Here is a 57671-nt window from a genome sequence, read left to right as displayed (position 1 = left end):
GCGCCGATTTCTTGTGCTTGGAGTCGGCGTCCAGCCCCAATTCGCTCATGGCGTAGACGATGCGCCGTTGTACCGGCTTCAGGCCGTCGCCGATATGCGGCAAGGCACGGTCCATGATCACGTACATGGAGTAGTTGAGGTAGGCATTTTCGGTGAAGTCAGCCAGCGATCGGCGTTCTACGCCATCTAAGCTGTCTGCAAGGATGTCGCTCATGCGGGCCTCATCGGTTCGTTGTCTGGCGCAGCAGCATGGTGCCACCGCGCTGGGTAAATTCAAGTTTGTTCAGCGCGCTCATGCCGAGCAGCACCTGATCGCCATGCAGGCCGGGCGCCACCAGTGCGCGGACGTCCCGCAGCACGATGTCGCCCAACTGCAGGCTTTCGATACGGGTGCGATAGCCCTGGCTCAGACCATTGGCCGTGCTCAGGGTCACACCAAAACCTTCTTCGAGCTTCAAGCGCTTGGCCAGCTCCGCTGGGATCGATACATCGGTCGCCCCGGTGTCGAGCATGAACTCAACCGGCTGACCGTTAATCTGGCCGTTGGCGACAAAATGCCCCTGGGCATTGCCAAGCAGTTTCACCTCGACAAAGCCTTCGCCCTGCTGCGAACTGAGCATCGCATTGGGATTTTGCTGTCGTTCTTCCCATTGCCCGAAAAACCGCGTCGCCAAAAACAACGCCGCACACCAGGCCAGCACCATCAATACCCGACCGGCGCGTTTACCTGGCGGTTGCTGAGTCATGGCTTGGCACTCCAGCCACCGTCCGGCGCGGCAAAGCGCCAGACAATCGGCCTGACCTCGCCATCGGCGCGAGCACCGGTATTGTTGTCGATACCGATCCAGGCGCCCTCGGCGTCCACGACCAATGCTTCCGCCAGCCCGAAAGGTTGTGGATAACGACGATTTTCCTGCAACGCCTCATCAGCGTACGACCAGCAGCGCTCGACCTTGGCCGTCACGGTATCGCGACGGCAAATCTCGAACGCGTTGCGCTCCAGGGTAAATAGCTTGCCGTTGAACAGCGACAGGTCGGCAAAATCCCGGGGCATCGCCCTGGCGTGGGGAAATTGTGCTGGCTGCATTTCCTTTCCGGCTTCGCTCAGCAATACACAGCCGCCATCGCAGTCCCAAACGGATTGCTTTCGCTTGATCAGCAGCAACCCGCGACTCTCGCGCTCGGCGGCCAACCACAATTGGTCGCCTTCAGGGCTGATCGCCAGCCCTTCGAACAGCGCGTTGAAGCGCAGCAACAGGCCACTGGCCCGCGCTTCACGAACCATAAGCGGCGAAATCTTCAGCCAGGATGTCGGCCCCGTTGGCGGAATTTGCAAGACCGCCGCGTGTGCTTCGCTGACCACATAGCGATTGCCGGCGCTGTCGCAGGTGATGCCTTCGAAATCCAGGTCGCCGCCGCGTACGAACGACGCCAGCCAGGCACGGGAACGCAGGCCCCAGGGCAAACCGCTGTCAGGCACCGCAGGTACACCGATACCCACCGCTTCAGCCTGCCAGACGCCGTCGCCGGTTTGGAGGCGATAAATCTGGTCGTCGTCGCGATCGGAAACCGTCCACAGCTCCTTTCCACACTGGGCAAGCCCCGAGAGGTTGCCGCCGCGCATACCGTCGATGGCATGTTCGGACAACATTCGTAGCTGCGGTGTCGGCTCGGCAGACACCGTGATCGAGGTCAGCAGCAACGCACACGCCAGGGCAAAGCCCAGCCGCATCAGCCCAGAACCTCAGCCAGGTTGCCCTTGGACTCCAGCCAGTTCTTGCGGTCGCCGGCGCGTTTTTTCGCCAGCAGCATGTCCATGATTTCCGAGGTCGCTTCGAAATCGTCCAGTGTCAGTTGCACCAGGCGCCGGGTGTTCGGGTCCATGGTGGTTTCGCGCAGCTGCGGTGGGTTCATTTCACCCAGACCTTTGAATCGGGTGACCTGCGGCTTGCCGCGTTTCTTCTCGGCCACCAGGCGATCGAGAATCCCGTCGCGTTCGGCTTCGTCCAGGGCGTAGTAGATTTCTTTGCCCAGGTCGATGCGGTACAGCGGCGGCATGGCGACATAGACGTGACCGGCATCGACCAGCGCACGGAAGTGCTGGACGAACAAGGCACAGAGCAAGGTTGCGATGTGCAGGCCGTCGGAGTCGGCGTCGGCGAGGATGCAGATCTTGCCGTAGCGCAGCTGGCTCATGTCCGCCGCGCCCGGATCGACACCGATGGCTACCGCGATGTTGTGCACTTCCTGGCTGGCCAATACTTCGCTGCCGTCGACTTCCCAAGTGTTGAGGATCTTGCCGCGCAACGGCAGGATCGCCTGGAACTCTTTATCCCGCGCCTGCTTGGCCGAACCACCGGCGGAATCACCCTCCACCAGGAACAGCTCGGAACGCATCGGGTCTTGCCCTGCGCAATCGGCGAGTTTGCCCGGCAGCGCCGGCCCCTGAGTAATGCGCTTGCGCTCGACCTTCTTGCTGGCCTTCAGACGACGACCGGCATTGTTGATCGCCAGTTCGGCCAGCATCAGGCCGGTTTCCGGGTTGGCGTTGAGCCACAGGCTGAAGGCGTCTTTGACCACACCGGACACGAACGCCGCCGCTTCGCGGGACGATAAACGTTCCTTGGTCTGGCCGGAGAATTGCGGCTCCTGCATCTTCATCGACAGCACGAACGCGATGCGCTCCCAGACGTCTTCCGGCGCCAGCTTCACACCGCGAGGCAACAGGCTGCGGAATTCACAGAACTCGCGCATGGCATCGAGCAAGCCTTGACGCAGGCCGTTGACGTGGGTACCACCCTGAGCGGTCGGGATCAGGTTGACGTAGCTTTCCTGCACCGCGTCGCCACCTTCGGGCAACCACAGCAGCGCCCAATCCACCGCTTCCTTGTTACCGGCCAGGCTGCCGCAGAACGGCTCGTCCGGCAGACGTTCGAAGCCACTGACCGCATCCACCAGATAGGAGCGCAGGCCGTCTTCGTAATGCCATTCGACTTTCTCGCCGGTGCCTTTGTCTTCGAAGCTGACCAGCAGCCCCGGGCACAGTACAGCCTTGGCCTTGAGCACATGCTTGAGGCGGCTGATGGAAAATTTCGGTGAATCGAAGTATTTCGGGTCCGGGGCAAAGTACACGCTGGTGCCGGTGTTGCGCTTACCCACGGTGCCGACGATTTCCAGTTCGCTGGCCTTGAAACCGTCGGCGAAGGTCATCTGGTATTCGTTGCCGTCACGCTTTACACGCACGCGGACTTCGGTCGACAGGGCGTTGACCACCGAAATACCCACACCGTGCAAACCGCCGGAGAATTGGTAGTTCTTGTTGGAAAATTTGCCACCGGCATGCAGCTTGGTAAGGATCAGTTCGACGCCCGACACGCCTTCTTCGGGGTGAATGTCCACCGGCATGCCGCGGCCGTCATCGCTGACTTCCAGCGAATGATCGGCGTGCAGGATGACCTGCACCGATTTGGCGTGCCCGGCCAAGGCTTCATCGACACTGTTATCGATGACTTCCTGGGCGAGGTGGTTCGGCCGACTGGTGTCGGTGTACATGCCGGGGCGCTTGCGCACCGGGTCGAGGCCCGAGAGGACTTCGATGGCGTCGGCGTTATAAGAGCTAGCGCTGGGAGTGGCCATGGGGTCTCGTCGTCCTTCAGTGAAAAGTGGTTCAGTGAAAAAAAATTCAATCTAAAAAGGGCCGTGTCACAGTGTCGTGAAATCAATGGCCTGATACGCATCCGCGCCAATGCCGGCAAAACTCAACATCGCCGGCATCTGTGTGGCGAACCCCTGGAAACTATGATCGCCGCCCGCCTGGATACGCAAGGCACAGGCTCGGTAATACTGCTGGGCGAGGCGATAGTCCAGCGTCTCGTCACCGGTCTGCAACCAAACCTGATAGCGATGCGGGTCCTGCGGTGGCGGCACTTCCAGTTCGGCCAGGGCCGCCACGTGGTCGTGGGTCAGTTCCCAGGCTTCATCGGTATACAGGTTTTTCTGTGTACCCAGAAATCCGTCAAACATCCGGTGCGGACTGACGGCAGGGTTGATCAACAGGGCCTTCAGGCCATGGCGCTCGGCCAGGTGAGTCGCATAGTAGCCGCCGAGCGAGCTGCCGACCAGCAATGGCCGACCGAGCTCGGCAATCGCCTGTTCCAGCTGGCCAATGGCCTCGCGGGGATGGTGATGCAAGGCCGGCACGCGCAAATGATCGCTCAAGCCCAGCCGCTCCATCACCTGGCTCAACTGAGTGGCCTTTTTCGACGCAGGCGCGCTGTTGAAACCGTGGATATAAAGGATCGAGCCGGACATTTGAACTCCCTGTGCTTCGGGTAAAGAAGGCGGAGTTTACAGGGTGTCGGAGCGAGTTGGGGACCAGTAACCATGGAAATGAACATGCCCCTTGTAGGAGCACGGCTTGCCGGCGATGGCGTCATTGAAATCGCTATCGCCGGCAAGCCGTGCTCCTACAGAGAGCGACGCCATCAATATCCGTTGGAGCCGTAATCGATCTGGAAGTCGAATCCGGTCACCCGCTCCACACCGGTTTCCAGCTGCCCATCCGGCAACAACCGCAACCAGCGATACCCCGGTGCCTGCTCGCCCACTTTGAAATCGTCGCTGCCCGGTTCGAATTGAATGCAGGTCGACGGCGATGCAATCAGACGCACGCCATTACGCCATTGATCAATCTCCTGATGCACATGCCCCCACAGCACGGCGCGCGCCTGCGGAAAACGATCCAGCACTTCGAAAAAAGCGTCCGGGTTGCGCAATCCGATAGGCTCCATCCATGCACAGCCGATCGACACCGGGTGATGGTGCAAGCACACCAGATGATGCCGCTCAGGTGCCTCACTCAATGAGCGGGCCAGCAACTGCAACTGCTCATTATGCAAATACCCCGGCACCGAGCCCGGTACCGCCGAATCAAGCATCGTCACCCGCCAGTTGCCGATATCCACGACCGGTTCCAGCAAAGCACTTTGCATTGCAGCCTCGGCCATGACCTGTGGCTCGTCGTGATTACCGGGAATCCAGCGCGCCGGTGCATTGAGCTGGCGGGTCAGTTCGCGAAACAGTTGGTAAGACGCAAGCGTACCGTCCTGAGATAAATCTCCAGTGGCCAGGATCAAATCAATCCGGGATTGCTGCGCGTGCACCTGCTCGATGACGGCTTGCAGGCTGTCGCGGGTATTCATGCCCAGCAACGTGCCATCCGCCTCGGCAAACAAGTGACTATCGGACAGTTGCACCAGCAACGCCGGATCGGCGGTGGTCAATGTGGATACGCTCGGCAAGGCGTTCTCCCAGGGCGTGATCACGGAAAGGGTCAGTGGCGCAATTATGCTGGGGGACGCTCGAAAGGGGAAACCTGTGAACCTGACACAGTTCACAAGAACGTTAACGTACTACTTCGTACTCATGACCCAGCGCCAGGCAATGGCTCAGCCATTCGCCCAGAAACATGTTCAGTTGAGCCTTTTCGTCGGGCTGATGCATGGAAGCGTTCGGGTAAGGATAGATGCCACGAAAACGTCGCGCATGTTCGGCGCTGACCACTTCGGCCATGCATGCATCGTGATAGACCTGAACTTCCAGTTGCGGCACCGGCAGCCAAGGCAGGCTGTGTTCCTGGCGCACCTGCAAGGTCGTTGTGTAGGGACAGACTTGCAACACCTCCAGCGCCAGCACACCGAGCATCTGGTCGCCATGGGTCACGGCAATGCGCCGTGCCGCCGGTTCGCTGCGCATGTCCGGCAACAGTCGCATCAGACGCGCGTAATTCGCCTCGCAGGACGCTTGCAGCCCCACCAGATCCACCCGATAGCGATCGCGCAGCTTGTTTACGACCATAACCCCCTCACTTCAACGCGGTTCAACGCCAGCCACTGCAAGGCGATGATACTGGCCGCGTTGGCAATACGTCCGTCGCGTACGGCTTGCAGGGCATCTTCAAAGGCCCACACCGTGACGCGGATATCTTCTGCTTCTTCCTCCAGCCCATGCAGGCCGCCAACCCCGTTACTGTCGCAGCGCCCCAGGTACAAATGGACGAATTCGTTGCTACCGCCCGGCGATGGAAAATATTTGGTCATCGGCCACAGCGCCCCGAATACAAGTCCAGCTTCCTCCTGCCCTTCGCGGTGAGCAACTTCTTCCGGCACTTCTTCCTTATCGATCAGACCAGCGACCAGTTCGATCAGCCATGGATTGTCAGTCTTGCCCACGGCACCGACACGAAACTGTTCAATCAGCACCACTTCGTCGCGCTGCGGATCATAAGGCAGCACACAGACCGCATCGTGACGAACGAACACTTCACGGTTGATCTCGCGACTCATGCCCCCGGCAAACAATTCGTGGCGCAAATGCACGCGGTCGAGTTTGTAGAAACCCTCGAAGCATTTTTCGCGCCGCACGATATCCACGGCGGTCGGAATGGCGTTGGCAAAATCAGTCATGAAATCCTCGTGTCTACAATGAGGCTCCAGCCTCGACTTCGCGCCATCCTAACGCGCCCGCGACATTTGATGCAGCCCCTTTCCCGTCAGCGAGATAGACGGTGAGGACGAAACCCACTCTAATTAGCTTAGTGGCGAACTGATTGCCCCGTTGAGAGTCGAAGCGGGTAACTTTTTGCCTTCCCCTGTTTTATAAAGGACGCCCATGTCGCTTTTTAAAATCGCCTCCGTGACTGCAATCGCCCTGACACTGGGGGCCTGCCAAAGTCTGTTTCAGCCGAACTACCGAGCGCCGCTGGAAACCACCCGCGACGCCACCGAACAGCTCAAGCCAGGCTGCAAGGACCAGGATTGCCCCCTGGTCAACATCGACACCGTGCACTTCCCCGACGAACCAGCCCTGGACGGCATCATCGAAAAACGCCTGCTGCAAATGACCCGGACTTCGCCTGACGCCCCGGTAGCACCGACGCTGGCGGCCTACCGTGAGCAGTTTTTGCGCAATGCCGGCCCGCGCAACAGCAGCTACTTGCAAGCCAAGGTACGCGAGCAGCATGACGGACTGGTGATCATCGAGCTGTCCAGTTATCTGGACACCGGCGGCGCCCATGGCACACCGGGTCGAGGCTTCATCAACTATTCACGCCAGCAGCACAAAGTGCTGACGCTGTCGGACATGCTGGTGCCTGGGCAGGAAGAAGCCTTCTGGAAGGCCGCCCAAGTGGCGCACAACAGCTGGTTGATCAGCACCAAGCTCGATCAGGAACCGGAGTTCGTGAAGAGCTGGCCGTTCCAGAAAACCCAGAACGTGGCGCTGACCTATGGCGGGGTGATCCTCAAGTACGAAACCAGCAGCATCGCGCCTTACGCGCTGGGGCACGTCGAACTGAAGATCCCCTACCCTCGCCTGAACGGCATCATCAAGCCTGAGCTGTTTCCCGGCCGTAACTGAAGGCCCGACCCAACACCAGTTGCAGCAGCCCTGCCAGGACCAGTGCCGGCAGGGTTGCACCGACATCCGGATACAGGTTGGCCAGCAGATGATAGGTGCTGATCCCGCCCAGCCAGGCGAGCAGCGCCGGCCAGCGCAACGCGGCTGACGCGACTTGGCCACTGCGCTTGCGCAGGATGAAGTGATCCACCAGCACCACGCCGAACAACGGCGCGAACACCGAACCGATCAACAGCAGGAAGTTCTGGTACTGGGCCAAGGGCGCCAGCAAGGCGATCAAGGTGCAAACCACACCGATGGCCAGTGCCAGGTGCTCAACCTTCATGCGTAACAGAATGCCGCTGGACACTGCCGCCGAGTGAATATCGGCAAAAGCGTTTTCCGATTCATCCAGCAGAATCAGCAGCAACGGAATCCCCAGGCCGGCACCGGCCAGCGCCAACAGCAATGCATTGACTTCACCGCTCGGCGCAAACGCCAAGGTGTAGGCCACGCCCAGGCTCATCAGCCAGAAGTTACCGATGAAGAAGCCGACGGCGGTGCCACCGAAGACGTTTTTCGCCCGCTTGCCGAAACGCGAGTAGTCGGCGATCAATGGCAGCCAGGACAGCGGCATGGCGATGGCGATGTCGAAACCCACGGCGAACGGCATCGAACCGTCGCCGGCTTGTGCCCAAAGAGCCGCCAGATCGGCTTTGGCAAACAGGTTCCAGGTCAGCCAGGTGCACGCGGCCAGCAGCAGCCAGATACCCCACTTGCGCAGGATCTGCCGTACGAAGGTCAACGGGCCACTGACGGCCAGCAAGGTCGCCAGTGCTCCGAAGAACAAAGTCCACAACACTGGACTGGACAGCAGACTGCCCTCACTGAACGCGCGGGCGCCCAACAGGCTGGCGGCATCGCGCATGACGATGATTTCGAACGAACCCCAACCGATCAGCTGCAGCAGGTTCAGCACCGCCGGCAGGCTCGCGCCCTTGGCGCCGAGGCTGAGCTTGAGCGCGGCCATCGACGAAAGGCCGGTGTCGCTACCGATCACGCCGACTGCCGCCAGCAACAGCACGCCGACCAGCGTGCCAAGGAAAATCGCCAGCAACGAACCGGACAGACCAAGACCGGGCGCGAGCAACGCACCGGTCTGCAGGACCATCAGGCCGATGCCGAGGGAAAACCACAGGGAAAACAGATCGCGGCCGCCGAAGACACGTTTGTCGGTGGGCACGGCGACATCAGGTGAATACGTACTGGGTTGAATGCTCAAGGGTGTTATCTCAGAGGAACATTGTTCGGTTTGTTGTGCGCCCTGTAGGAGCCGGCTTGCTGGCGATAGCGGCATCTGATGCACCGCGTCGCGATTGATCGCCAGCAAGCCGGCTCCTACGGTCTATGTGCTGGCATCAGACTTTCTGGTACAGCTGACTGCCTTCCTGTTTGAAGCGCTCGGCCTGTTCGGCCATGCCCTGAGCGACGTCCACGTCCACTGCGTCGATCCGCTGGTTGGCCGCGTACTCTCGGACTTCCTGGGTGATTTTCATCGAGCAGAACTTCGGCCCGCACATGGAGCAGAAGTGCGCGACCTTGGCCGAATCCTTCGGCAGGGTCTCATCGTGATACGAACGGGCAGTGTCCGGATCCAGGCCCAGGTTGAACTGGTCCTCCCAACGGAATTCGAAACGCGCCTTGCTCAGCGCATTGTCGCGGATCTGCGCCCCCGGGTGCCCTTTGGCCAGATCGGCGGCATGGGCGGCGATCTTGTAGGTGATGATCCCGGTCTTCACGTCATCTTTGTTCGGCAGGCCCAAGTGTTCCTTCGGCGTCACGTAGCAGAGCATCGCGCAACCGAACCAGCCGATCATCGCGGCACCGATGCCGGAGGTGATGTGGTCGTAGCCTGGTGCAATATCGGTGGTCAGCGGGCCGAGAGTGTAGAACGGCGCCTCGTCGCAGCATTCAAGCTGCTTGTCCATGTTCTCTTTGATCAACTGCATCGGCACGTGGCCTGGGCCTTCGATCATGCATTGCACGTCATGCTTCCAGGCAATCTTGGTCAGCTCGCCGAGGGTCTCCAGCTCGCCGAATTGCGCTTCGTCGTTGGCGTCGGCAATCGAGCCCGGACGCAAGCCATCGCCCAGCGAGAAGCTGACGTCGTAGGCCTTCATGATTTCGCAAATGTCTTCGAAATGGGTGTAGAGGAAGTTCTCCTTGTGATGCGCCAGGCACCACTTGGCCATGATCGAACCACCACGGGAGACGATGCCGGTCACGCGTTTGGCGGTCATCGGCACGTAGCGCAGCAATACGCCGGCGTGGATGGTGAAGTAATCGACGCCTTGCTCGGCTTGCTCGATCAGCGTGTCGCGGAACAGCTCCCAAGTCAGGTCTTCAGCGACGCCGCCAACCTTTTCCAGGGCCTGGTAGATCGGTACGGTGCCGATCGGGACCGGCGAGTTGCGGATGATCCACTCGCGGGTTTCGTGAATGTGCTTGCCGGTGGACAAATCCATGACCGTGTCCGAACCCCAGCGAATGCCCCAGGTCAATTTCGCCACTTCTTCTTCGATGGACGAACCCAAGGCGCTGTTGCCGATGTTGCCGTTGATCTTCACCAGGAAGTTACGGCCGATGATCATCGGTTCCAGTTCGGTGTGGTTGATGTTGGCCGGAATGATCGCGCGACCGCGAGCGATCTCGTCGCGGACGAATTCGGGGGTGATGATTTTCGGCACGCTGGCGCCGAAGCTGTGGCCAGCGTGTTGCTGATCCAGCAGGCCGGCGGCGCGGGCCACTTCCAGCTTCATGTTTTCGCGGATGGCGACGTATTCCATCTCGGCGGTGATGATGCCTTGGCGGGCGTAGTGCATCTGAGTGACGTTGGCCCCGGCCTTGGCACGACGCGGGTTGTTGACGTGGGCAAAGCGCAGCTTGGTCAGTTCCGGATCGGCGAGGCGCTCCTGGCCGAAGTTCGAGCTCAGGCCGCTCAGGCGTTCGGTATCGCCGCGGGACTCGATCCATGGCGAACGCACGTCGGCCAGGCCTTTGCGTACGTCGATGATGACGTTGGGGTCGGTGTACGGGCCGGAAGTGTCATAGACCGTGACAGGTGCATTGACCTCGCCGCCGAAGTCGGTCGGCGTCACGTCGAGGCTGATTTCACGCATGGGCACGCGAATGTCCGGGCGAGTGCCCTGCACATAGATTTTTTGCGAGCGGGTAAACGGCTGAACCGATTGCTGATCGACCTTGGCCGAGTCACTCAGGTTGGTGGCGATTTTTTCTTTTATGGTCATCACGGGTCTCCAGACAGCATCCAGGCAGTGGAATTTTGTCGGAGTGAACCTGTAACGAATGGACGCACGTGGACTGGGAAAACCAGCTGTGCTGTGCTCAGTGCTCGAGGGGTGTTCGATTGTCGAACAACATCCCGGACGAAGCACAAGAGGACTCGCCGGGTGACGAGAAATCTTGTTCCCTACGCAGGCGCTAACCTGATCAGGTTCAACGGGATCCGAAATTATTCGATCTCAGCCTCATAGCAAGGCACCCCGACAAGAACGTCGCCAGTCTAGACACAACTGGCACAGAACGCCAACACCACGATAAACACCATGATGAATGGCGTAATTGCTGGATTGTTGCGCAGCGAACGCACAACTACACTCGCAACGCCATGCTGCGCATTGACGCTGTATGTGCCGCGCCGTAGCCTTGGCGCTCAAATTATCAGTGTAATTTCAGGGATCGCCTCATGCTGCGCAAACTCTCACTGGCCCTCGCCGTGTCTTGTGCGTCCAACGGAATGGCCTGGGCAGAAGAAGCGCCCTTATCGACCAAAACCGATCTGGTCAGCGTCTATCAGGAAGCGGTGGACAACAACGCCGACCTCGCCGCCGCCGTCGCTCAGTATGGCGCCCAGAAAGAAGTCGTGCCTCAAGCCCGCGCCGGGTTGCTGCCCAACCTGTCGGGCGGTTCCAATGTCACTGGCGTGCGCACCTCGATCAACCAGCCTTCAGCCACCGCCAACCGCGATGCTCACTCGTATCAGGCTACGCTGGCGCAACCGCTGTTCCGTGCCGATCGCTGGTTCCAGTTCCAGGCTGCCAAGGATGTGAACGAACAGGCCGCCCTGCAACTGTCGGCGACCCAACAGAACCTGATCCTGCAAACCGCCGACACCTATTTCAACGTGCTGCGCAGCCAGGACAACCTGGCCTCGACCAAGGCGGAAGAAGCCGCGTTCAAACGTCAGCTTGATCAGTCTAATGAGCGCTTCGATGTCGGCCTTTCAGACAAGACCGATGTACTGAACTCACAAGCCAGCTACGACACCGCGCGGGCCAACCGCATCGTCGCGCAGCGTCAGGTGGATGATGCTTTCGAAGCCTTGGTCACCCTGACCAACCGTCGATACAACTCAATCCAGGGCATCAAGCACAGCCTGCCGATCCTTCCACCCGCGCCAAACGACGCCAAGGCCTGGGTCGAAACAGCCGCCCAACAGAACCTCAATCTGTTGGCCAGCAACTACGCGGTCAGCGCCGCCGAGCAGACCATCAAGCAGCGCAAGGCCGGCCACGCACCGACTGTCGATGCGGTGGCCAAATACGAGAAGGGCGACAACGATGCCCTGGGCTTCAGTAACCCGAATGGCTTCCCACAACCGTACAGTGGCCCCGTCGAGCAAACGTCGGTGGGGCTGCAACTGAACATTCCGATCTACAGCGGCGGCCTGATCAATTCCCAGGTCCGCCAGTCGTACGCCCAACTGGATCAGACCGAGCAGCAACGCGAATCCCTGCGCCGGTCCATCGTGCAAAACACCCGCGACCTGCACCGCGCGGTGAACACTGACGTCGAGCAGGTGCAGGCGCGCAAGCAGTCGATCATCTCCAACCAGAGCGCGGTGGAAGCGACCGAAATCGGCTATCAGGTGGGAACACGCAACATCGTCGACGTGCTGGATGCGCAACGCTCGCTGTACACCTCGGTGCGTGACTACAACAACACGCGCTACGACTACATCCTCGACAACCTGCGCCTGAAACAACAGGCTGGCACGTTGAACCCGGGTGACCTGCAAGACCTGGCGCGCTGGCTCAAGCCTGACTACAACCCGGACAAGGATTTCCTGCCGCCGGACCTGGCCAAGGCTGCGGCTGAACAGCTGAAAGTCAGACCTTGAGAAAACCAACGTAGGAGCAAAGCTTGCTCGCGATAGCGATCTCAAGGACGCCATCGCGAGCAAGCTTTGCTCCTACGTGGTTTGTGTGCGAGGCATGATTCCGATTACCGCTCGATCAACCGCCCCAACCCATCCAGCAACCGCTGCAGCGCGCCCTGATTGGTGCGCATCACCTTCAAGCCCGCCTCTGCCATACGCTGTGCATCACGTGGCAATTCGAACAGCCGCTGCACCGCCAGCGCCAACCCTTCGGCGTCCTCCACTTCCTGCAACGCGCCGGCGTTGCGTAACTGTGCGGCGATTTCGAGGAAGTTGAACAGGTGCGGACCACTGAGCACTGGCTTGGCCAGCGCCGCCGGCTCAAGCAGGTTATGCCCGCCGTTGGACACCAGGCTGCCGCCGACGAAGGCACTGTCGGCCAGCGCATAGAGAAACAGCAGCTCGCCCATGGTGTCGCCCAGCAGCACCGATGTACTCGCGGTGACCGACTCGCCTGTGGAACGACGGACCGTGGCAAACCCTTGCTGCTTGCACAACTCGAACACCGGGTTGAAACGCTCCGGATGGCGCGGCACCAGAATCAGCAAGGCATCGGGATGGTTCGCCAGCAATCGGCGATGGGCCGCGAGCACCACCTCGTCTTCACCCTCGTGGGTACTGGCGGCGATCCACACCGGGCGTTCCTGCGCCTGCCATTGCCCGCGTAACTCGGCTGCACGCTGTAACAGCTGCGGGTCGATGGTCAGGTCGAACTTGATCGAGCCGGTGACTTCAACGGTTTCAACCCGGGCGCCCAACTCACGAAAACGCTGAGCCTCGGCTTCGGTTTGCACCGCGAACAGGCTCATCTCGGCGAGCATCGGCCCCGTCAGTTTGCCGAAACGGCCATAGCCTTTGGCCGAGCGTTCGGACAATCGCGCATTGGCCAGCGCCACGGGAATCCCCCGCTTGGCGCATTGATGAATATGGTTGGGCCAGAGCTCGGTTTCCATGATCACCGCCAGCTTCGGTCGAACCCGGTCCAAGAAGCGCTTTGCCGCACACGGCAAGTCATAAGGCAGATAGCAGTGCTGGATGCGCGGCTCATTGGCAAACAGGGACTGAATGCGCTCCGAACCGGTGGGCGTCATGCAGGTCACGGTGATCGGCAGTTGTGGATAACGCTGCAGTAAGGCGCGAATCATCGGCGCTGCAGCAATGCTTTCGCCCACCGACACCGCGTGCACCCAGATACCACCGGGTTTCATCACCGGCATCCCGTAGGAGAAGCGTTCGCCGATGCGTTTGGCATAAGCCGGCGCCTTGCGTGCCCGCAGCCACAGCCGAATCGCCACCAAAGGCAGCCCCAGGTAAAACAGCGTGGTGTAGAGAGTTCTATTCATGGCGGCGGAGTTTATCGGGTTTTTCGCCGATCGCCTGCAAATGCACGGCAAATCGTTCCGCCAACCAGCGCGCGGCCGGCCCCAGTGGCTCATCACGACGCCAGACCAGCTCTACCACCAATGCCGGCGGGGTCCATTCGCTGCTCAGCTCGACCATCTGGCCATGGTAGGTCGGGTACTGCACCACATGGCGCGGCAGCCAGGCCCAACCGAGGCCGCGTACCAGCCATTCGGCCATTACGTAAAAACTATCGGCTCGCCAGACTTGCGGACTGGCCGGCTCGCTGCCCGGATAAACACTCGACTGGGTCGACATCAGCAATTGGCGATGTTGCGCCAGTTGCTGGCAATTGACCTGCGTCTGCTTCGCCAACGGATGATCAACACCACATACGGTGACCATTTCCACGCTGCCGAGCACTCGCCGCTCCAGCGCCTCGGGGATTTGATCATGAAAAAACAACAGACCGAGGTCGGCGCGGCGCTCCACCAGCTTGCGTGCGACTTCACCCTGGGCGGCGCTGGTCAATTGCACTTCAAGGCTGGGAAAACGCTCGGCCAGCGCCTCGAAGCTTTCGATGATCGGCTGATAAGGCATCGCCTCGTCCTGGGCCAGACGCAAGCGAGCCTCCTGCCCGCGCATCATCGCCAGCGCCCGGCCATTGAGGCGTTCACATTGGCGCAACACTTCCCGCGCCTCCTCCAGCAAAGCCTGGCCGGCCTCGGTGAGCTTCGGCTGGCGCCCGCTGCTGCGGTCGAACAGGCTCACGCCCAAGTCGTCCTCCAGCAACGCAATCGCACTGCTGACCGCTGACTGCGCCTTGCGCTGTTCACGCGCCACGGCAGAAAACGAGCGCTGCTCCGCTACGCTGACAAACAATCGCAGCTGCTCCAGATTCCATTGCATGCTCATGGCCATACCTATCTCATTGGCAGATAGGTAATGACTTTACCCCATCTGAAGAGTCTCTAGAATGCCGACCTCAGAAAGCAACACTTCACACGAGGATTGACCCATGACCGCTTACTACTACCTGGCCATAGCCATCTGCGCCGAAGTGATTGCCACTGTTTCGATGAAAGCGGTCAAAGGCTTCAGCACTCCACTGCCGCTGATTCTGGTCATTCTCGGTTACGGCATTGCTTTCTGGATGTTGACCCTGGTGGTGCGCAGCGTACCGGTGGGTGTGGCTTACGCGGTGTGGGCCGGCATGGGCATCGTGATGGTCAGCGTTGCGGCACTGTTTCTGTATGGGCAGAAACTGGATGTGCCGGCAATGCTGGGGATGGCGCTGATTGTCTTGGGGGTTGTGGTGATTCAGTTGTTCTCCAAAACTGCGGGGCATTGAGGGAAAGATTCGCAGCCTTCGGCAGCTCCTACATGGCTCAGGCGTAGGCTCTGTAGGAGCTGCCGAAGGCTGCAATCTTTTTTCCCGCCTCAGCTCTGTATACTGCGACCTTGTTTTGAACACTCGAGGTCGCCGCATGCCATCCGTTATTTCCACCGACGTTCTGATTGTCGGCGCTGGTGTCGCCGGCCTCTGGCTGAATGCTCGCCTACGCCGCCAAGGGTTTTCGACCGTGCTGGTGGAAAACGCCAGCCTCGGCGGCGGGCAAAGCGTGAAGTCCCAGGGCATCATCCACGGGGGTGCCAAATATGCGCTGCACGGCGCCCTGACCGGCGCTTCGGAAGCCATCGCCGATATGCCACGGCGCTGGCGCGAAGCCCTGGCCGGGAACGGCGAGCTGGACTTGTCCGGCGTGCGCCTGCTCTCCGAAGCCCACTACCTTTGGTCCCCCGGCACGATTGCTGGCAACCTCACCAGTTTCTTCGCCAGCAAAGCCGTGCGCGGCCGCGTCGATCAGGTCAAGGGCGACCAACTGCCACCCGCCCTGCAAGACAGACGCTTCAAGGGTAAGGTCTATCGCCTGGCCGAACTGGTGGTGGACGTGCCGAGCCTGATTCAGCGTCTGGCGGACTTGGCTGGTGATGGCTTGCTCGCCGGCCAGACCCTCGAACCGCTGCTGGAAGGTGGCGTATTGGTCGGCCTGAAAGTGGACGAACGCGAGATCCGCGCCCAACGCATCGTCCTGAGCGCTGGCGCCGGAACAGCGGCACTGCTCGAAACCCTGGGCCTTACCCGACCGGCCATGCAACGCCGTCCACTGCACATGATCCTCGCCAAGGGCCCAGGCCTCAAACCGATGTACGCCCACTGCCTGGGTGCCGGTACCAAGCCTCGCATCACCGTGACGACTCACCCGGCCGCCGATGGTCAATGGGTGTGGTACATCGGGGGCGATATCGCCGAGACCGACGGCGTAAACCGCGAGCCGGCCGAGCAAATCGCCACCGCCCAAAAAGAACTCGCCCAGTTGCTGCCGTGGATCGACCTGAGCACCGCGCAATGGGCCACCCTGCGGGTTGATCGTGCCGAGCCGCTGCAATCGGGCCTGGTTCGCCCGGACAATGCGTTTCTCGCCGAAGAAGGCCGGTTACTGGTGGGCTGGCCGACCAAGCTGGCACTGGCACCGGACTTTGCCGACCGGGTGATCGCCAGCCTTGAACGCGACGGCATTCAGCCTGGCCCCGCCACCGAGTTGCCGCCCCTGCCTAAACCACCGATGGGCGTCCCGGCCTGGGAGCAACTGCTGCCATGAGCCAGCCGACGCTGCATGACCTGCATCGCCCCCTGGGCAGCACCGGCCTGCTGGTATCGCCATTGGGCCTGGGGACCGTCAAGCTGGGCCGCGATCAAGGGGTAAAGTACCCCAGCGGTTTCCAGATTCCCGATGACGACGATGCACGCAGGCTGCTCAAATTGACGCGCGATCTGGGCATCAACCTGATCGACACCGCGCCAGCTTACGGTCGCAGCGAAGAACGCCTCGGTCCGCTACTGCGTGGGCAGCGTCAGGAGTGGGTAATTGTCAGCAAAGTCGGGGAAGAGTTTAACGACGGTCAGTCCCGTCACGACTTCACGGCCGCGCATACCCAAATGTCAGTGGAGCGCAGCCTGAAACGCCTGGAGACGGACTTCATCGATCTGGTGCTGGTGCACTCCGACGGCAACGATCTGGCGATTCTCAACGAGTGCGAGGTGTATGCGACCCTCGCCGCACTCAAGGCTGAAGGCAAGATTCGCGGGTTCGGTTTTTCCGGCAAAACCGTTGAAGGCGGCTTGAAGGCGCTGGAGCAAGGCGACTGTGCGATGGTCACCTACAATCTGAACGATCAAAACGAAAAGCCCGTCATTGACTATGCTGCTGCTCACGGCAAAGCCATTCTGGTCAAAAAAGCCCTCGCCAGCGGTCATGTGTGCCTGAGTCCGGGTGTAGATCCGGTGCGCGCCAGTTTCGAGCTGCTGTTCGAACACCCGGGTGTTGCCAGTGCTATTGTCGGGACCATCAATCCGCTGCACCTCGCCCACAACGTCGCGACCGTTGCCCAGGTCCTACGTAGCAACTGATGCCGCTCCACGCGGCCTTAAGCAGGAGCCGACATGCCGCGTACGCTCATAAGAAAGAACCCGAGCAACTTCAAGACCCTACCGTTATTCGTCGAAGCCACTCCCGAAGGCCTGAGTTATCAGAGCGTCGGAAGGCCGCTCAATTTTTCCCAGACCCTGCAGCGTCGTCGCCCGGTGACGGTTGCCGACACGGAGCGGTTTGCCCTTGAGCTGGCCAACCTCGGGGTGTCGGTGCGCCTGACGCTGCATTGGCAGAACCGCGATTACTGGGTGTTGGTGCGACAACGCCGGCAAGACCGTGGCGACGTGGTGCTCAAGTTGATTTCCGGCTACGTGCCGGCCCATGAGCTGAACCTGCCGCTGCACACGGCGATTCAGGAGATTGCCGAGGAGTGCCTGCTGGAAACGCCCGAAGGCTGGCTTGGCGGCCGTTTCAACGACACCTGGCTACCAGCGCCCTACTCGGCGGCCCTGCATTACCGTGAAGCCATGCCATTTCGCCTGTCGCCGCTGTCGGGCTCGGCGCGGCCGGTACGTTGCGCCAATCTGCCGCTGATCGAACGGCCGCGGGCCTATGTGCACTTGCCAACGGCATCATTGCAGTTGATCTACGATTTGCGCCTGGACGTTCCCAAGGAAGCCAAATCCCTGAGCCTGTTCCACGTCGACGAGCGACTGGAAGGCGATCAACTGGTGGCCCGGCTGGACCGCAAGCGCCCCGATCTGTACCTGATGCCCTTGCAGGACGGTCATCCTCTGGCCGAGCTCTACACCTTGAAGAAAGATCAACTGTACCCGGCGAGCACGCGCGGACTGTACCTGGCCGAAAGCTTTGCCCGACAGGAAGGCTGGCTGGTGAAGGATGAGCGGATTCGCTGGAAGGATTGGGTACGGCAGCAGGGATTGACGCCACCAGGGAAGAACTCGGGATTGGCGCTTTTGCGCGGCAAGGCGAAGCTACTGCTGAAGAAGATGGTACCGCGTAAAAAGGTCAGCTCCTGAAGCAAAAAATCGCAGCCTCTGTAGGAGCGAGCACGCTCGCGAAGGACATCATTAGCACCGCGCTTTACCTGAATGAATGCGGTGCGGTTGAGTTCATCGCGAGCATGCTCGCTCCTACAAGGGTTCACTCAGTCTTGCGGATTTTCTCGACGATCGCAGTCGTCGAACTGTTTTCCACCAGGCCCAGCACTTTTACCGTCCCGCCGTAAGCGGTCACGATGTCCGCGCCGACCACCTGATCGATCCCATAATCCCCGCCCTTGACCAGCACGTCAGGCTTGACCTCGCGCAGCAGGTTTTCCGGCGTGCCCTCGGGGAAGCTAATCACCCAATCCACCGCCCCCAGACCTGCCAGCACGGCCATGCGCCGATCGACACTATTGATCGGCCGGCCCGGCCCTTTCAGGCGGCTGACCGACGCATCGTCATTTACGGCAACGATCAACCGATTACCCTGCGCCCGCGCCTGCTCCAGGTACGTCACGTGGCCGGCATGCAGGATGTCGAAGCAGCCGTTGGTGAAAACGATCTTCTCGTTGTGCGCACGGGCATCATCGACGGCCAGCAGCAGTTGCTCGAGGCCCAGCACCCCACGCTCCGAACCCTCTTCGCGCTGAATGGCACGACGCAATTCCGGCGCACTGATGGCCGCCGTACCGAGTTTGCCGACCACGATGCCTGCCGCCAAATTGGCCAGGCCCACCGCGTGAGGCAACTCTTCGCCTGCGGCAATCGCGGCCGCCAGGGTGGATATCACCGTGTCACCGGCACCGGTCACGTCGAACACTTCACGGGCACGGGCCGGCAAATGCAGCGCCGGATGATCCGGGCGCAACAGCGTCATACCGTGCTCGCCACGGGTCACCAGCAAGGCGCCGAGCTCAAGATCGTGCATCAGCTGCGCGCCCTTGCTCACCAGCTCGTGTTCGTCGGCACAACCGCCGACGATGGTTTCGAACTCGCTGAGGTTCGGCGTGATCAGGCTCGCACCGCGGTAGATCGAAAAGTCCTTGCCCTTGGGATCGGCCAGTACCGGAATACCACGGGCACGGGCGGCCTGGATGAGCACCTGGTGATTTTTCAGCGCGCCCTTGCCGTAGTCGGACAGCACCAGCACCTTGATGCCTTCGAGCAATTCGTCGACCTGGACCGCCAACGCCATGGCGTCAGTGGCGAACGGTTCTTCGAAGTCGATACGCAGCAATTGCTGGTGACGGCTCATGACCCGCAGCTTGACGATGGTCGGCTGGTGCGCAACGCGCTGGAACAGCGCCCGCACACCGGCGCCCTTAAGGCTGTTGGCCAGGCTATCGGCGGCTTCATCGTCGCCGGTGACACCGACCAGCGAGGCCGGTGCGCCAAGGGCAGCAATGTTCAACGCAACGTTGGCGGCACCGCCCGGGCGGTCCTCGATGTGATCGACCTTGACGACCGGTACAGGTGCCTCAGGGGAAATCCGTGAGGTACCACCATGCCAGTAACGGTCGAGCATGACATCGCCGACCACCAAGACAGGGGCTTGATCGAATCGCGGCATGGACAACTTCATGGAGCAACCCACATACAAAATGAACAGGGGCGCGATATTAACACAGGGTTGGCAAAGGCTAGTGCGACGCCTGCAACGGGATGAAATAACGAAGATTCCCGAAAGAACCGCGTAGGCGCTGTCGAGTGGAACGAGGCTGCGATCTTTTGATTTTTAAAGCAAAGGATCGCAGCCTGCGGCAGCTCCTACAGGGAGATTGGGCCAGGCCCGACCTCCTGCCGCGTATCAGGCAATGTCTTCAGCCGGAGCATCCAGCCCCATCGCGTGCAGGCGCGAGTAGTAGCCGTTTTGCGCCAACAGTTGAGCGTGAGTGCCTCGCTCGACGATCTGGCCCTGGTCCATCACCAGGATCAGGTCGGCCTTTTCGATGGTCGACAAGCGGTGAGCAATAACCAGCGTCGTACGACCCTTCATGACCTGATCCAGCGCCGCCTGAATGTGACGCTCGGATTCGGTATCAAGTGCCGACGTCGCTTCGTCGAGAATCAGCAGCGGCGCATTCTTCAACAGCGCCCGGGCAATCGCCAGGCGCTGGCGCTGCCCGCCGGACAGCAGCACGCCATTCTCCCCGACCTGGGTATCCAGACCTTCGGGCATTTGCGAGATAAAGTCCATCGCGTAGGCGTCGGTGGCGGCTTTTTCGATGTCGGCGCGAGGAGCACCAGCCAGGTCGCCGTAGGCGATATTATTGGCAATGGTGTCGTTGAACAGGGTCACATGCTGGGTGACTTGCGCCACATGCCGACGCAGGTTGCGCAGGCGGTAGTCTTCGATTTCGACGTTATCGAGCAGGATTTCGCCGATGTCGTGATGATAGAAACGCGGAATCAGGCTGGCCAGAGTCGACTTGCCGCTGCCGGAGCGGCCGACCAGGGCGATCATTTGCCCTGGCGCCGCCGTGAAGCTGATGTTTTTCAGCACTTCACGCTCGGTTCCAGGGTAAGTGAAGCTGAGATTGCGCACTTCCAGGTGACCGTTGATGCGCTCACGTTCGACGGTGCCGTTATCGACTTCAGGTTCAACATCCAGTTGTTCGAAAATGCTTTCGGCCCCGGCAACGCCTTTCTGAATGGTCGAACTGACTTCCGACAGTTGCCGGATCGGCTTGGGCAGCAGGCCTGCAGCAGTAATGTAAGCCACCAGATCACCAGCAGTGGCGTCGCCGCGCAGAAACAGTACCAGGAACATCAACACCGCCATGGCGGTATAGATCACCAACTGCAGCATCGGTGTATAGACCGCACCGGTCTTGGTCATGCGCAACTGCTTGTCGGTGTTGCCCTGGCTGGCGGCGGCAAAGCGGCGCTCTTCATAGCTTTCACCGCCGAAGCTACGCACCACGCGATAGCCCTGGATGGTCTCGGAGGCCACATGGGTCACATCGCCCATGGCCACTTGGATCTTCTTGCTCTGCTTGCGGAATTTCTTGCTGGTGCTGCTTACCATCAGCGCAATGAGCGGCAGGATCGCCAGCATCACCAGGGTCAACTTCCAGTTCATCCACAACAGATAGGCAAACAGGAACACGACCGTCAGGCCTTCACGGATCACGACTTTAATGGCGTCCGTGGCGGCACCGGTCACCATGGTCACGTTAAAGGTGATGCGCGAAATCAGGTGGCCGGAATTGTGCGTATCGAAGTAGCGGTTCGGCAATACCAGCAACTTGTTGAACAGCTCGACGCGCAGGTCATGGACCAGCCCCAGCGAAACCTTTGCCAGGTAGTAGTTGCCAAGAAACGAGCCGAGGCCCTGCCACGCAGCGATCAGAATGATCAGCAAGGGCACGGCCATCAGCAGCTGCAAGTCTTTCAGATAGGGAACAGTGGGGAAGAGCACCGCTTCTGGGTTGCTCAAGCCATCGACGAAGTATTTGAGAATGCCGGCCAGCATTGGCTGCGTCGAGGCAAAAATCACGAAGCCGACAATACTGAGCGCAAACATGCTCCAGTACGGGCGCACATACGACAGCAGGCGCAGATAAATCTTCAAGCTCGACGGCGCAGGCGAATCAGGGCTAGTCATGAGAACCCGTTGTATGAGAAAAGAGCCCGCGAGTGTAACACAGGCCATTTTAGTCGCTTAGCTGCGGTAACATGGCCGGCTATCCATGCCTCATGGCGTCCACCCCCGGAGTATCGATGCAAGCGCTTGATCACACCCGATACCTCGCCTTGCGCGAGGGAGCACAAGTCCTGGAAGCGGATGGTTCGGGAGACAAGGTTTTGCGCCTGACAGATGGATCAATCCTCAAGCTGTTCCGTCGCAAGCGCCTGCTGACATCGGCAGTGTGGTACCCCTATGCCAAGCGGTTTGCCGACAATTGCGTTGCGCTGCGTGAACGGCAGATTCCCTGCCCGTCGATCCGCCAGGTCTACCGCATCCCGAGTATTGAGCGTGATGCCGTGCACTACGATCCACTGCCGGGGCAGACCTTGCGCCAGCTGCTGAATGCTCAGGAAGATGCCGATCCGCTGCGTGGTCAGCTTGGGGTTTTCATCGCCACCTTGCATGAGCGCGGGATCTACTTTCGCTCCGCACATCTGGGCAACATCGTGCTCACACCTGAACATCAGCTGGGTTTGATCGACATTGCCGATTTGCGGGTGTACTGCCGCCCGCTACGCAAGACACTGCGGCTGCGCAATTTCAAGCACATGGTGCGTTACCCGCAAGATCGCCAATGGCTGCTCGACGCGCAAGGCAAAGTCTTCATGCAGCATTATGGCCAGACCCAGACCACCTGCTCCCCGGAAGAACTGAACCGGGTCCTGCAAAAATAATCTGGCGACCTTCGCCTCCGGGGAGGAGGCGAAGGTCCGGTGTCATGCCAGCGCGGTGCGCTGCGCCTTCAGCACTCTCCCGAGAATCATGGCCCCCGGCAACAGCACCAGAGGCCACAACTCGTCTGGGTTACCGATCAGCAGGCTGCCGTCGAAGTTCAGCATGACCAGTGCACAAGCCAGATACATGCCCCAGGCGTCACGCAGACGCCAGGATTGCCAGAGTGTGGCCGCCATCAAGCCAATGAACAGCACCAGCGCCACCGCGCCGCTGTACAGCCCCAGCGCCACATAGATGTTGTGCGGATGCTGAATCGGCATCCAGCCGTCCAGCACCTGACTGGTGTGGAAACTGATGCCACAACCCAGCAGCCAGCCACAATGCTGCCACTCACCGACCATGATGTGAAAGATTTGGATGCGATAAGAGTCACCCCGAGCCCAGAGTGACTGGTACCAGGCTTCGTTATGCACAACCAGGTACAGCAAGCCGATCACTGCCGCGCTGATCGCCACCGCAGTGCCAACCAGCCGCGGCCTGTGGTAGAGACCATAGAGCAGCCACACGCTCAACAGAAACGCGACCCCAACCAACGCTGTACGCGTCTGCAGAACAAAGGTTGCGGCGAAAATTGACCAGAGAATGGCCACGGCGCCTTCGATCCAGCGACGCTCCCTGAACCACGAGGGCAACGCCAGCGCCAGCGCGCAGAACAGCCAGATACTGGCGTAGATGACATTCTGCAAGCGCGCCGGCAACAGCGCCATCCGGTCGCCGATTACATATTCATTGGTGACCCAGCTGTGAAGGGCGCAAACGAATATATACAACGCCAGGATCCAGAACTGCGCACGGACAAACCCTGGACTGCGGAAAAATTTCGGATCGCAGAAAGCGCCTATCACCATGACAAACATCATCACGTAGAAGACATGCTTGAAGAACTGCAACTGCCCGGCAATGGTTGCTGGCACCAGAAACCACAGGATGAACACCAGCCAGCCCAGGGCCAACGGCTGCCTGAGCAAGCCCGCACCGCGCTCCTTGATAAGGAACACCAGACCTGGCACCACCATCAGACCGTAGAATATATTGTTAGTCCATTTCGAGGACCAACCCACCACAAAGCTCAGCAGGAACAGACAGAGTACTGTTCCAAAATACGACGCTACCGTAATTTTCCCGGGTTTCATGCCTTTAAATCCCATGGAGCACCCAACCTGCTACCAGACCAAAAACCAAGGCCGCGATCAGTTTGAGTCGATCGAGGCGTTTACGTCGCACTTTGTTAATGCGCTCCTGCGGAACCACCACATGCTCACCGAAGCCCGTGTGTAGAACCGCATCATTTTCCAGAATTAACGCATAGCGATTTTGCGCGGCGTATACGCGCGACAAATCTTTTTCCCCGGAGAATGCGGAATAAGGTGCGTGGGCCAAATAGTCCGCACGGCGCCGCAGCCCAGGATTGAAGGAAAACCCCTGCCAGTCAGCCTTGTGCGAGCCCAGCACATAAAAAGGAATGCCATGGCTCATCTTGCGCTCGCTCAGGAACACATAAGGACTGTGAACCATCAGGTCGTGATTGAAGCTACGCAGCCACACCTGAAGCGCCTGCGGATCTTCTTCCAGCAAGCACTGGGACTCCTCGATGAACCCTTCACGATAAAAGTCCCAGTCGTCTTCGCAGTGAAAAATCCACGATGTCTGCACCTGAGCATAGGCAGCATCGATGGACTTCAACTGGCCCAGACGCGGATTATTGATGAAAAACTGGGTATGTGCCCGCCAGTGCTCCGGGATACAAGCCTCTACAGCACTGTCACCGGAGTCCTCGGTAATGAACACTTTACGGATGGGGGCCGTGTTGAACCGGTCAAATGTTTCGAGGGTTCGCTTCAACAAATCAAAGCGACCGCAACTGGTGATAACAACCGAAATATCGCTAGTCTCGCTGAACAGCATGTGTTTACACCGCACCCTAGATTATTGAATCGCCTGGTCTCACAGCCCCAGCGACAAGCGTAATTTTTCTTTCCAGTTCAGCGCAGCCCGCTCGCGCAATGGCGCGCGCATCGCGTCGACAATCGCATGCCCCAGTGCCCGGAAGCTGTACCGCTGTTCTACCAGTGTTTGCCCGGCCAATGAAATGGCCTCGGTCATCTGAGGGGACTCACGTAACACGGTCAGTTTTTCCCGGAGTTCATCGCGCGTTCGATAAAGCACAATGTTGTGCATGTCGACAAAACCGAGGGCGCGATTCTCTTCCTCTCCCTGGTCGTAGGCAAACAGCACGCAACCACAGGCCATGGCTTCAAAGTTTTTGATCATGTACTCGCCCATGCCGACGTCTGCACTGACGAAATAACGTATCCGACTCAGTGTTTCGCAGTATTCCTCGCCCGAGGTGGTACGCGTGACCAGCAGGTTTTCGACCTCGCCCACGGACTCAAGCATCGCCTTGCGCCCGGCATAAGCAACGCTGTTAAGGCTCCCGACAAAACCCAGTTCAATATCGCGCTCACGCTGACGGTTCTGCAACAACGCCTGGTCGTAGCCCTTGGGCACGAAATGGGCATCAAAACCCTCGTCGCGCAAACGCTGACTGACCATGAAACCCGAGCTGATCACCCGCGCCCACGGCAGCTTGCGGTAATGAGCACTGAATTTTCCGGTGTATTTGCACGGGATGTAATTCTGATAGGCATCGTGTTCCAGAATAACCAGATTGGGCACCGTTTGTATGAACCGCACCTGTCTGATTTCTTTTTTGAAACGCAGGAAGAACACGATCCGGTCGTAACGGGTCACATCGACATGCTTGCGGAAATACCCTCGCAAGTCGTCCTGCTCGGCACTGGTCAGCTCCCGCTTGTCGCAGTCGCACTGTTCGGCGATTCCGTCATACAGTCGGTCAAGGATCGCTCGCTGCTCTTTCTGCACCAGAAACAGAACTTTCAATTGGTCTCTCTCTTGCCAGTCAACTCTTGGACCCAGAACAGCTCGTGGCGTCGCACTGCTTTACGGAAGAACTCGTTTTCACCAAAAGCCGGCCAGCGTCGGGTGGCCAGGCAGCGTTGTATGCCTCGGCGAAGCAGGCGCTTGAAAGGAAGCCGAGGCTGAAGGTCGTGCATCATGCCCAATGACATCGCCTTGTGCCACTGCTGTTCAGATGACAGACAAGGTGCCCATGGCCGCAGTGGCTCAACTGCATCGAGCTGCGGCGGCAGCGCCACCCCGGTGCCCGCATCGCCCATTGGCCAGCGATCGTTGTCGTGCAAGTGATTGGCGTAATGCAAAAGGGTTTCGGGCTGCCAGGTGGTGCCGCTCAATGCCTGCATCACCGCCTGCTGGGAGCATAGATGGTCCGGATGCGGATCGAAACGCGGGTGTGGCAAAACGATGACCTGGGGCTGGATGCGCTCGATCAGTTCACGCAGATCGGCCAGCAGATTGCTCCAGGACGGCACGCCGTCGACATCACTGCCCAGGGTAAATGGATTGAACCTGCGGAAATATCGAGTATCGCCTAGCTGGGCCTCGCGAGACGCTACGGCTTCGTCTGGTGCGCCTTGCATCGCAGGCAATTGCAAACAGAAATAACCCAACTGGATGCATCGCTCCTGAGGCACGCCACCCCACAACGGCACGCTGACACTGTCCCAGGCACGAAGCGAGCCTTTCAACCGCGATGCCTGGACACCTGCAAGCCCCATCTGCTGATAGTGCTCGGCTTCGATTTCACCGGCGGTCAGGGTCACGATCCAGCTCTGACTGGCGCGGCTGTACAACCCAAATGCCGCCAATTCCGCATCATCGGCGTGCGGCGCAATCACCATCACCCGCTGACGGCTGTAGTCCGTGTGTTCGAAAGCCCAAAGCACAGGTTCGCCCAGCAGCCGACAAAAACGCCCTCGCAACCGTAGCTCCCCACGCGACAGCACCTGTGCCTGGCCACTGAGATTGAGATAACGCAGGCCGCTCACGCCACGCTCGAAGGTTTGCCGGTCCGGGTTATCGCCCCCGGACAACTCGACCACCGGATCGAAGAAACGCCCCAACCATGTACTTTTGACCCGTAGCGCCAACACCAGCGTCGCGTCGTCGACGAGCATCACACCCTCGTCCAGCCGTAAATGATCGCCGTTCAGGTGAACCTTGGGTTGCGGCGTGTAAGGCGGGAAGTTGTACTGGTAATCGTCTTTGGGCGAATAGAACAGGTGGTCGGCAAACCAGGCTTCATGGGCAATCCAGCCAAGAATCGCCAACAGCACCGGCAACCACCAGGTCACCAGCACACCGCAAACAACCAACACCCCCAGGGCAATCAACAGACCGATGCGTTTGTTGCGTCGATGACGCTTAAGCAGTTGCTGTTTGCGGCTCATGGGCTGGCTCATACGGTGTAGACCGGCACAGGGTTGCACCAGCGATCCTTGTATTCCCGATCGGCGCGACCGAAGGAAAACCGCAAGGGTTTATCCAGCGCCCGGGCGTGTTCCCAGGCGCTTTGGGTATTGAGGAAACTCAATACGCTGCCAGGGCTGAACTCGCGGGTTTCAGGGTCGACACCGCCATTGATGTATTCGACGCTGATCCACTGCGGCGTCTCGACGCGATACACCAGTTGAATCGCAATCGGCGCATCATTAAGGAAAATCACCGAACCGATCAGCAACTCGCGCAACAGCTCGATGACTTCGGCCATGCGCTCGGCACCTGTGGCCGGGAAACCCCAGCGACGCTGAAACAGGTCGCAATAGATTGCTGCCAGCTCAGCGCTGGAGAATTCGGACACCGGTCGCACCACGCCACCCGCCTCTTCCAGCAGCCGCAATTCGCGACGCTGGTTGTAGCGAAATTTCTTCGACAACTCTTCAGGTGTGCGGGCCATGGCCAACTGTTCGGCCTGCAGCTTGATGCCGGTGAAACGGTTTTCGTTCAGCGCCGACAAATACCGACCACGATGACGCAGCGGCGCCTGGGCATCGTCGGCAGCCGGCAAGATGATCTCGGCGTTGCCGAGGTCGAACAGACCCTTTTTGCCCCTGCGCTTGAGCACGTCCTTGGACAAAGCGAGGTCGCGGCCCCAGGTCGGGATCGCAGCCTTGACTTCGCCGTTTTGCTGCCAGGCCAGGTAACGCACCGGAATATCGGCCAACTGCGCCAGGCGTTCGACCACTATCGGATGGGTCGCGACGCTGCCGCCAAAACGCTGCCAGGCCTCAGCATAGGTCGAGGCATCCGCTACCGACCAGCCACGTTCGCGCCAGCCTTGAAATCGGTTGAGCATCAGCCCCTCGGTGCCAGTTCGATAACGTGTGGCAAATGCCAGAAAGCATCACGCACCGCGTGGTCAGAGAATCGCTCACGCAAGCGGTCGAGCATTAGCTCGGCACATTGGTGACGTTGCTGCGCGTCCATCGCGGCCAAGTGTTGCAGCCCTTGAGCCAGGTGTTCGGCATCGCCCAACGGGAACAGGATGCCCACGCCTTCCACCACTTCCTTCGCCCCGCCACACGCCGTGGCGAGCAATGGTACGCCAGCGGCCATGGCTTCAAGCAGCACCATGCCGAACGGCTCGTGATCGGAACTCAGGGCAAACACGTCGAAGGCACGGAAGTAACGCCGCGCCTCTGGCACTTGACCAAGGAACAGCACACGCCCGCCAATCCCCAACTCACGGGCCTGGGCCTTGAGATCCTCCTCCAGACGACCGCTGCCGAGTATCACCAGCTGACTGTTGGCCGGCAAACCCGGCAACGCCGCAGCAAACCCATCCAACAGTGTGGCCTGGTCCTTGTCCGGATGCAGGCGCCCGACGTTGCCGACAACCCAGGCATCCGCCGCCAAGCCGAGAATATCCCGAGCCTCGCGAGCCGATACCTGGCTGTCTTGCAGTGTTTGCACGTCGATGCGGTTATAGAGGGTCTGAATCCGCGAAGCCGACCATTTTGGCAGGCAACGGCGCATGTCATCGCGCACCGCATCGGACACCCCGAGCAGGCTCAGGCGCTTGCGGAAAATGTGCGCGAACAGCTTGCGCGAGCCACGTTTGTAATCGTCAAACGCGTGATGTACACCAATCACCGGCAATGAGGTGCCGAGCAGGGCGATGTAGATCGGCTTGAAGCGGTGAGCGATGCAGAAACTGAAATTGCGCGAAGCGGCGATCTTGCGCAGATCGCCGATGGCGCCCAGCTTCAGGCCGCGAATGGCCTTGGAGCTGTATTCCATGAACAACACTTCATCGGAGGCGCAACCGGCAGCGACTTCGGCGTCGGCGACCCCGGTAAGAAACACCGTGGTCACACGATAGCCAGTCCCCGCAAACAGGCTGGCGTACTGCCGGGCACAGTCCAGAAACGGCCCGTCATAACCGTGGCAGAACTGCAGTACATGGCGTTCAGCCGAGCGTGTCATAGGCGTTTGCGCCCTCTTTGACCACCAGGATGTCTTCCATGATCAGATACTGTAGATCCGAACCGAAGAACATGTTCAAGGCATCCGTCGGCGAGCAGATCATCGGTTCGCCACGACGGTTGAGCGAGGTGTTCAGCGACACGCCGTTACCGGTCAGTACTTCCAGCGCCTTCATCATGTCGTAGTAGCGCGGGTTGTATTCGCGCTTGAGCACCTGGGCCCGGGAAGTGCCGTCTTCGTGGACGACTTCCGGCACGCGGGTTTTCCACTCTTCAGCCACTTCAAAGGTGAACGTCATGAACGGCGCCGGGTGGTCGATCTTGATCATCTGTGGCGCGACGGTGTCGAGCATCGATGGGCAGAAAGGCCTCCAGCGCTCGCGGAACTTGATCTGGTGGTTGATACGATCGGCCACGCCGGCCACGCTCGGGCAACCGATGATCGAACGACCGCCCAGCGCGCGTGGACCAAACTCCATGCGCCCCTGGAACCAGGCCACCGGATTGCCATCGACCATGATTTTGGCGATCTGCTCCGGCATGTTGTCGAGCTTGCGCCAGGTTGGCTTGTTCTCATGACGGGCACAGGCCGCGATCACGTCTTCGTTGCTGTACGACGGGCCGAGGTAGACGTGCTCCATCTTTTCGACCGGAACGCCACGGGCGTGGGACACATAGGCTGCCGCGCCGACCGCAGTACCGGCGTCACCGGAGGCAGGCTGCACGAACAGCTCCTTGACGTCGTCGCGGGCGATGATTTTCTGGTTGAGCTTGACGTTCAACGCACAGCCACCGGCGTAAGCCAGTTTGCCGGTTTCCTTGAGCACGTCGCCCAGGTAGTAGTCGATCATCTGCAGCGCAATTTTTTCGAACAGCGCTTGAATGCTGGCAGCGTAGTGAATGTAAGGCTCGTCGGCGATGTCGCCTTCGCGCTTTGGACCCAGCCACTCGATCAGCTTCGGCGAGAAGTAGTAACCCTTGCCCTTCTCTTTGTAGCGACGCAAGCCGATGACGTTGGCGTAATCGGTGTTGATCACCAGCTCGCCATTTTCGAACGAAGCCAGGCGCGAGAAATCGTATTTGCTGGCGTCGCCATACGGCGCCATGCCCATGACCTTGAACTCACCGTCGAGCATATCGAAGCCGAGGAACTCGGTGATCGCGCCGTACAGGCCGCCGAGGGAGTCCGGATCGAAGAATTCCTTGATCTTGTGGATCTTGCCGTTTTCGCCATAACCGAAGAAGGTCGTGGCGTACTCACCCTTACCGTCGATGCCCAGGATCGCGGTTTTCTCCTTGAAACCGGAGCAGTGATAGGCGCTGGAGGCGTGGGCCAGGTGGTGCTCGACCGGTTCGATCTTGATCTTCTTCGGATCAAAACCCAGTTGCTCCAGGCACCAGACGATTTTATTGCGATAGCGCTTGTAGCGACGGTTGCCCATCAGGATTGCATCGAGGGCACGATCCGGGGCGTACCAGTAACGCTTGGCGTACTGCCAGCGGGCCTTGCCGAACAAGCTGATCGGCGCGAACGGAATCGCTACCACGTCAACGTCGGAAGGTTTGATACCGGCCTGTTCCAGGCAGAACTTCGCCGATTCGTAGGGCATGCGGTTCTTTGCATGTTTATCGCGAACGAAGCGCTCTTCTTCGGCCGCCGCGACCAGCTTGCCGTCGATGTACAGGGCTGCGGAAGGATCATGGCTAAGGGCGCCGGACAGGCCAAGAATCGTCAATGCCACAGGGGTCTAGCCTCTTTAGTCTGCATTCAGGCGCCGTGGCGCCTCAAAAATGATGTGCCTTCGCAAGGAGCGCGAGGCAGCTAAAGGGCGGGATTATAGCTTAAAAGCAGCTTCAAGCCTCTAGCCACAAGTGGCAAGCTTGCGTGACGGTGGCGCAAACCTGTTTATCCACCAGCGGGCCGCCAGTAAATAGGGAGATTGCCATCCGCACCTTGCCGGTAAACCGTATACGGTAAAACCACCGTGTCCAGTGCGCCGGACAACGCCAGGTCCAGCAAAACAAGCGGTACAAGGATTCCTGTGGGGTCGGGCGGTGCGTTCAACACACAAAAATCGTAAGCCAGGCCACTGTAGACCCGGGGAATGGACTGACAATAGGTTTTTTGCTTTCGAAGCCCCTGAGCTGCGGTGGACTCATCCTGAAACACTGTTGAGACAGTCCCGCATCCTGTCAAAGCGAGTGAGATAGCACCTGATGCGACTACTGATTTTATTGTCAAAGTCTGCCCTCCAAGAACGTCAGGCAAACTAGCATCGCAGTCATTCAAGCCACAGTTCATGGCTTCCCAATATCTTGTAGGACGGTTCACAAGCACCTGCCCACTGATCTCGGACTAATGCTCTGGGCCCTTCGCGGGCAAGCCCGCTCCCACAGGATTAGTGTGTGTCCGCAACATCCGTGAGCACCACCCTTTACTGTGGGAGCTGGCTTGCCAGCGATGGTGGTGGATCAGTTGTCATGGATGTTGAATGTGCCGATCCCTTCGCGGGCAAGCCCGCTCCCACAGGTTTAGTGTGTGCCCGCAACATCCGTGAGCACCACCCATTACTGTGGGAGCTGGCTTGCCAGCGATAGGACCGAAGGTCCGATTCAGGCAGCGCTGGAGACGTCTTTGGGCAACCGCTGGTCAATGATCTGATACAGCGCACTACTCTCAGGCCAATTACGCATGAACCGCGCCCGATCCCGAGCATAAGCCGGGGCAAAGCTGCCAAGCGAGCCGTGCTGACACATCGAATCCAGATCGATCAACGCCCAGCGATCGTCCTGCCAAAACAGATTGTGCCCCTTGAAATCACCATGGCTGATTCGCTCACGAATCAGCTCTGCGAACAGGTGGTCGAGCGCCAGCAATTCGCTTTCGGGTGCATCACCGCTGTCTACATACGGTGCAAAGCGTTCGATGATGTCCGGGCCCGACAAATGTTCGGTGATCAGATAAGCCCGACTGCGCAACCAGAGAAAGCGCTTTTCCAACAATGCCAATGGCTTGGGCGTGGCAATCCCGAGGAACGCCAGACGGTTGCCCTCACGCCAGGAATGCCAAGCCCGGCTCGGACGCCAGAAGCGCTTGAGCCAGTGGGCAAAACCCTTGATGTTGTAACGTTTGATCACCAACGTACGACCGTCCACCAAGACCTTGCCAACACTGGCCGCACCACCGGTCTTGTACAAATGACCCTGATCGAGCAAGGCATCGGCCTGCGCCAATACCGGCAGCATCGCCGCTTCTTCCTCGCGGCGAATGGCCCGTAAACCGAACGCGCCGCGCTGGACGCTGAACAACGTGCATTCGCGACCGGCCTTGATTAGAAAGTCTTTGAGCCGCCAGTCACGCACCTTGTCGATCTGCTTTTGCAGCGCTTCCATGGGCAACGCATGCTCGCCGTTGCTCAACAGGTAGTACACCAGCAACTCTTCAATGAACGGTTCCAGTGTCTTGGGCAACTGGGCAAAAAACACCCCAAGGTTTTCCAGGACTTTCTGCCGCGACAGTGGCTGGCCTGGTGTTTCGGTGCATATCCCGGCGCCATCGATCAGGTACAGTCGATTGCCCTGGCGCAGCAGGTTGTCCAGGTGCAGGTCTTCCTGCCACAAGCCTTTACGATGCATCTGCCCGATTGCGCCTAGCGCCTCTGCCAGCACCGCCGATTGTTCATCGGCCAGCACCGGCAAGGGCTCGACTTGCTGCCAGGCATCGCCCAGGCTAGTTGCACCATCCAGAAACTCGAACAGCAGCCAACCGCCTTCGCCCTCCTTGAGCCCTTCCACCAACAGTTGCGGCGTGGTCAAGCCTTGCGCTGCGAGCAAGCGCACGCCATCCAGCTCCCGTTGAAAATGCCGTGCCGCCTTGCTACCGACCAGCAGCTTGGCCAATACCGGGCGGCCTCGCCAGACGCCCGCACCGACATAACGCTGCCCAGGCAGCACCCGCAGCAGGCTGAGCAACTGCAAATCGGCCGGTCCCGCGGCATCGGCCAACGAAAGGCTCAAAGGAAGCACCGGACTGCGGCCAAGATTTTTCAGTTCAGACAACCGCATCAGCGCTCCTCCTTGTAGCTGCGCCGCGAGGTCAAGCGATTGAGCCAGCTATCGATCAACGAACTGTCCTGCGGCTGATCCAGATAGGCGGCCAAAAAAATGCGCAGTTGCGCTTCGCTCCATTCAGGTGCACGACGCAGCAGCGGCTCGAGATCCTTGACCCGGTCGCGCTGACCGAGCAGCAAAGGCCGGGTCTTTTCCAGGTCGATCAGTTGGGCCTCATAGCCGTCGGCGGTGACGCACAGAAAAATGTGCTTTGGATAAAAGCAGCCATGCACCTGGCGCTTGCCGTGCAGGCGCTGCGCCAGTGTTCCGCAGGCCTGCAAAATGGCGGTGTGCTGTGCTTCGCTCAGATCCGACCAGCGCTGCAGCAGCGAATCCAGATCATCCCAGCCGTCCAGGGCACGGGTCAGCAAGATCGCCCGAACTTCACCGTCGACCTTGCGCTCACCGAAAAACACCGCATCCAGCGCCGGGATGCCAAGCGCTTCATAGCGGCTGATGTTGCGAAATTCCCGGGCAAAACTCGGCTCGCCAAAGGGTGCGCGCAGGGTACGCATCTGGTAATTGCTTTGACGCTTGAGGTAGTAGCCACGACCTTCCAGGTCCAGTCGAAACACGCTGCTCCAACCCCCGGGAAGGGTGTTGGGCTCGTCCACGGCATCGAGTTGCCGGGCCCATAGCGCGTCGAACGAGCCGAGGCCGTGGCGCTCGAGCAGCGCACGGTCTTCAGCGGCCAGAAAATCAGTCATTCACGTCCCTCGAAAAATCTCACCACATGCCGGATCCGCTTTTTATCAGCGGCCGTCAGGTGGGTACTTTGGCGGTATTGCAGGTAAAAGCGCAGGCGCTGGGTGGCCGACAATTGATACTTGGCAACCTTGTCCAGACACGCCAGGTCCTTGGTGATGCGGTACTTGAGCCAGAATCCGCTCCAGAAATCACCGTTAGGGCAGTCGATAAGGAACAACTTGGCCTGATCGTCGACCAGCAAATTGCGCCACTTCAAATCGTTATGGGTAAAGCGATGCTCGTGCAGGGTCCGGGTGTGGTTGGCCAACTGACGACTGACCGTGTCGACCCAAGCGCGGTCCGCCAGCTTTGGGTCGCGCCGCTCGGCCAGGGCCGACAAGTCTACGGTATGCGGCAATTCACGGGTGATCATCGCCCCGCGAGCGTAGGCCGCCCCGCGACGCTCCAGACCCCACGCCACCACTTCGGCGGTAGGGATACCCCACTTGGCGAAACGCTTGAGGTTTTGCCATTCCATTTTCACCCGTGGCTTGCCGATATACCGACGCAAACCTTTTCCGGCGCCCACGTAGCGTTTGACGTAATAGTTGACGCCATTGCGCTGGACGCGAATGACCTCCGACAGCAAGTCGCGGGTCAGGCGCTCGCCCTGAAGCGCAAACACAGCGTCAAGACTGCCGAAGTCCTCGGCCAGATCGCTGTAAGCCGGTTCCAGTGTCCAACCCGGCATCAGAGCGCGTCCCCATATCGCTGTTTGCGGTCGTAGAGTTTATTGGCTTTGCCCTCGAGCCAGCTCAACAGTGCGGCCTCTTCGCTGAGAATCTGCCGCAGCGGCTGTTGAAAGTAACCTTTGAGGAAGCGCAGTTTGTCCCGGCGCGTCAGGCCGATGTCCAGGGCTGAGAAATACAGCGCTGCCAGATCCTTGTTGCGCCAGCGTTGAGTGATCGCCGGGCGAGTCTGGGCGCGGTGCAGGTCGATCACCGAGAGTTTGAAGTCGTCGGCGGTCACCGGCTTGTCGGTATGCAGCAGGAAGTGGCAGATATAGCAGTCACGGTGGTTGACCCCGGCGCGATGCATCATGCCGGTCATGCGCGCCACTTCGGCGATCAGTGCACGTTTGAGCTTGGGCTGCGGCGGTTGCTTGACCCAGTTGATGCTGAAGTCTTCGAGGCTGACGGTCGGTGCCAGCTCTTCGGTGACGATGAACGAGTGCTGATCCGCAGGATTACTGCCCCTTTCACCATACGCAACAGCCGTCATGGTCGGCACGCCGACTTCTTGCAGGCGCTGGATAGCCGTCCATTCCTGGCCCGCGCCGAGGACCGGCAATTTGGCGGTCAACAGGTTCTTGAAGATCTCGCCCCAACCGATGCCACGGTGGATCTTCACGAAAAACCCGTTGCCGTTCACTTCAGTGCGCAGGGTACGGCGGGCTTCAAGCTCGCGGTACACCTCACCCTTGAGCCCCTCAACCTCGGCGAACGGGTCGCGTCCGGCCCAGAGGCTCTTGAACGGTTCAGCCAGCATCAACTTCATTTAAGCGTGCTCCGCCAGAATCACATCGGCCGCGTGCTGCGGCATGCTGTAGAGGTCGGCCGTCTCGGCGAAGGCCAGACCGTTGCGGCTCCAGGCCGCCCGTGCCTGAGCGTCGTTCAACATGCCGGTCAGGTACTGCGTCAGTTGTGCCTGATCGAAAGGCTCGTCCAGAACCAGGCCGGCATCGGCCTCGGCAATGTAATGGGCATAACCACAGACCGCACTCACCAGCACCGGCAACCCGGCCACCAGGGCTTCAAGCAGCACCGTACCGGTATTTTCGTTGTAGGCCGGGTGGATCAACAGATCGGCGCCCAACAGGAAACGCGGGATGTCGCTGCGCCCCTTGAGAAACGTCACGTTGTCGCCAAGACCCAATGTGGCGCTCTGCATCTGAAATAATTTGGGGTCGTCCTGGCCAATTACAAACAGCCGGGTGCGTTTCTTCAGATCGGCGGGCAATGCCGCCAGCGCCTTGAGGCTGCGATCGACACCCTTGGTCTTGAACCCAGAGCCGATTTGCACCAGCAAAAGCTCATCGTCCTTGAGGTTGAATTCGGCGCGGAACCCGGCGCGTATTTCGTCCGCATCCGCCGGCCGGCGGCGGTCTTGAGCAATACCCGGCGGCAGCAAATGGAAGCGTTCGAGAGGCGTGTCGTAATGCTTGATGAACAGCGGCTGCTGCACTTCGGAAATCATCAGCACTTCGGTCTTGGCGTCCTTGGCGAACACCGCGCGCTCGTATTCGGCGAAATGGCGGTAGCGCCCCCAGCGCCGGTACAGCGAGTTGCGCAGGTTCTGCGCCTTGTCCTCGAAGCAACCGTCGGCCGCGTAATACACGTCCAGACCGGGCATCTTGTTGAAGCCGATCAAGCGGTCGACAGGCCGCTTGGCCAGGTCCGCCTCCATCCATTCACTGAGCTTTTCGTTGCGCCGATGGTTGAAGAACGCCTTGACCGGAGCCACTAGCACTTCAAAACCCGGTGGCACCTCGCCCTCCCAGATCAGCGTGTAGACGCGAATCTGGTGGCCGCGTTTTTGGCATTCCAGGGCAATGCGCATGAAGTCACGCTGCAAGCCACCAAACGGAAAGTATTTGTACAAAACGAATGCCAATTGCATCAGCGCAGCTCCTCAGCCAGTAACAACGTGCTCAGTCGGGTCGCGACACGCTCGGGATTCAGGCGCGTGAAGCACAATGGCCACTCGCGCTTGAGGTCAAACTGACGGGCATCTTCAGCCGTCGGTTGATAAGTACACTTCTTTTGCAGGCACGGCGCGCAAGGGAAATCGCTGGCCAGGTGAATCTGCGACTTGCCGTAGGCACCGGTCAGGCCGGGGTTGGTCGGACCGAACAGCGAGAGCGTCGGCACGTCCAGCGCGGCGGCCAAGTGGCCGAGGCCGGTGTCCACCGCCACGCAAGCCTGGGCGCCGGCCAGTACTTTGCCGACACCGGCCAAGTTCAGTTTCGGCAACACCTCGACGTGCTTCATGTCCTTGGCGATGCGTTCGGCGCGGGCCTTCTCGATCGCGTTGCCCCAGGGCAATTTCACCCCGACACCCAGATAACCGACCCGCTCGGCCAGCTCGCGCCAGTAGGCTTCAGGCCAGTGTTTGGTATCCCAGGTGGTGCCGTGCAGGAACAACACGTAAGGATTCTTTCGCGGTAGCTCCACCAGGCGCTCGACGCTCAGGCCATAGTCGCCCAGGCCCTTGGGCAAGTCATAACCCAGGGCCACGGCGAACAGCTGGCGCACCCGCTCCACCGCATGTTGCCCACGGGCTACGGCCAGGCGTCGGGAATAGAAACGTGCGGCAATCGGCTCCCGGGCCGAATCCTTGTCGAGCCCGGCGACCGGGGCTTTGACATAACGGGTCAGCAAGGCGCTTTTCAACAAGCCCTGGGCATCGATAACCAGATCGTATTTCGTGGCGCGCAGGCTTTGCTTGAAACGCTTCCACTCGCCACTTTTGATGGTTTGCCAGATGTTCTTGCGCCAGCGACGGATCGCCACCGGAATCACCTTGCCCACGGCTGGGTGCCAGGTGGGGATTTCGGCAAAGCCTTCTTCCACCACCCAGTCAAAGGTGATGCCGGGAATCGCCCGTGCCGCATCGGTCAGCGCCGGCAACGCGTGAATCACGTCGCCCAGCGATGAAGTCTTGATCAGCAGTACCCGCAAACTATTTGACCTCGACCACAGTGCCCTGCAAACGTTGCAAGGCTTCGTTCACCGCTTGCGGCATCAGCTGGCGCAAGCAGTTGTAATGACCGAAACGACATGTGCGGTCGAAGCACGGGCTGCATTCAATGCCCAGGCGCACGATCTCGACATGTTCGGCCAGCGGCGGCGTGAAACCCGGCGACGTCGAGCCATACACCGCTACCAGCGGACGGTTCAACGCGGCGGCGACATGCATCAGGCCAGAGTCGTTGGACACCACCGAGTCGGCGCATGACAGCAAATCGATTGCCTCCGCCAAAGAGGTACCGCCACTGAGGTTCACCGACTCCTCACGCAAGCCGGGAATCAGCCGCGAACGGATGTCTTCGCCCACGGCATGATCGTTCTTCGAACCGAATAACCAGACTTGCCAACCTTCGCGAATTTTCGCTTCGGCGACCTTGGCGTAGTGCTCGGACGGCCAGCGCTTGGACTCGCCGAACTCGGCGCCGGGGCACAGCGCCAGCACCGGACGGTCGAGGGCCAGGCCGAACTTGGCCAGCGCCGCCTCACGGGTCACCGGATCGATCTGCAGACTCGGACGCGGATACGGCTTGGGCAGTTCAACGCCAGGCTCGTAGGCCAGGGCCATGAAACGTTCGATCATCAATGGATAACGTTCTTTGTCCAGCGTGCGCACATCGTTGAGCAGGCCATAGCGGAACTCGCCACGCCAGCCGGTGCGCTTGGGAATACCGGCAAAAAACGGCACCAGCGCCGATTTCAGGGAATTGGGCAACAGAATGGCCTGGTCGTATTGGCCGGTCAGGGATTTGCCGATGCGCCGACGCGTCGCCAGTTCCAGCACGCCGTGGCCGAGCGGGAAGCTCAAGGCCTGGCGTACTTCGGGCATGCGCTCAAGAATCGGCCGGCTCCACTCGGGAGCCAGCACGTCGATTTCGCATTGCGGGTGGCGCTGTTTGAGGCACTGAAACAGTGTCTGCGCCATCACCATGTCACCGACCCAACTGGGCCCAACGATCAGAATATTCATGTGGCTTCCATAAACGAACCGGGGAGGCATACGCCTCCCCGCCTCGATAATCTCTGCAGGAGCATGCACGCTTGCGATGGGGTCATTACCTTCAACATTTCTGTCGACTGTCACTCCGCTATCGCGAGCAAGCTCGCCCCCACATTGGGTATTGGTGTACATCAATCTGCTCAACAACACAGATTAATTGTGGGAGCGGGCTTGCTCGCGATGAGGCCGTCACATCCAACAATGATAGTGACTGACACTCCGCCATCGCGGGCAAGCCCGCTCCCACAAGAAGATCTACTGTTTCAATATCCGGTTCAGCTTAGCCCCAGCTCACGCCAAATCCGCATGACCTGTCGCCGCTCGTCCGCGAACTGGTCGCCCGGCACCACTCCGGGATCCTTCTGCAAGGCCTGCCGATGGGCGGCGGAGCGATAAGCCTTATAGACTTCACGCAACAGGCTGGCATCTTCGACGGGCATCAACCCTTCGTGCTCCAGCTCTTCCAGAATGCGGATGTTGTCAGTCCAGCGCAGCAATGGCGGATGCGATTCGGACCACGCCAGGGCCGCGTATTGCACCATAAATTCAATATCGACGATACCACCGGCGTCCTGCTTGAGATCGAAGGGCGCCGTGGCCTCGAAGGCATTTGCCCCTGTGCCGGCTACCGTGCTCTTGCTACCGAGGTTATCGCGCATCTTGGCTCGCATCTCGCTGACTTCCTGGCGCAAGGTCGGCAAATCCCGCGCCTTGCCCAGAATCGCCGCGCGAACTTGCTCGAATGCATGGCCGACATCCTCGCTACCCACCAACACTCGAGCCCTGACCAGCGCCTGATGCTCCCAGGTCCAGGCTTCGTTCTCCTGATAGCGGGCAAACGCCCCCAGAGAACTAACCAGCAACCCCGACGCACCGGACGGCCGCAAGCGCATGTCCACTTCATACAGCTGACCGGAGTTGGTCTGGGCCGTCAGCAAATGAATGATCCGCTGCCCGAGCCGGGTGAAAAATTGCGCGCCATCGATAGGTTTAGACCCATCGGTTTCCGCCTGTGGATCGCCATCGTGGATGAACACCAGATCCAGATCCGAACCATGCCCCAGTTCCAGGCCACCGACTTTCCCATAACCGACAATGATGAAGCCGGGATCGCACAAGGTGCCGTCGGTGCGCAGCGGTGTGCCGTACTTGGCCACGGTCTGGCGCCAGGCCAGCGCCAGCACTTGTTCCAGAATCGCCTCGGCCAGCCAGGTCAGGTAATCACTGACTTTCATCAACGGCAGGTGGCCCGCGATTTCAGAAGCGGCCACCCGCAAGCGGTGCGCCAGTTTGAAGTGGCGCAAGGCTTCCATTTGTTGCTCGAGGTCGTCCTCGGGAATCCGCGTCAGGCGCTCGCGCAACTCGGCAGCCAGTTCCGGCGCCAAGGGCGGCTTGAACAGCCGGCCCTCGTTGAGCAGCTCATCGAGCAGCAACGGGAAACGGGTGATTTGTTCAGCGATCCACGGGCTTGCCGCGCACAAAGTCAGCAAGCGCCGCAGCGCTCCGGGGTTTTCAGTCAGCAACACCAGATACGCAGAACGACGGGCCACGGCCTCCACAAATGGCAGCACCCGCTCCAGCACCAAATCCGGGTTGGCGTGCTCTACCGCCTGGGCGAGCAAACGCGGAATAAAGGCATCAAGACGCTCGCGCCCCAGACGCTGCATGGCCCGCAATTGCGGGCTACCGCGCAAACTGGCCAGTGCTTTCAACGCCTTGGGGCCATCGGTGAAACCACCCTCCTGCAACTGCCGACAGGCCGCCTCTTCATCCTGGGCGTCCTCCCATAGCGGCAGCCATTCACCGCCGACCACTACTTCGCTTTCGGCACCTTGCTCCTCGTCGGGATCGGCGATCACTTGCGCGAAGTGCCAGGCCACACGACCGCGCCAGTGCATCAGCTGAGCATGAAAAGACGACCAATCGGCGAAGCCCAACATAAAGGCAATGCGCGCCTGATCTTGCTCGCCGTCCGGCAGCATCTGGGTCTGGCGGTCGGCAATTGCCTGGATCGCATGCTCGGTGTAACGCAGGAATTCGTAGCCTTCGCGCAGCTCGCTGACCACCGCCGGCGGTAAATAACCCTGTCCTTCGAGCGTGCTCAATACTTTCAGCAGCGGACGCTGTTGCAAGCTCAGGTCACGACCGCCATGAATCAGCTGGAAGGCCTGGGCGATAAATTCCACTTCACGAATACCGCCGGAACCGAGCTTGATGTTGTCGGCCATACCCTTGCGCCGCACCTCCTGCTGGATCAGCTGCTTCATGGTGCGCAGCGCTTCGATGGCGGAAAAGTCCAGATAGCGTCGATAAACGAACGGCCGCAACATATCTTGCAGTTGCGCGCCCGCCACTTGATCGCCGGCCACCACCCGCGACTTGATCATCGCGTAGCGCTCCCAGTCGCGCCCTTGGTCTTGGTAATACTGTTCCAGCGCGTTGAAACTCAGGACCAGCGAACCCGAAGAACCATAGGGCCGCAGGCGCATGTCGACGCGGAATACAAATCCGTCGACGGTCATCGGGTCCAGGGCCTTGATCAGGCGCTGCCCAAGACGGACGAAAAACTCCTGGTTATCCAGCGGACGTTTTGCACCGACGGTTTCGCCGCCCTCGGGGTAGGCGAAAATCAGGTCGATGTCCGACGACAGGTTGAGTTCCACCGCACCCAGCTTGCCCATGCCGAGCACGACCATTTGCTGGGGCTCACCGCTGCGGTGCCCCGTGGGCACGCCGAACTGCTGGCAATGCCGTGCGTACAACCATTGATAGGCCTGATCGATGCTGGCATCGGCCATGTCCGACAGGTCGCGACAGGTCTGGATCAGGTCGGCCTGACGGGTGAGGTCACGCCAGACAATGCGCACTTGATGGCGGGCACGCTGACGACGCAAGACACGACCCAGTACATCATCGGTTTCGGCAGCGATCGCAACCGCAGCAATCTGCGCGCACAACTCGCCGGGAGCAAAAGCGCGGTCCAGCTCGCCGGATCGCACCAGCTCCAGCAACATCACGGGATCGCGCACGCTTTGTTCGGTGACGAAGTCGCTGGCGGCCGTCACCCGGGCAAACTGCGCCCAGCGCTCAGGGGTCCAGGCGGACAAGCCGTGATCGTCGTCCAGGGCAGCTACGGCGGCACGGAACGACTGCTCGGCGCGGGTGACAAACGGCAGCAGTATGGCGGGCAGTTCAGCAAGCGAAGGAAGGCTCATGGTCTATCCTTGATCGGCGTGCATTGGGCCGAATGTAGTGATTTGCGGGAATGCACTACCTGGAGGACTGTCGAACAAAAGTTAGAAATAGCTGAAATCTCTTCATTTTTGGCAGCCAACATCAAACTTTCACCTTTTCGGGTTGGCAAAAGACCAACCTTAACGATTATTCTCACAACGCAGCCGGGGGCCACAAGCCGCTCATCTGTAGTTTTACTACTCGTATATACATTAGTAAGGCTGAAATGCCGGAAGATTTGTAGTAAAACTACACACCGCCGGAACAACCTATCGGCAATCCAAGAATTCATAACGTCTGCCCACAAGGCCAGTCGCTAACTCAGGCAACCGATTCTGGTAGCCTTTCCGCCCTGGAGCAAGCCATGCAAGACCTCGATCCCGTCGAAACCCAGGAATGGCTGGACGCCCTGGAATCGGTTCTCGACAAAGAAGGCGAAGACCGTGCTCACTATCTGATGACCCGTATGGGCGAACTCGCGACCCGCAGCGGCTCGCAATTGCCTTACGCCATCACCACGCCTTACCGCAACACCATCCCCGTTACCCACGAAGCACGCATGCCTGGCGACCTGTTCATGGAACGCCGCATTCGCTCGCTGGTACGCTGGAACGCGATGGCCATGGTAATGCGTACGAACCTGAAAGATTCTGACCTGGGTGGTCACATCTCCAGCTTCGCATCCAGCGCGACCCTGTATGACATCGGCTTCAACTACTTCTTCCAGGCCCCGACCGACGAACACGGCGGCGACCTGATCTACTTCCAGGGCCACACCTCGCCAGGCGTCTACGCCCGCGCGTTCATGGAAGGCCGCATCAGCGAAGACCAGATGAACAACTTCCGCCAGGAAGTCGACGGAACGGGCCTGTCGTCCTATCCGCACCCTTGGCTGATGCCTGACTTCTGGCAGTTCCCGACCGTTTCCATGGGCCTGGGTCCGATTCAAGCGATCTACCAGGCACGTTTCATGAAGTACCTGGAAGCCCGCGGCTTCATCCAGCCAGGCAAACAGAAAGTCTGGTGCTTCCTGGGCGACGGCGAGTGCGACGAGCCGGAATCCCTGGGCGCGATCTCGCTGGCTGGCCGCGAGAAGCTCGACAACCTGATCTTCGTCATCAACTGCAACCTGCAGCGCCTCGACGGCCCGGTTCGCGGCAACGGCAAGATCATCCAGGAACTCGAAGGCGTGTTCCGCGGTGCGCAGTGGAACGTGACCAAGGTCATCTGGGGCCGTTTCTGGGACCCACTGCTGGCCAAGGACGTCGACGGCATTCTGCAACGCCGCATGGACGAAGTCATCGACGGCGAGTACCAGAACTACAAAGCCAAAGACGGCGCGTTCGTACGTGAACACTTCTTCAACTCGCCAGAACTCAAGGCGATGGTTGCAGACCTGTCCGACGACGAGATCTGGAAACTCAACCGTGGCGGCCACGACCCGTACAAGGTCTACGCGGCGTACCACGAAGCGGTCAACCACAAAGAACAACCAACCGTCATCCTGGCCAAGACCATCAAAGGTTATGGCACCGGTGCCGGCGAAGCGAAAAACACGGCGCACAACACCAAGAAAGTCGACGTCGACAGCCTGAAGTTGTTCCGTGACCGCTTCGACATTCCAGTAAAAGACGAAGAGCTGGAAAACCTGCCGTTCTTCAAGCCAGAGCCGAACAGCGCCGAAGCCCGCTACCTGAGCGAGCGTCGTGCCGCACTGGGTGGTTTCGTGCCACAGCGTCGCGCCCAGAGCTTCAGCGTTCCGACCCCGCCACTCGATACCCTCAAGGCTATCCTGGACGGCACCGGCGACCGCGAAATCTCCACCACCATGGCCTTCGTGCGTATCCTCGCGCAACTGGTCAAGGACAAGGAAATCGGCCCGCGCATCGTTCCGATCATCCCGGACGAAGCCCGTACCTTCGGTATGGAAGGCATGTTCCGTCAGTTGGGCATCTACTCGTCCGTCGGCCAGCTCTACGAGCCAGTCGATAAAGACCAGGTGATGTTCTACAAGGAAGACAAGAAGGGCCAGATCCTCGAGGAAGGCATCAACGAAGCGGGCGCCATGAGCTCCTTCATTGCCGCCGGTACTTCGTACTCCAGCCACAACCAGCCAATGCTGCCGTTCTACATCTTCTACTCGATGTTCGGCTTCCAGCGTATTGGCGACCTGGCCTGGGCTGCCGGCGACAGCCGTACCCGTGGTTTCCTGATCGGCGGCACCGCCGGCCGTACCACCCTCAACGGTGAAGGCCTGCAGCACGAAGACGGTCACAGCCACCTGCTGGCTGCCACCATCCCGAACTGCCGCACCTATGATCCAACCTACGGCTACGAGCTGGCGGTGATCATCCAGGACGGCATGAAGAAGATGACCGAAGACCAGGAAGACGTCTTCTACTACATCACCGTGATGAACGAGTCCTACCAGCAGCCAGCCATGCCGGCCGGTGCCGAAGAAGGCATCAAGAAAGGCATGTACCTGCTCGAAGAAGACACCCGCGAAGCGGCTCACCACGTTCAGCTGATGGGCTCCGGCACCATCCTGCGTGAAGTCCGTGAAGCGGCGAAGATCCTGCGCGAGCAGTTCAACGTCGGCGCCGATGTGTGGAGCGTAACCAGCTTCAACGAACTGCGTCGCGATGGCCTGGCCGTCGAGCGCACCAACCGTCTGCACCCGGGCCAGAAGCCTAAACTGAGCTACGTCGAAGAGTGCTTGAACGGCCGCAAAGGTCCGGTCATCGCCTCTACCGACTACATGAAACTGTTCGCCGAGCAGATCCGTCAGTGGGTACCGTCCAAGGAATTCAAAGTCCTGGGCACCGACGGTTTCGGTCGCAGCGACAGCCGCAAGAAACTGCGTCATTTCTTCGAAGTCGACCGTCATTTCGTGGTGTTGGCAGCCCTTGAAGCACTGGCTGACCGTGGCGATATCGAACCTAAGGTGGTGTCTGAAGCCATCGCCAAGTTCGGGATCGACCCGGAAAAACGCAACCCACTGGACTGCTGAGGAGAGATTCTGTGAGCGAACTCATTCGCGTACCTGACATCGGCAGCGGTGAAGGTGAAGTAATTGAACTGTTTGTGAAGGTCGGCGACCGTATCGAAGCCGACCAGAGCATCCTGACCCTGGAATCGGACAAAGCGAGCATGGAAGTGCCTGCGCCGAAGGCCGGCATCATCAAGAGCCTGAAAGTGAAGCTGGGCGATCGCCTGAAAGAAGGCGACGAACTGCTGGAGCTGGAAGTCGAGGGTGCCGCTGCTGCGGCCCCTGCACCGACTGCCGCGCCTGCTGCGAAAGCCGAAGCTGCACCGGTTCCAGCCGTTGCTCCAGCGCCTGCCGCCGCACCTGCCGCCGCTTCGGTTCAGCAAGTGCACGTGCCGGACATCGGTTCGTCGGGCAAAGCCCAGATCATCGAGATCCAGGTCAAGGTCGGCGACAAAGTCGAGGCTGATCAGTCGCTGATCACCCTGGAATCCGACAAGGCCAGCATGGAGATCCCGTCGCCTGCCGCTGGCGTAGTCAAGGCCATCAGCGTCAAGCTCAACGATGAAGTGGGTACTGGCGATCTGATCCTGGATCTGGAAGTGGCAGGTGCTGCGGCCCCTGCTGCTGCCGCTCAGGCCCAGGCTGCTGCTCCAGCCGCTGCTGCCCCTGCACCAGTTGCTGCAGCTCCGGCCGCACCGGTCGCCGACAGCGTTCAGGACATCCACGTTCCGGACATCGGCTCGGCGGGCAAGGCCAAGATCATCGAAGTGCTGGTCAAGGCTGGCGACACCGTTGCAGCCGACCAGTCGCTGATCACCCTCGAATCCGACAAGGCGAGCATGGAAATTCCATCGCCAGCCGCTGGCGTGGTGGAAAGCGTTTCCGTCAAGCTGGACGACGAAGTCGGTACTGGCGACCTGATCCTCAAACTGAAGGTCAAGGGTGCTGCCCCGGCTGCTGCTCCGGCACCGGCCGCGGCTGCCCCTAGCGCGCCTGCGCCTGCCGCTGCTCCGGCCGCTGCTGCGCCGGCTCCTGTTGCTGCTCCTGTTGCCGCCCCGGCCAAGCCGGGCGCCAAGGTTCACGCCGGTCCTGCGGTGCGCCAACTGGCCCGTGAGTTCGGCGTCGAACTGAGCGCCGTTGGCGCCAGCGGGCCGCACGGTCGCATCCTGAAAGAAGACGTGCAGGTTTACGTCAAAGCCATGATGCAGAAGGCCAAGGAAGCGCCAGCCGCTGCCGCCGGCGCAACCGGTGGCGCGGGCATCCCGCCGATCCCGGCCGTGGACTTCAGCCGCTTCGGTGAAATCGAAGAAGTGCCGATGACCCGCCTGATGCAGGTCGGCGCCGCCAACCTGCACCGCAGCTGGCTGAACGTGCCGCACGTGACGCAATTCGACTCGGCGGATATCACCGAGCTGGAAGCGTTCCGTAACGCCCAGAAAGCCGTTGCAGAGAAGGCTGGCGTCAAGCTGACCATCCTGCCGTTGCTGCTCAAGTCCTGCGCACACCTGCTCAAGGAACTGCCGGACTTCAACAGCTCGCTGGCACCAAGCGGCAAGGCGATCATCCGCAAGAAATACGTGAACATCGGCTTCGCCGTCGACACCCCGGATGGCTTGCTGGTACCGGTCATCAAGAACGTCGACCAGAAGAGCCTGCTGCAACTGGCCGCCGAGGCCGCTTCCCTGGCTGAAAAAGCCCGGACCAAGAAGCTCTCCTCGGACGAGATGCAAGGCGCCTGCTTCACCATTTCCAGCCTCGGCCACATTGGCGGCACCGGCTTCACGCCGATCGTCAACGCGCCGGAAGTGGCGATCCTCGGTGTTTCCAAGGCAACCATCCAGCCAGTCTGGGACGGCAAAGCCTTCCAGCCGAAGCTGATGCTGCCTCTGTCGCTGTCCTACGATCACCGCGTGATCAACGGCGCCGCTGCTGCACGCTTCACCAAGCGTCTGAGCGACCTGCTGGCGGACATCCGCACCATCCTGCTGTAACTCCAACAGGCCCTCCTTCAATGGAGGGCCTGTTGCGTTTCAAGTTTTCCGAGCGCCACGCTCGTACCTCAACCCCGCCAATTTGGCGGGGCTTTTTTTTGGAAAGCCAAAAGATCGCAGCCTCCGGCAGCCCCCATGTAGGAGCTGCCGAAGGCTGCGATCTTTTGATCTACCTATCCAACCGTCTTCCTACATCTGTGGCTGCCCCCTCCCACACCTCCCGTCCGAATCACCCACGTATTTCTTCCCACCACTTCATTAGCCTTGGATAGAAAGCCTCCATACGCTCTTTTTGAAGACGCGATTTAACCCACCTCTTTCGAATGGACTCGAATATGTTAAAGCCGACCGTCGGCCCCATCCTGGGCCATACCACCACGAATGAAGCCCGTATTTTTCTGAGAGGAGAACGACAGAAAGACGCTTTGGTATTTGCCGCTATTCATTATCGACGTAGCGGAAGCGAGCACTGGAGTAAAAGCGTTTTCACCCAACTGACGGACGCTCGCGACATGTCGGCGGTGATCGTTCTGCAAGGTCTGTGCGCCAATACCGAGTACGAATATCAAGCCGGCTGGTTCAGCCCCATGAGTCCGACGCATACCGTCGATACGGTGCAGGAACTGCCACTGCAGTGGCCCCAAGCCCTCTATTACCTGCGCACACAATCAAGCACAGTCACAACGCCACGCGCTTACATTGCTGGCTCCTGCCGCTATCTGCGCATGACCGCTGGCGTACCTTCGGCCCCACACTTGGGCGATCGAATCTTCGCGGCTATCGAGAATCTTGCACGAAACACCACACCTGCGATCAATGCGCTTTTGATGCTCGGCGACCAGGTATACGTCGACGATTTGAACTTCATCGCACCTGACCGCGAGTACAGGGAAATACTCGCCAAATATCAGGCGGCACTCTCCCAGCCTCATATCAGCAAGTTAATGTCCTGCACCCCCACTTATATGATCCTCGATGACCACGAAATCGAAGACAACTGGCCGGCTAACAAAAGCAAGAGCGATGATCGTTTATATAAAAATGCCATGGCAGCCTATGAGCTGTACCAAGCCAGTCATAGCCCGGCCCATGAACTCAATGCCCTTGGGCAAATCAATCAACGGTTAAAACAGTATTGGTATCAGTTTGCCCATGGCGATATCGAGTGGTTCGTCACTGACAGTCGAACCCGGCGTAATCTCGCGGACAACGACCGGCGCATTCTGGATATCGAACAGGAACAGGCTTTGTGCGACTGGTTGATTCACAGTCCGGCCCGGGTCAAATTCATCATTACCAGCGTCATGTTTTACCCCGACCGCAAACGCTTGGGCGGCGACGCCTGGAAAGCCTTTCCCGAGCAACGTCTACGGTTGCTGGAGACCATTCGTAGACACAAGGTCAAGAACGTCATCTTCATATCCGGCGATGTCCACGGCTCTTTGACCAGCCGCCTGACTCACAGCGAGGACCCGGACTTCGAAATTCACACCATCGTTTCGTCCCCCCTGTGCAACAGCAAATGGCTGCCCTATGCCAAAGACTCGACCTTTATCCTCGATCAACCCTTGGCCCAAACCGCTGGAGGCGATTACCGACATGAGCTGACCGGCAAGGTGATCAGCCAGGACAACTTCGCGCATCTGATTGTCGATACGGAACAGATTCAGGTGTGTTTTCACGGTCGGGACGGCAACCCACTGCAATCGACCCAGATTCCGTTGCGTTAATAAAATAAAAGATCGCAGCCTTCGGCAGCTCCTACAATGGAACGACGTACATCCTCCAGGAGCTGCCGATGGCTACGATTTTTACGGAAATAGCATTACTTTCGCCCCTCATTGAAGAAAACTTCACTTCTGCCGACATATTCTTATAGCACTTGGCCTTCATGTCTCTTGTCAGTCGGTGTTGCAATGATGCAACCTTGCCGCAGGCAACAGTAAAGAGGGCGAGAGCCCGGCGCGTTCAGCAAATACGAAGCGAGTTTCCTTCCCTATGAAGAGCCAACCCGATGCCGCCAGCCGTATGGTGGCCGAGGTAGTGACGCAGTTGCCTGTGCCCTCGCGGCTCGGCATGCTGCGTTTCGAGCGGCTGAACGAACCTAGCTGGGCGCTGCTGTTTCTCGACCCCAATTGCGAACGCCAATTCGGCTTGCCAGCCGTGGAGCTGTGCGCCCTGGTCGGCTCACCCTACGCCAGCCTGATGGAGCCGGAAGCGCGTTATCAGCTGCATGACGCAATCCAGCAACAACTGAGCGAAGGCACGCATTACCTGATTCGCTACACGCTGCACACCGCCTCAGGTTCGCTGAATCTGCTGGAACTGGGCGAAGGTTTTAAACAGCACAATCGACACCTGTTACGTGGTTACCTGATGGTCGTCGACGGGCTGTTCGAGGACGACCCATTGCTGCCTGCACTGGATCTGGAAACCCAGAACTCGCGCCTGCAAATCGCTCTGGAGCTCAACCAGCGTGCCCAACAGGAACAACTGCAGCACCTGGACCGGGTACGCGCCCAGCAGGACCTGATCCTGCTGCTGACACGCCAGCGCTATAGCAGTAACAACTCCCTGCAAGAAGCCGCCGAACTGATTACCCGCAGCGCCTGCGAGATCTACGAAATCGACTGTGCCAGCCTGTGGCACCTCGATGGCTCGACGCTGGTACCCATTTCGGCCTTTCACCGCGCCAATCAGCAATACCTCTTACCGGAGCCGATCGACGCCAGCGGCTTTCCCGGCTACCTGGACGCCTTGCACACCGGGCGCGCTATCGATGCCCATAACGCCATGCACGACCCCCGCACCCGCGAGATCGCCGAAAGCCTGCGTGCTCGCGATGTCAACGCGATGCTCGACGCCAGCATCCGCGTCGACGGCCAGGTGGTCGGTGTACTGTGCCTGGAGCAAAGCGGTACGACCCGCGCCTGGCAGTCGGATGAAATTGCTTTCGCCGGCGAGTTGGCGGATCAGTTCGCCCAAGTCATCAGCAACCATAATCGACGCACCGCCACCAGCGCCCTTCATCTGTTCCAGCGTGCGGTGGAGCAAAGCGCCAACGCCTTCCTGCTGGTCAATTGCGACGGCGTGGTGGAATACGTCAACCCGAGCTTCACCGCGATCACCCAGTACAGCACCGAAGAAGTCCACGGCCAGCGCCTGTCGGAACTGCCCGCCCTGGAGAACCTCAGCGAGCTGCTGTTCGATGCGCCTTCGGCACTGGCCAAGAGCAACAGTTGGCAGGGCGAGTTCAAGAGCCGTCGCAAAAACCTCGAACCCTACTGGGGGCAGCTGTCGATCTCCAAGGTCTATGGCGACAACCGTGAACTGACCCATTACATCGGCATTTACGAAGACATCACCCAGACCAAACTCGCCCAGCAACGCATCGAGCGCCTGGCCTACACCGACAACCTGACCAACCTCGGCAACCGTCCCGCCTTCATCCGTAACCTTGATGAGCGCTTCGCTCGAGACAGCGATACCCCGATCAGCCTGTTGCTGGTGGACATCGACAATTTCAAGCGGATCAACGACAGCCTTGGCCATCAGACCGGCGACAAGCTGCTGATCAGCCTCGCCCGGCGTTTGCGCAACAGCCTGAGCCCGAGTGGCAGCCTGGCGCGGTTTGCCAGTAACGAGTTTGCGGTACTGCTGGACAATACCGATCTGCAAACCGGTCAACAGGTCGCCAGCCAGCTGCTGGCCACCCTCGACAAACCGATGTTCGTCGATAACCAGCTGATCAGCGTCACCGGTTCCGTGGGCCTGGCGTGCGCGCCACTGCACGGGCGCGACCCGCAAACCCTGATGCGTAACGCAGGGCTGGCCTTGCATAAGGCCAAGGCCAATGGCAAACATCAGGTGCAGGTATTCACCGAAGCACTGAACGCCGAAGCCAGCTACAAACTGTTCGTCGAGAACAACCTGCGCCGCGCCCTGACCCAGAACGAACTGGACGTGTTCTACCAACCCAAGCTCTGCCTGCGAACCGGTCGTCTATTGGGCATGGAAGCGTTACTGCGCTGGGATCACCCGGAAAAAGGCATGATTCGCCCGGACCAGTTCATCAGCGTCGCGGAAGAAACCGGCCTGATCATTCCAATTGGCAAATGGATCGCCCGCCAGGCCTGCCGCAAGAGCAAGGAACTGACGGCCGCCGGGCTGGGTAATCTTCAGGTGGCAATCAACCTGTCACCCAAACAGTTCTCCGACCCGGACCTGGTGGCCTCCATCGCCAACATCCTCAAGGAGGAAGCGCTGCCGGCGAACCTGCTGGAACTGGAGTTGACAGAAGGCCTGTTGCTGGAAGCCACCGAAGACACCCACTTGCAGCTCGACCAACTCAAGCGCCTGGGCCTGACCCTGGCCATGGACGACTTCGGCACCGGTTACTCGTCGCTCAGTTACTTGAAAAAATTCCCCATCGACATCATTAAGATCGACCGAAGCTTCATCCACGAAATCCCGGACAACCAGGACGACATGGAGATCACTTCCGCAGTGATCGCCATGGCCCACAACCTGAAACTCCAGGTCGTGGCCGAAGGCATCGAAACGGCCGCGCAGTTATCCTTCCTGCGCCGCCACCGTTGCGACGTTGGCCAGGGCTACCTGTTCGACCAGCCGATCCCGGGCGCCGATCTGATCGAAAAGCTCAAACGCTACCCGCGCGGCCCGATCGCCTGACAGCGGCCCGACACTCGCCCTCTGTGGGAGCGGGCTTGCCCGCGAAGAGGGAATATCAGCAACATTAATGTCACTGATAGACCGCTTTCGCGAGCAAGCCCACAGGGATAGTGCGTAACTCGCCGGCATTCGGCACACTGATAGTCTGTCTATTTACATCCATCCTGACTGAGGACTGATAATGGTTCTGCGCTCGGAAATTCTGGTGAACAAAAACGTGCTCCCTACCAAAGAACAAGCTCTGCCTGGCCGCGAAACCCCGATGGTCCTGCCCGAGAAGCATTTCGTCTTCGAAGAAACTCCGTTGCTGGGCCCTTTCTTTCAGGACGTCGATTTCGCCATCTTCGGCCTGGGTTGCTTCTGGGGCGCCGAGCGGCGGTTCTGGCAGCGCGAGGGCGTGGTCAGCACTGTGGTCGGTTACGCCGGCGGCTTTACTCCGAACCCGACCTACGAAGAAGTCTGCTCGGGCCTGACTGGTCACGCCGAAGTGGTACTGGTGGTGTATGAACCGAAGAAAGTCAGCTACAAAGAGCTGCTGGCCATGTTCTGGGAACTGCACAACCCGACCCAGGGCATGCGTCAGGGCAACGACATCGGCACCCAGTATCGCTCGGTGATCTACTGCACCACCCCGCAGCAGTTGGATGAAGCACAAGCCAGCAAGCAGGTGTTCCAAGCTGAGCTGAGCAAGGCCGGCTTGGGCGACATCACCACCGAAGTCGACCAGGCACCCACCGTCTACTTCGCCGAGACTTATCACCAGCAATACCTGGCGAAAAACCCGGAAGGCTATTGCGGGATTGGCGGCACTGGCGTGACCTGCCCGATTTAATCGCTCAACGCAAAAGATCGCAGCCTGCGGCAGCTCCTACAGGGTTATGTGTACACCTGTAGGAGCTGCCGCAGGCTGCGATCTTTTGATCCTGCTTGTCGATTCGTCTTACTCAGCGATCAACCAATCCATCTTCCACCCACCCTGGGTCTGCCCAAGCTTCTCGGACAGCCACGGCAGCAGCTCACGCAATTCCTCCTCCAGCCCCCACGGCGGATTGGCAATCGCCAGACCGGAACCGTTCAGACTGTTAGGCGTCTCCAGCGGATGCACCAGCAACTCCACGCGCAACAACTTCGGAGCACCGGTGCCCGCCAGGTCCTGGTAGAAACGACGTAATGCACGCTGATCCTTCACCGGGTACCAGATCGCCGCCACGGTTTGGCGCATGCGGCCAATCGCCTCCTTCATCGCCAGCGCGCAACGCTGCATCTCGTCGAGCTTTTCGAACGGCGGGTCGATCAGCATCACCGCGCGCTTTTCCGGCACTGGAAGCAAGGCCCGAGGCACATGCCAACCTTCGCCCAGGTGCACCTTGACCCGGCGATCACCGGCCATGTTCTCCTTGAGCAACTGGCCGTCTTCGGGGTGTTTCTCATTGATCAGTACACGGTCCTGCGGTCGCGTCAGGCGGCGCGCCAACTCCGGTGAACCCGGGTAGTAGCGCAACTGGCCATCCGGGTTCATCTCGTGCAGCACCTGCATGTAATCGGCAGTGAGGATTGGCAGGTCCGGCTGATCCCACAAACGCGCAATGCCTTCCAGGTACTCGCCGGTACGGCTGGCCTGGTCGCCCTGCAAGTCATACAGGCCAATACCGGCGTGCGTATCGAGATAGGCAAACGGCTGCTCCTTGCGCGACATCAGGGCGATGAGGCGGGTCAAGGTCAGGTGTTTGAACACATCGGCGTGATTGCCGGCATGGAAGGCGTGACGATAATTCATGGCTGCTCCTGCGAAGGCCGGGAAGTTTACCTTTTACCGGCATGCAAGTCAGGCGGTCACGGCTGAGTGGTTCTGCACGAGTGCTCGCCTGGACAACGAAACCTGTAGGAGCAAAGCTTGCTCGCGATGAACGATTACGCAAAGTTCCTGACAGACCGCATCGCATGCATTTCCTCGATCAAGTACGCCAACAATTCATTCTTCGGCGCAGACGGCAAATCAGGCCCACTGAGAAAATTCGCAACCTTGCTGCGCAAAACATTTTCAGGGAACGCCTCGAATACACCCGGTTGCTCCTCACTCAACCACTGCATCAAGTTGCTCACCTGTGTTGAAGGGTCTTGATCACCCAGCTGTTGCAGCAGAGATTCAGGCACCTCCCACCACGGAAAATCCTTTGAGGCATTCTGTGCGCTGCCAGCAATCTCGACGGCCTGCCCATTGATCAAACACCGTCCAATCCCCGACAGCAGCTGCGCCCCATCGACTTCGTCGCACTGAAGCATCGCCAACAAATAACGCCCATCCCAGAAGCGGAAAAACACCGTGCTGCCATTGGGCAAGAAAACCTGGGTGAGGCCGCGCAGGTGCTCGACCAACGCCTGCTGGCCTTGCGAAGAAACAGCCAACCAGCCCCAGTCGCGAGACGCCGTGCTCGCCACCCAATTCAGAAACTCGCTGTCCACCGCAACGGCGCCGACAAAAGGCATCACCGCGTCCCAAGCGGCGTAGGCGGTATCAGCCCAGATGGGGCTGGGCATTTTTGCGGAGGACGAACGCCGCCAAGCTTCAAAAGGTTCAGCGGCACTGGCATTGCTGAAGATCGCGAACAGTTGCTCCGTCGGTTGCAGCGGCTGGCGCTCCAGCCAAGCGATTGGTGATAAAGAATCAAACGGCACAGGCACCCTCTTCGCAACATATTTGGCAAAACGGCGCCGCCCTTTTCAGGTTGAACATCTGCGCCATGCCCAGTGCGACACTTTGCACAGCTGTGCTTGGTGCGCCCATGGACGGGATCAATGCTCCCCCCACTCCAATGGGCACGCTGCTGAAAATCCCTTCAGGACCAATATTGATCCAGTGCCCGCCCGCCTGAATCGTCGCGTGGGCGCCACCGTCAATGACGACCTGACTACCGGCATTGACGCGATACTGCCCGCTTGCATTGACGGTCTGATTGTTTGTGCGCACATCCCTATCGCCTACGACATGGACAGAGGCGTTTCGATCGACCTTCACGCACATGTCGTGCTTTACCCACTGAGTCCAGTTTCGTTGGGCGCGCAGGTAAATCTCCTCGGCTCCCCGACGATCCTCGACTCGCAATTCGTTGTAGCCTTGAGCACCACCAGGATCAACCGGACTGCTTTGAGTACGCAAGACGCTGCTGGTCTTGTTGGCTGGCAAGTTCAGCGCGATAGAATTCTTGCCATTGGGCAGACATCCCATCACCAGTGGTTTGTCGGCATCGCCATCAACGAACCCCACCAGCACCTCCATGCCGACACGCGGAGTCAGGACGCTGCCATAGCCGTCATGAGCCCAAGCACTGGCCACCCGCAACCAGCAACTGGAATGCTCGTTCAACTGGCCATCGCGATCCCACATCAGTCGCACCTTGACCCGCCCATATTCGTCGCAATGGATCTCCGTGTTTTCCGGTCCAGTCACAACCGCCGATTGATAACCGACGACGCGAGGCCTCTCGATCAGCGGCGCACGAAAGAAAACATCCCATGGCGTCGCCAAAAAAGTATTGCGATAGCCCTGGAAACTTTCCGCACCCTCACTGCCCGCGAACTCCTCAAGCACCTGGGGTTGTCGACCGTGGTGCTCTATTTCTGTCAGCAGCCACAGATCGTTCCAGTCCTCACGCGGATGCTCCTGGAGTGGCAGGAAATACCCGCTGACCAGCATCGATTGATCGCTACGGCCCTGAGCCTGCCGGTAGTCCGCACGATGACGCTCCAGCGCTCGCCCCGCCAGATGACTGCCAACGTCTCGGTCGCTGAATTGCCCCGGAAAACCATAGTCCTCAAGTGTCGGCAGTTGCTGGCTGTCACGACGGTTTTCCAGCTCCAGATGAGGTTTATGAAAGTCGTAATCGCGGCGCACCACTGCCGTTGGCCGTGTTTCCAGGCGTACGCTGAAACGGTTGATAACCGGCATCTGCGCCGCCATGCCACTGCCTGGCAAATACGGTGTCGGTACAGGTAAACGCGGGAAAATGGTCTGGTCATCGCCGAACACCAGTAGATGCCCACCCATACTGTGTTGGAAGTGGTAGTGAATGCCGATTTCAGCGCACAGCCGCTGGACGAACGCCAGGTCGCTTTCCGCGTATTGCACGCAGTATTCGCGCTTGGGGTAATCACGGCTGAGCTCAAAGCTGAAGGCATCGCCAAGAATGCCGTGGTCCTGGAGGATCCGGGCGATGATCATCGGCACGCTTTGATGCTGGAAGATCCGCTGATTGATTCGCTGACCGAGGTACGCCAGACGCGGCGCAAGACTGATCTGGTAGTGCGTGAAACGATTGCCGGAATCGCCCTGACCCACCCGAAAAACCTGGCCATGAATACCGTAACCCTGCGCACCAAAACTCAGAAACGCCTGACGGTGCATCAAGTTTTCGAGATCGATGTCCGGCCACTCGCTGACCAGTTCCAGATCAAAACGGTACGTCTGGCTGATGCCCTCCTTACCCGTGAACTCAAGCACCTTGAACTCACTGTCGACCCCGTCGACGGTCAACGTGAAGCGCGGCTGATTGGCAGAAGCGAACATCCGATGTGTCTCTGCAGATTGGAAGCGGGGGATTCTGCATGAGTGATAAGCGGGATCATCAAAGGACAGGAAAAACAGAAATGCCCTACGCCTTTTGAAGCTTTGACCTTCAGAAAACGATTTTTCCGGCTACAGACATTCTTCACATAGAGTGGAACGGATGACGCCTTCGCGGGCAAGTCGGGTCGCCGCATCGCTCACTCCTACAGGTTCGCCGCAAATCTGTAGGAGCAGAGCTTGCTCGCGATGGCATTAGCCCATCCAACGCATAGGTCGGCAGATGGGTCGCCATCGCGAGCAAGCTCTGCCCCTACAGTTCAACTGAGACGCATAAAAAACGGCCCGCCTCCAAAGGAAGCGGGCCGTCTTCATTCAAGCATTGGTTTGGCGCATGCGCTCAACCCATTACTTGTTCAGGCGGAAATCACTCTCGGCCGCGGCAAAGCGTTGAAGCATGCCGGTGGTCGGTGCGCCCAACTTGCTGACGATGTAGATCGCCAGGCTGGCGAAGATGAAACCAGGGATGATTTCGTACAGGCCCAGCAGCTCGAAGTGTTTCCACACGATCACGGTGATCGCGCCAACCAGGATACCGGCCAGTGCGCCATTGCGAGTCATGTCTTTCCAGATCACCGAGATCAGCACCACCGGACCGAAAGCGGCACCGAAACCGGCCCAGGCGTAGCTGACCAGACCCAGCACGCGGTTTTCCGGGTTGGCAGCCAACGCGATAGCCACCAGGGCAACCAGCAGCACCATGGCACGACCGACCCAGACCAATTCAACCTGGGAAGCGGATTTACGCAGGAAAGTCTTGTAGAAGTCTTCAGTCAGGGCGCTCGAACACACCAGCAACTGGCAGCTCAGGGTGCTCATGACAGCCGCCAGAATGGCCGACAGCAGCACACCGGCAATCCATGGGTTGAACAGGATCTTCGCCAGCTCGATGAACACGCGCTCGTGGTTCTCGCTCACCGGCATGGCCACGGCCGGGTTGGCCGAGAAGTAGGCAATGCCAAAGAAGCCGACAGCAACGGTGCCGCCCAGGCACAGGATCATCCAGGTCATGGAGATGCGACGAGCCTTGGCGATCGACTTCACCGAATCGGCCGCCATGAAGCGCGCCAGAATGTGCGGTTGACCGAAGTAACCCAGACCCCAGCCCATCAGCGAAATGATGCCGATGAAGGTGGTGCCTTTGAGCATGTCGAAGTTGGCCGGATCCTGTGCCTCGATGGCCAGGAACGTGGTGTCGACGCCACCGGTGGCCAGCAGCACGATGATCGGCGTAAGGATCAGCGCGAAAATCATCAGCGTGGCTTGTACGGTGTCGGTCCAGCTCACCGCCAGGAAACCGCCCACGAAGGTGTAGGCAATCGTCGCCGCAGCACCGG

The 57671-nt window shown here is 59.6% G+C and carries 46 protein-coding genes and 1 riboswitch (2 of these 47 only partly in view); of the genes, 12 read left to right on the top strand and 34 right to left on the bottom strand.

The window, feature by feature from the left end; all coding sequences use genetic code 11:
• From parC to ABTV22_RS02330, 8 genes are all read right to left on the bottom strand, one after another.
• On the bottom strand, positions 1 to 214 hold the 5' end (the start) of the coding sequence (gene parC, locus ABTV22_RS02365) for a DNA topoisomerase IV subunit A (RefSeq protein WP_433738388.1). 2051 nt of this gene lie to the left of the window's left edge; 214 of the gene's 2265 nt are visible here — the first part of the coding sequence; its start codon is at positions 212 to 214; its stop codon lies off the left edge, out of view.
• A gap of 7 nt (positions 215 to 221) precedes the next feature.
• A complete protein-coding gene (locus ABTV22_RS02360) occupies positions 222 to 746 on the bottom strand; it encodes a retropepsin-like aspartic protease family protein (RefSeq protein WP_433738387.1) in 525 nt (174 codons plus the stop codon).
• Positions 743 to 1732 carry an esterase-like activity of phytase family protein gene (locus ABTV22_RS02355; RefSeq protein WP_433738386.1) on the bottom strand — a complete coding sequence of 330 codons (990 nt, stop codon included), beginning with the start codon at positions 1730 to 1732 and terminating at the stop codon, positions 743 to 745. Before ABTV22_RS02355 ends, ABTV22_RS02360 begins: the two co-directional genes overlap by 4 nt.
• Positions 1732 to 3636, bottom strand: coding sequence for a DNA topoisomerase IV subunit B (gene parE, locus ABTV22_RS02350; protein ID WP_433738385.1), 1905 nt, complete (start codon positions 3634 to 3636; stop codon positions 1732 to 1734). Before parE ends, ABTV22_RS02355 begins: the two co-directional genes overlap by 1 nt.
• Before the next feature lie 66 nt (positions 3637 to 3702).
• Positions 3703 to 4311, bottom strand: coding sequence for a YqiA/YcfP family alpha/beta fold hydrolase (locus ABTV22_RS02345; RefSeq protein WP_433738384.1), 609 nt, complete (start codon positions 4309 to 4311; stop codon positions 3703 to 3705).
• A gap of 173 nt (positions 4312 to 4484) precedes the next feature.
• Positions 4485 to 5300, bottom strand: a complete 816-nt coding sequence (gene cpdA / locus ABTV22_RS02340) for a 3',5'-cyclic-AMP phosphodiesterase (RefSeq protein WP_433741274.1) — start codon at positions 5298 to 5300, stop codon at positions 4485 to 4487.
• Between the two features lie 103 nt (positions 5301 to 5403).
• Positions 5404 to 5856, bottom strand: a complete 453-nt coding sequence (locus ABTV22_RS02335; RefSeq protein WP_008063540.1) for a DUF1249 domain-containing protein — start codon at positions 5854 to 5856, stop codon at positions 5404 to 5406.
• Positions 5847 to 6464, bottom strand: a complete 618-nt coding sequence (locus ABTV22_RS02330; protein WP_433738383.1) for an NUDIX domain-containing protein — start codon at positions 6462 to 6464, stop codon at positions 5847 to 5849. The genes ABTV22_RS02335 and ABTV22_RS02330 overlap by 10 nt, the downstream gene beginning before the upstream one ends.
• Positions 6465 to 6669: 205 nt before the next feature.
• Here ABTV22_RS02330 and ABTV22_RS02325 point away from each other — a divergent pair, with 205 nt between their 5' ends.
• Positions 6670 to 7416: an RsiV family protein gene (locus ABTV22_RS02325; RefSeq protein WP_433738382.1), complete on the top strand. Its 747-nt coding sequence runs from the start codon at positions 6670 to 6672 to the stop codon at positions 7414 to 7416.
• Here ABTV22_RS02325 and cytX read toward each other — a convergent pair.
• Positions 7385 to 8677, bottom strand: coding sequence for a putative hydroxymethylpyrimidine transporter CytX (cytX, locus tag ABTV22_RS02320; RefSeq protein WP_433738381.1), 1293 nt, complete (start codon positions 8675 to 8677; stop codon positions 7385 to 7387). The genes ABTV22_RS02325 and cytX overlap by 32 nt on opposite strands.
• Positions 8678 to 8813: 136 nt before the next feature.
• Positions 8814 to 10703, bottom strand: coding sequence for a phosphomethylpyrimidine synthase ThiC (gene thiC / locus ABTV22_RS02315; RefSeq protein ID WP_433738380.1), 1890 nt, complete (start codon positions 10701 to 10703; stop codon positions 8814 to 8816).
• 162 nt (positions 10704 to 10865) lie between these two features.
• A riboswitch (TPP riboswitch) is annotated at positions 10866 to 10971 on the bottom strand.
• A gap of 190 nt (positions 10972 to 11161) precedes the next feature.
• Between thiC and ABTV22_RS02310 the strand changes: the two genes are divergently transcribed.
• Complete coding sequence (locus tag ABTV22_RS02310; RefSeq protein WP_433738379.1) at positions 11162 to 12595, top strand: TolC family outer membrane protein; 1434 nt, start codon at positions 11162 to 11164, stop codon at positions 12593 to 12595.
• 104 nt (positions 12596 to 12699) lie between these two features.
• Here the strand turns inward: ABTV22_RS02310 and waaA are convergent, their stop codons facing one another.
• Both waaA and ABTV22_RS02300 read right to left on the bottom strand, forming a co-directional pair.
• The gene (waaA, locus tag ABTV22_RS02305) at positions 12700 to 13977 is read right to left on the bottom strand and encodes a lipid IV(A) 3-deoxy-D-manno-octulosonic acid transferase (RefSeq protein ID WP_433738378.1); all 1278 of its coding nucleotides are present in this window, start codon (positions 13975 to 13977) and stop codon (positions 12700 to 12702) included.
• Positions 13970 to 14890, bottom strand: a complete 921-nt coding sequence (locus tag ABTV22_RS02300) for a LysR family transcriptional regulator (RefSeq protein WP_433738377.1) — start codon at positions 14888 to 14890, stop codon at positions 13970 to 13972. The genes waaA and ABTV22_RS02300 overlap by 8 nt, the downstream gene beginning before the upstream one ends.
• Positions 14891 to 14993: 103 nt before the next feature.
• On the opposite strand from ABTV22_RS02300, the gene ABTV22_RS02295 reads away from it, so the two are divergent.
• The 4 genes from ABTV22_RS02295 to ABTV22_RS02280 all read left to right on the top strand — a co-directional run bounded on the left by ABTV22_RS02295 (position 14994) and on the right by ABTV22_RS02280 (position 18449).
• Positions 14994 to 15326, top strand: coding sequence for a DMT family transporter (locus ABTV22_RS02295; RefSeq protein ID WP_433738376.1), 333 nt, complete (start codon positions 14994 to 14996; stop codon positions 15324 to 15326).
• 136 nt (positions 15327 to 15462) lie between these two features.
• Positions 15463 to 16638: an NAD(P)/FAD-dependent oxidoreductase gene (locus ABTV22_RS02290; RefSeq protein ID WP_433738375.1), complete on the top strand. Its 1176-nt coding sequence runs from the start codon at positions 15463 to 15465 to the stop codon at positions 16636 to 16638.
• On the top strand, positions 16635 to 17447 hold the full coding sequence (locus ABTV22_RS02285) for an aldo/keto reductase (RefSeq protein ID WP_433738374.1): 813 nt from the start codon (positions 16635 to 16637) through the stop codon (positions 17445 to 17447). Before ABTV22_RS02290 ends, ABTV22_RS02285 begins: the two co-directional genes overlap by 4 nt.
• Positions 17448 to 17480: 33 nt before the next feature.
• Positions 17481 to 18449, top strand: a complete 969-nt coding sequence (locus ABTV22_RS02280) for a metal ABC transporter ATPase (RefSeq protein ID WP_433738373.1) — start codon at positions 17481 to 17483, stop codon at positions 18447 to 18449.
• A 124-nt stretch (positions 18450 to 18573) separates the two neighbouring features.
• Here the strand turns inward: ABTV22_RS02280 and hldE are convergent, their stop codons facing one another.
• Positions 18574 to 19998: a bifunctional D-glycero-beta-D-manno-heptose-7-phosphate kinase/D-glycero-beta-D-manno-heptose 1-phosphate adenylyltransferase HldE gene (gene hldE / locus ABTV22_RS02275; protein WP_433738372.1), complete on the bottom strand. Its 1425-nt coding sequence runs from the start codon at positions 19996 to 19998 to the stop codon at positions 18574 to 18576.
• A 225-nt stretch (positions 19999 to 20223) separates the two neighbouring features.
• On the bottom strand, positions 20224 to 22023 hold the full coding sequence (msbA, locus tag ABTV22_RS02270; protein WP_433738371.1) for a lipid A export permease/ATP-binding protein MsbA: 1800 nt from the start codon (positions 22021 to 22023) through the stop codon (positions 20224 to 20226).
• 116 nt (positions 22024 to 22139) lie between these two features.
• On the opposite strand from msbA, the gene ABTV22_RS02265 reads away from it, so the two are divergent.
• Entirely contained in the window at positions 22140 to 22781 is a 642-nt protein-coding gene (locus ABTV22_RS02265; RefSeq protein WP_433738370.1) for a toluene tolerance protein, read from the top strand.
• A 42-nt stretch (positions 22782 to 22823) separates the two neighbouring features.
• Here ABTV22_RS02265 and ABTV22_RS02260 read toward each other — a convergent pair whose 3' ends face one another.
• The 16 genes from ABTV22_RS02260 to glnE form a co-directional block, all read right to left on the bottom strand.
• Positions 22824 to 23975, bottom strand: a complete 1152-nt coding sequence (locus ABTV22_RS02260; protein WP_433738369.1) for an O-antigen ligase family protein — start codon at positions 23973 to 23975, stop codon at positions 22824 to 22826.
• Between the two features lie 4 nt (positions 23976 to 23979).
• Positions 23980 to 24747, bottom strand: coding sequence for a glycosyltransferase family 2 protein (locus ABTV22_RS02255; protein ID WP_433738368.1), 768 nt, complete (start codon positions 24745 to 24747; stop codon positions 23980 to 23982).
• Between the two features lie 39 nt (positions 24748 to 24786).
• Positions 24787 to 25743, bottom strand: a complete 957-nt coding sequence (locus ABTV22_RS02250) for a glycosyltransferase family protein (RefSeq protein ID WP_433738367.1) — start codon at positions 25741 to 25743, stop codon at positions 24787 to 24789.
• Positions 25740 to 27170 (bottom strand): PIG-L deacetylase family protein, encoded by a 1431-nt coding sequence (locus tag ABTV22_RS02245; protein WP_433738366.1) that lies wholly within the window; start codon positions 27168 to 27170, stop codon positions 25740 to 25742. Before ABTV22_RS02245 ends, ABTV22_RS02250 begins: the two co-directional genes overlap by 4 nt.
• 8 nt (positions 27171 to 27178) lie before the next feature.
• Positions 27179 to 28075, bottom strand: a complete 897-nt coding sequence (locus ABTV22_RS02240; RefSeq protein ID WP_433738365.1) for an antimicrobial resistance protein Mig-14 — start codon at positions 28073 to 28075, stop codon at positions 27179 to 27181.
• Positions 28075 to 29205: a glycosyltransferase gene (locus ABTV22_RS02235; RefSeq protein ID WP_433738364.1), complete on the bottom strand. Its 1131-nt coding sequence runs from the start codon at positions 29203 to 29205 to the stop codon at positions 28075 to 28077. The genes ABTV22_RS02240 and ABTV22_RS02235 overlap by 1 nt, the downstream gene beginning before the upstream one ends.
• The gene (locus ABTV22_RS02230) at positions 29189 to 30946 is read right to left on the bottom strand and encodes a carbamoyltransferase family protein (protein WP_433738363.1); all 1758 of its coding nucleotides are present in this window, start codon (positions 30944 to 30946) and stop codon (positions 29189 to 29191) included. Before ABTV22_RS02230 ends, ABTV22_RS02235 begins: the two co-directional genes overlap by 17 nt.
• Before the next feature lie 164 nt (positions 30947 to 31110).
• Complete coding sequence (locus ABTV22_RS02225) at positions 31111 to 31446, bottom strand: YceK/YidQ family lipoprotein (protein ID WP_433741272.1); 336 nt, start codon at positions 31444 to 31446, stop codon at positions 31111 to 31113.
• Positions 31447 to 31817: 371 nt separating this feature from the next.
• Positions 31818 to 33269 (bottom strand): lipopolysaccharide kinase InaA family protein, encoded by a 1452-nt coding sequence (locus ABTV22_RS02220; RefSeq protein WP_433738362.1) that lies wholly within the window; start codon positions 33267 to 33269, stop codon positions 31818 to 31820.
• Complete coding sequence (locus tag ABTV22_RS02215) at positions 33269 to 34021, bottom strand: lipopolysaccharide kinase InaA family protein (protein WP_433738361.1); 753 nt, start codon at positions 34019 to 34021, stop codon at positions 33269 to 33271. The genes ABTV22_RS02220 and ABTV22_RS02215 overlap by 1 nt, the downstream gene beginning before the upstream one ends.
• Positions 34018 to 34752: a lipopolysaccharide kinase InaA family protein gene (locus ABTV22_RS02210; RefSeq protein ID WP_433738360.1), complete on the bottom strand. Its 735-nt coding sequence runs from the start codon at positions 34750 to 34752 to the stop codon at positions 34018 to 34020. The genes ABTV22_RS02215 and ABTV22_RS02210 overlap by 4 nt, the downstream gene beginning before the upstream one ends.
• A complete protein-coding gene (gene rfaP, locus ABTV22_RS02205) occupies positions 34752 to 35558 on the bottom strand; it encodes a lipopolysaccharide core heptose(I) kinase RfaP (RefSeq protein ID WP_433738359.1) in 807 nt (268 codons plus the stop codon). Before rfaP ends, ABTV22_RS02210 begins: the two co-directional genes overlap by 1 nt.
• Positions 35559 to 36680, bottom strand: coding sequence for a glycosyltransferase family 4 protein (locus ABTV22_RS02200; RefSeq protein WP_433738358.1), 1122 nt, complete (start codon positions 36678 to 36680; stop codon positions 35559 to 35561). It lies immediately after the preceding gene.
• Positions 36680 to 37741: a lipopolysaccharide heptosyltransferase I gene (gene waaC / locus ABTV22_RS02195; protein ID WP_433738357.1), complete on the bottom strand. Its 1062-nt coding sequence runs from the start codon at positions 37739 to 37741 to the stop codon at positions 36680 to 36682. Before waaC ends, ABTV22_RS02200 begins: the two co-directional genes overlap by 1 nt.
• A gap of 1 nt (position 37742) precedes the next feature.
• Positions 37743 to 38777 carry a lipopolysaccharide heptosyltransferase II gene (waaF, locus tag ABTV22_RS02190; RefSeq protein WP_433738356.1) on the bottom strand — a complete coding sequence of 345 codons (1035 nt, stop codon included), beginning with the start codon at positions 38775 to 38777 and terminating at the stop codon, positions 37743 to 37745.
• Positions 38778 to 39082: 305 nt separating this feature from the next.
• Complete coding sequence (glnE, locus tag ABTV22_RS02185) at positions 39083 to 42022, bottom strand: bifunctional [glutamate--ammonia ligase]-adenylyl-L-tyrosine phosphorylase/[glutamate--ammonia-ligase] adenylyltransferase (RefSeq protein WP_433738355.1); 2940 nt, start codon at positions 42020 to 42022, stop codon at positions 39083 to 39085.
• A gap of 383 nt (positions 42023 to 42405) precedes the next feature.
• Here glnE and aceE point away from each other — a divergent pair, with 383 nt between their 5' ends.
• The 5 genes from aceE (at position 42406) to msrA (ending at position 52545) form a co-directional block, all read left to right on the top strand.
• Positions 42406 to 45051 carry a pyruvate dehydrogenase (acetyl-transferring), homodimeric type gene (aceE, locus tag ABTV22_RS02180; RefSeq protein WP_433738354.1) on the top strand — a complete coding sequence of 882 codons (2646 nt, stop codon included), beginning with the start codon at positions 42406 to 42408 and terminating at the stop codon, positions 45049 to 45051.
• Positions 45052 to 45062: 11 nt separating this feature from the next.
• The gene (aceF, locus tag ABTV22_RS02175) at positions 45063 to 47021 is read left to right on the top strand and encodes a dihydrolipoyllysine-residue acetyltransferase (RefSeq protein WP_433738353.1); all 1959 of its coding nucleotides are present in this window, start codon (positions 45063 to 45065) and stop codon (positions 47019 to 47021) included.
• 335 nt (positions 47022 to 47356) lie between these two features.
• On the top strand, positions 47357 to 48751 hold the full coding sequence (locus tag ABTV22_RS02170; RefSeq protein ID WP_433738352.1) for an alkaline phosphatase D family protein: 1395 nt from the start codon (positions 47357 to 47359) through the stop codon (positions 48749 to 48751).
• 268 nt (positions 48752 to 49019) lie between these two features.
• Positions 49020 to 51713, top strand: a complete 2694-nt coding sequence (locus ABTV22_RS02165; protein ID WP_433738351.1) for a sensor domain-containing phosphodiesterase — start codon at positions 49020 to 49022, stop codon at positions 51711 to 51713.
• A gap of 181 nt (positions 51714 to 51894) precedes the next feature.
• The gene (msrA, locus tag ABTV22_RS02160) at positions 51895 to 52545 is read left to right on the top strand and encodes a peptide-methionine (S)-S-oxide reductase MsrA (RefSeq protein ID WP_433738350.1); all 651 of its coding nucleotides are present in this window, start codon (positions 51895 to 51897) and stop codon (positions 52543 to 52545) included.
• 108 nt (positions 52546 to 52653) lie between these two features.
• Here the strand turns inward: msrA and ABTV22_RS02155 are convergent, their stop codons facing one another.
• The 4 genes from ABTV22_RS02155 to putP form a co-directional block, all read right to left on the bottom strand.
• Complete coding sequence (locus ABTV22_RS02155; protein WP_433738349.1) at positions 52654 to 53490, bottom strand: 23S rRNA (adenine(2030)-N(6))-methyltransferase RlmJ; 837 nt, start codon at positions 53488 to 53490, stop codon at positions 52654 to 52656.
• Between the two features lie 134 nt (positions 53491 to 53624).
• Positions 53625 to 54389 carry a DUF4123 domain-containing protein gene (locus ABTV22_RS02150; protein WP_433738348.1) on the bottom strand — a complete coding sequence of 255 codons (765 nt, stop codon included), beginning with the start codon at positions 54387 to 54389 and terminating at the stop codon, positions 53625 to 53627.
• Positions 54379 to 56277: a type VI secretion system tip protein VgrG gene (locus tag ABTV22_RS02145; RefSeq protein ID WP_433738347.1), complete on the bottom strand. Its 1899-nt coding sequence runs from the start codon at positions 56275 to 56277 to the stop codon at positions 54379 to 54381. The genes ABTV22_RS02150 and ABTV22_RS02145 overlap by 11 nt, the downstream gene beginning before the upstream one ends.
• A 405-nt stretch (positions 56278 to 56682) precedes the next feature.
• A protein-coding gene (putP, locus tag ABTV22_RS02140; protein WP_433738346.1) for a sodium/proline symporter PutP crosses the window boundary here: on the bottom strand, positions 56683 to 57671 show its 3' portion. The gene runs 496 nt beyond the window's last position; only the last 989 of its 1485 coding nucleotides appear in the window; its start codon lies off the right edge, out of view; the stop codon is at positions 56683 to 56685.

Origin of the sequence: Pseudomonas putida (assembly GCF_050990305.1) — a bacterium.
GTDB classification, from domain to species: domain Bacteria; phylum Pseudomonadota; class Gammaproteobacteria; order Pseudomonadales; family Pseudomonadaceae; genus Aquipseudomonas; species Aquipseudomonas putida_AH.
This window is presented reverse-complemented; position numbering and strand designations above follow the sequence as displayed.

What these genes read in the sequence shown, in the direction of transcription:
- ABTV22_RS02360 (WP_433738387.1), bottom strand. Translation starts at nt 746, where the DNA reads ATGACTCAGCAACCGCCAGGTAAACGCGCCGGTCGGGTATTGATGGTG.
- ABTV22_RS02355 (WP_433738386.1), bottom strand. Translation starts at nt 1,732, where the DNA reads ATGCGGCTGGGCTTTGCCCTGGCGTGTGCGTTGCTGCTGACCTCGATC.
- parE (WP_433738385.1), bottom strand. Translation starts at nt 3,636, where the DNA reads ATGGCCACTCCCAGCGCTAGCTCTTATAACGCCGACGCCATCGAAGTC.
- ABTV22_RS02345 (WP_433738384.1), bottom strand. Translation starts at nt 4,311, where the DNA reads ATGTCCGGCTCGATCCTTTATATCCACGGTTTCAACAGCGCGCCTGCG.
- ABTV22_RS02335 (WP_008063540.1), bottom strand. Translation starts at nt 5,856, where the DNA reads ATGGTCGTAAACAAGCTGCGCGATCGCTATCGGGTGGATCTGGTGGGG.
- ABTV22_RS02330 (WP_433738383.1), bottom strand. Translation starts at nt 6,464, where the DNA reads ATGACTGATTTTGCCAACGCCATTCCGACCGCCGTGGATATCGTGCGG.
- ABTV22_RS02325 (WP_433738382.1), top strand. Translation starts at nt 6,670, where the DNA reads ATGTCGCTTTTTAAAATCGCCTCCGTGACTGCAATCGCCCTGACACTG.
- thiC (WP_433738380.1), bottom strand. Translation starts at nt 10,703, where the DNA reads ATGACCATAAAAGAAAAAATCGCCACCAACCTGAGTGACTCGGCCAAG.
- ABTV22_RS02310 (WP_433738379.1), top strand. Translation starts at nt 11,162, where the DNA reads ATGCTGCGCAAACTCTCACTGGCCCTCGCCGTGTCTTGTGCGTCCAAC.
- waaA (WP_433738378.1), bottom strand. Translation starts at nt 13,977, where the DNA reads ATGAATAGAACTCTCTACACCACGCTGTTTTACCTGGGGCTGCCTTTG.
- ABTV22_RS02300 (WP_433738377.1), bottom strand. Translation starts at nt 14,890, where the DNA reads ATGAGCATGCAATGGAATCTGGAGCAGCTGCGATTGTTTGTCAGCGTA.
- ABTV22_RS02295 (WP_433738376.1), top strand. Translation starts at nt 14,994, where the DNA reads ATGACCGCTTACTACTACCTGGCCATAGCCATCTGCGCCGAAGTGATT.
- ABTV22_RS02290 (WP_433738375.1), top strand. Translation starts at nt 15,463, where the DNA reads ATGCCATCCGTTATTTCCACCGACGTTCTGATTGTCGGCGCTGGTGTC.
- ABTV22_RS02285 (WP_433738374.1), top strand. Translation starts at nt 16,635, where the DNA reads ATGAGCCAGCCGACGCTGCATGACCTGCATCGCCCCCTGGGCAGCACC.
- ABTV22_RS02280 (WP_433738373.1), top strand. Translation starts at nt 17,481, where the DNA reads ATGCCGCGTACGCTCATAAGAAAGAACCCGAGCAACTTCAAGACCCTA.
- hldE (WP_433738372.1), bottom strand. Translation starts at nt 19,998, where the DNA reads ATGAAGTTGTCCATGCCGCGATTCGATCAAGCCCCTGTCTTGGTGGTC.
- msbA (WP_433738371.1), bottom strand. Translation starts at nt 22,023, where the DNA reads ATGACTAGCCCTGATTCGCCTGCGCCGTCGAGCTTGAAGATTTATCTG.
- ABTV22_RS02265 (WP_433738370.1), top strand. Translation starts at nt 22,140, where the DNA reads ATGCAAGCGCTTGATCACACCCGATACCTCGCCTTGCGCGAGGGAGCA.
- ABTV22_RS02260 (WP_433738369.1), bottom strand. Translation starts at nt 23,975, where the DNA reads ATGAAACCCGGGAAAATTACGGTAGCGTCGTATTTTGGAACAGTACTC.
- ABTV22_RS02255 (WP_433738368.1), bottom strand. Translation starts at nt 24,747, where the DNA reads ATGCTGTTCAGCGAGACTAGCGATATTTCGGTTGTTATCACCAGTTGC.
- ABTV22_RS02245 (WP_433738366.1), bottom strand. Translation starts at nt 27,170, where the DNA reads ATGAGCCGCAAACAGCAACTGCTTAAGCGTCATCGACGCAACAAACGC.
- ABTV22_RS02240 (WP_433738365.1), bottom strand. Translation starts at nt 28,075, where the DNA reads ATGCTCAACCGATTTCAAGGCTGGCGCGAACGTGGCTGGTCGGTAGCG.
- ABTV22_RS02235 (WP_433738364.1), bottom strand. Translation starts at nt 29,205, where the DNA reads ATGACACGCTCGGCTGAACGCCATGTACTGCAGTTCTGCCACGGTTAT.
- ABTV22_RS02220 (WP_433738362.1), bottom strand. Translation starts at nt 33,269, where the DNA reads ATGCGGTTGTCTGAACTGAAAAATCTTGGCCGCAGTCCGGTGCTTCCT.
- ABTV22_RS02215 (WP_433738361.1), bottom strand. Translation starts at nt 34,021, where the DNA reads ATGACTGATTTTCTGGCCGCTGAAGACCGTGCGCTGCTCGAGCGCCAC.
- ABTV22_RS02210 (WP_433738360.1), bottom strand. Translation starts at nt 34,752, where the DNA reads ATGCCGGGTTGGACACTGGAACCGGCTTACAGCGATCTGGCCGAGGAC.
- rfaP (WP_433738359.1), bottom strand. Translation starts at nt 35,558, where the DNA reads ATGAAGTTGATGCTGGCTGAACCGTTCAAGAGCCTCTGGGCCGGACGC.
- ABTV22_RS02200 (WP_433738358.1), bottom strand. Translation starts at nt 36,680, where the DNA reads ATGCAATTGGCATTCGTTTTGTACAAATACTTTCCGTTTGGTGGCTTG.
- waaF (WP_433738356.1), bottom strand. Translation starts at nt 38,777, where the DNA reads ATGAATATTCTGATCGTTGGGCCCAGTTGGGTCGGTGACATGGTGATG.
- glnE (WP_433738355.1), bottom strand. Translation starts at nt 42,022, where the DNA reads ATGAGCCTTCCTTCGCTTGCTGAACTGCCCGCCATACTGCTGCCGTTT.
- aceE (WP_433738354.1), top strand. Translation starts at nt 42,406, where the DNA reads ATGCAAGACCTCGATCCCGTCGAAACCCAGGAATGGCTGGACGCCCTG.
- ABTV22_RS02170 (WP_433738352.1), top strand. Translation starts at nt 47,357, where the DNA reads ATGTTAAAGCCGACCGTCGGCCCCATCCTGGGCCATACCACCACGAAT.
- ABTV22_RS02165 (WP_433738351.1), top strand. Translation starts at nt 49,020, where the DNA reads ATGAAGAGCCAACCCGATGCCGCCAGCCGTATGGTGGCCGAGGTAGTG.
- msrA (WP_433738350.1), top strand. Translation starts at nt 51,895, where the DNA reads ATGGTTCTGCGCTCGGAAATTCTGGTGAACAAAAACGTGCTCCCTACC.
- ABTV22_RS02155 (WP_433738349.1), bottom strand. Translation starts at nt 53,490, where the DNA reads ATGAATTATCGTCACGCCTTCCATGCCGGCAATCACGCCGATGTGTTC.
- ABTV22_RS02145 (WP_433738347.1), bottom strand. Translation starts at nt 56,277, where the DNA reads ATGTTCGCTTCTGCCAATCAGCCGCGCTTCACGTTGACCGTCGACGGG.